This window comes from Rothia sp. HMSC069D01, from assembly GCF_001810135.1.
Lineage (GTDB): Bacteria > Actinomycetota > Actinomycetes > Actinomycetales > Micrococcaceae > Rothia.
On record NZ_KV800108.1, the window covers coordinates 469983 to 527653 of the forward strand.

Sequence of the window (57671 nt, forward strand, 5' to 3'; positions counted from 1 at the left end):
ACGTTCCAGTCGAAGATTTTTTGTTCTTCGTTATGGATGCGCGGCTGCGCCTCAAGGATATGCATGGTCAGGATTTGTTGGTTGGGGGTAATAACCCAGCCTTTCCCTTCTTCAAAAAGGTCTTGAATGGCGGGGAAGAACATTTCTTGGGCGGTCATTGCATATTCGAGGCGGCGCGAATCGGATGCCAAAAGCATATAGTTTTGGCACCCATAGTAGTATTCACAGAAATATTTTAAAATTTGAACTGTAAATATAGGATTGTATGAGAAAACATATCCCGGTATGGGTGAGGAATACGCAGGGTGCTCATAGTTAGCAGGAACATGAACCCCAATCATATCAGTCTCACCCAAATCATACTTACCCCTGTAATCTTTCCCGTCAAAGAATGATCCATATACATGATTTATTACAGGCTCCATATAAACTCTCCTCCTCACATCGTACCAACAGAAATTTTAGCTCTTATAGAGCTCATATGCTCCACGTGTAATCGAATTACTTTTTGAGGTATTCGTCCCCGTATACAACCCCGTTCCTCCCCTTTCATTAGGATTATCTTCAAGAGCTACATAATCCCCTGTGTCGAGATGCACCGCAGTATCATAACCATGGCCATTCGAAATATTATTCCTAGTAGCATCAACATAAACATTCATATCATGAGGACCCAACACACCAGAAACGTTGGGGCTCTCAACAACATGTATTTCTTGAGCAGGATCTTTAATTTCTGCCTTATTTTGGGGAGCAAGAGAAGGGACTGGGTCCTGAGCATTAACAACTGAAACATAATTAAATTTATGCTGCAGATCCTCCCTCTGGCTTTCAAGATTCGCAACAGGCGAGCCATAAGTCACCACGCTGGAAACTTTATACTTACTATTAAATTCCTTATTGTTAGCCAAAGAGTATGCCACAGCACCACCCTGGGAGTGACCCACTAGAACAACTTGATCTACACCCATAACATCGGCTTGATGCATTGCATTTTCTACCATACGGTGATATGGGGAAAGTTCATCTATGGGTTTATCAGAAGTGTTTGCCCCTAGTCCCAAATTATTTCCAATAGACCCAAGCTCACCTTGCTTATCGCCAAAATCTGTTCCTGGAATATATACATACGCAATTTTCTCACCTGTATTTTTATTTTTATAAACATCAATCTGAACAGAAGAATAACCTTTATCTCCTTCAGATTTTTCCATCTCCTTAACATGAGGATTGTCGTTAACCGAATTCATACGCTGCGCCACCTCATAATCACTTTTGGGCGGAATCGGCGGGATATCGCCACTCTGGCCATATTGCCTATGGACATTTAGATCTTCAATTTTAGGGGAGAATGTGTCGTCCCATGCCTCCCTATTAGTAAAGTAAACGCCAGCTGAGCCAAATACGAGAGGACCAAAAAAGAAAAATCTTCCCAGATCTCTTAGTCCTGTTGCACCAGCAGCGTTAGCTTCACTTCTTTGCCTGAAGCCAGATGCTTGATGTTCTCTAAAATCTATCACCGACATCGGGCGCAAACCCCACGGGTCAGCTAGAGAAATAGGATTCCAGCCCACAAACGAATTTACATCAATGCCATGTACAATACCCGGCACCGAGCTCAAAGCATCGGTGGACACAAAACGGCGCACGCCAGCATCAGCTACACGGAAACCCATAAAATCAAGGCCAACAATATTGACTGAGGAAGCTGCCGGACCAGCACTAACCATGCCAAGGCCGGGAACAGTAGGAACAGTAACTACATCACTTTCCCACGGATTAGAAGACATAGACCAGCCCAAGCCATAGCCCAGTTCCTCCGCAGAAGAGATCTTCTCCAGCACAGAACCAGCACTCATTCCGCCCACACCCAGCACCATAGGTACAGATGAAACAGCGTCCCACATCAAAGGCATAGACGAACCGGAGACATCCACCGTAGTGCTAGGATGCACGGAGGCAAGCTCACCAGTCATGTCATGGTGCAGTGACCATTCTTCACCGCCCTGGCGAATAGCATTCACCTGCCCCATAACATCCCAGCCAAGGGTACGTTCACGGCGCTGTCCAGTCAGCTCGTCCGTGGTCACCTCACGGACGCGCTCACCGGCAGCGTTATAGAAATACTCAGTTCGAGAACGATTCTGGGCAGTACCACCTGCACCATACTGCACCTCAGAAACAGCGCTGAGCAGACCAATTGAATTATGGCTGAAGGCGCGTTCCAGCAGCAGGGCGTTATTTCCCTGCTCACAATTATGCTTATACAATGCCTCGGCGACCATCATGCCGTTTTCGTAGGTCCAGGTTCGCTCCTGAACACCATCCGATACAGAGATGAGAGCACCCGAAGCATCATAACGATACTTCATAGTGTGTGCCTCAGGCTTATTTTCTGCACCTTCAAGAGTGCAGACAGCAACCTGAGAAGAAGCGTTACGTTCCACATGAGCAACAAACGTACTTACAGGTGCACTACCAGTTCCCAACTCATGGGTACCGGTACGCTCTACCTTGTACTCCACGGGAACATGCTTAACAGGATCGAGTTCCCACACGGTATAAGTGTCATCTGTACACGCCGAAGTTAGGGCACCACACGGAGCATGGGTAAATTCCATCTCCCTGGTACGAGCAAAGACATCCTTAGACTGGGCGTGGCGCACTCGACCTGCGCCGTCACGTATCCAGCGAACTGAACCGTACGGGTTGCTACTCATTACCAGAACGCCATCAGCATCGTAGGTATAGTTCAGCGTGTACTCACCACGCTGCTTAAACGCTTGCAAGGCATGGAGAGTACGCTGGCTCGCGTCCGGGGCGCGAAGAATACCCGTGGTGTGATCAGCAATAGACACCGTACTTGAGATGCGCTTCATGTTCATATCACCATGGGGTACGCGAGTACGGCTCAGCAACCTGCCAGATGCAGAGTACTCATAGATATGCTCTGCCTTTGCATCATTTACCGAAACCTTCAACGTGCCCTGCTGAGAGCCACGTCCATTCATCAAGGAATATTCAAAAGTTCCCTGAAGTTCACCATCAACAGTGACCGAACGGAGCACACCCCCGCGAGCGTAATCATACTCAAACGAACGGATACGTTCGCCATCGTTCATCGTCAGAAGACGGCCTGCAGCATCGTAAGAGAAAGTACGTACGAGAGAGTCTGCCGCACTTTCAACCGTAAAACTTGTACCCGAACGTTCTTCACGCAGAAGACGTCCTGCCGCGTCCCATTCATAGCTCGTTACGATACCCGCAGGCGTAATCCAGCGCAGAGGACGTGCGAGCGCATCATACTCACAGCGGGAGGTACCACCCAAAGCGTCATCAACGCTCACAAGGCGACCTGCCGCATCGTATGAGAAAGAACGAGTACCTTCAACACTATCTTCAATACGTGCAATAAGTCCACGTGAAGTGTAGCTGTAGCAGGTGACCTTCTCCCCCGTATCTTCTTTAATGCGTCGGCCAGCAGCATCGTAGGTGTACTGTACAAGGCGCGACGGGGTAGCTGAAGTATCTGCAGAATCCCGAATGGTCTTCTCTAACAAACGACCTGCGAGATCGTACGTAAAGATAGTCTCCAGGTAACCCTCATCAGTATCGAGCTCGGTCGTTTTCTTGAGGGTTTTCTGGCTGGTACAACGGCCTGCCGCGTCATATTCAAAGAAAGTCTCTCGACCAGCTACACTGATGCTACGACTCATACGTCCCTGAGCATCGTACTCGAAGCTAATTGCCCCGCCATCGGCAGAGCTAATCTGAGCAATCTGACCGTGAGTGTTATATCCAGCCTGCGCAGAGCTATCAGATGAAGAGTTGAGAAGGATAGAGGCATCCGGCATGTTCAGCTTAGGAACGGGCACCCCAAAGAGAACCGCCATATCCTGACGGTTCTCAAACATCGTAATAACAGACGGAAGATGAGCAGCAGTAAGGGCGCTATCGCCTCGCGATACGTTATCGCGGGAACCCAAAATAGTGGGAACACGAAGTTCCGGCTGCACCAAGCTCCACGACGCCCAAGGACCCGCAGGACGCTCAGAAGGCTGCTTACCTGCTGAAGCAAGCCCCGCAAGAGAAGAGTTAGAGCGCAAAGATCCAGCGGGACCCAGACCCGGCACCATATTCATCAGAGAATTTGATGCAGAGACAACTCGTCCCAGGGCATCGGTTACAACGGCGTAGTTACCAGGCGCGCCCTCAACTCGCATTGAATACTCACCGTGAGAGCGCGAGTGGGTAATGCTCAAAGCTACACCAGTAGCGTCCACAATGCGGCTCAGGTCGCCAGTTAGAGAATATTCGTATTCGGTACGAGCCCCGCAGGGGTCAACGATAGCGACGAGCTGCGAGAGTTCGTCGTATTCATAATGGGTCTGGGCTCCTGTGGCATCAGTCATGGAGACAACGTTGCCCCAGGTGTCGCGTTCAACACTGGTTCGGTTACCCATAGGGTCAACCACAGCACTTAGGTGACCAGCTGAGTATTCAAAAGTAGTGATGTTACCTTCAGGGTCGGTCAGCGCTGTCAAGTGTTGCTCGGAGGTCGGCGTAGCATTCTGAGCTGCCTCTTCATAAGACAAACCCCAACGAGCACCTATAGCATCGGTCACTGCGCTGAGGCGCCCGCTCGCATCCCACTCAAAATACTGGGTATCTCCGAGAGGATTAGTTACTGAGCGCAGGTTGCCAGCAGCATCATACGAGTACTGCGTTTGCGCACCACTAGAGTCCGTGGAGCTCAGAAGCTGTCCACAGTCATTGTAGGTAAAGTGCTGTTTGGATCCTGATTCATCAGTGACGGCGGTGCAATGACCGGCGTTGTCCCATTCAAGATAAGTTGTATTGCCTCCGTTACGGGTAATAGTCAGGGGGTTAGGGTCCAGCGGATTCTGGGAGTAGGTATAGCGTGTTTCAGCAAGGATGCCTGCACGCCGATCCTTATTCATAATTCGGTGGGCAAGCATACGGTCGTACTCATCCCACGTATAACGGTGGACCGCACCTTCCGGAGTATTCTCCGAGACAAGGCGAGCACGTTCATCATAGCTACGATGCGTCACAGATCCGTCACGCTCGCAGATATAGGTACGGTAACCGTAGGAGTTGTATCGCATGGACTGGCGGCTTCCGTCACCAGCCACGAGGGAAACAAGCTGACCGTGTTCATTCGAACGCCAAATATTAGCGTGCTCACCGGTTTCGGAATCTTCAATCACGGTCATCAGACCGTGCTCATAGCGGTAGCTAATATTTCGACCATGCTCGGTCTTCTGGGCTACGATGCGACCGTCAGCGTCATAGCTATTCTCAACCTCGCAATATCCCGTTTCATTCCAGACACGGTGGATAAGGTTATCCTCCGTCTGTTCATAACGGCGGGTACCATCAGGTCGCTGAACTTCACAAAGTACGCCAGCAGAATTGTAAATATAGCGCGCATCGTTCAGCTGGCTTTCGACCTGTCCTGATGAATGTTTTTCAAAGGAACCTTCATTGAAGTTATTCAGAGACGCAGCAGATACAAAACCCTGGGCGTCATAGCTGACAACAATGCCCTGCGCGCTAAGAGGCTGAATCAAAGCGATCGGTCGCTGAACTACGAATTCCCCATCGGCATTAGCCTTTGGGCCACGGTTATAAAGAGCAACTACAACTGAGCTGGGGTGCCCCTCCATGAAAGCAACCAATTCACCCGAAGGCGCGTACAAATAACGGCTACCAGAATGGTTAGTAACTGACCAGTAGTAGGTGGGTTCAGGCGATTCTGCTACTTCAAAAGATTTCGGCAGTAGATGATGGGCGGACTTGACCGCTTTATTCACAGCAGAGTACAGGGCGTGACAAAGCACCTCTTGTCCTTCGGTATTTTCTTCGAAGGGCGCAGAGGCTGAATTCACATTATGTGTAGGTGCCGCGTCTAGAGCCGACTCGGTTACCTTCTCCAACCAGTAAGGAGCATTGGGAGTCCGGGCATACCCGCTAGCCGAGTTCATATCACGTTCAAAGACGAGTTCACGACCGTCGGCAGTGTGCCATGAGATGCTGTCAGAGTTTTGCTCAAGCCGGCTATCCAGCATGCTTGACCAGCCCTTACCAAAAGCGCCACGAGGGGTATTCGGGAGGGCAGCGAGAACACTGTTGTAGGTGCGCTCAAGACGCAACACAGGGTTTACACGAGAGCGAAGGTCAACTTCGCTTTCAATGAAGTTACCGGTTGCAACGTTGACGGGGTCATTTGCGTAGCCAGATGAGATATTTACACCGGTAATACTCATTCCAGGAACCTGCAGTAGGTGATGCATGGGAATATCATCATGCATCAGCTCATTCAGAAGGTTCATATCGAGGCTAAATTGAGCCTTTGCCCCAGGTCCTGAAAGATCTGCATGATGCTTCGCTGATGCATTGGTTAGGTTGCCATGAGTCGCAACATCAAGCATCACCTGAGCAACTTTTCCTAGCCAGGTAGCATCTTCATGCACATCTTCAATCCAGGTGTGCAACGCAGCAATCAAAGAATCAGCGTTAAAAGTTCCCCATGAAGTATTCGAACGGAACTGAGCATAGGTGGACGCTACGCGAAGCTGCACCTGGTCAAGTTCAGCATTCATAGAAAGAGTGACCTGACGATGCTGATACGCATTGTGCGGAATGATAGAAACCGTAGATCCATCAGAAGCAAGCGCAATCTGGGTATTCAAATGCTGAGTACCCTGTGCAGAAGAGTTTGCCTCGGCAAACTGTCCGAGAGCGCTTTGAGAAACTCCCGAAGAAACTGAGTTACCCTGAGCACCAGTGAAGGGGTCAGCTACAGGTCGTGGAGTGTAGACCTCAAAATGCGGGGGACTGGATGGTATAGGACGAGGAGGGATCTCCAGTTTGTAGTCAGAATTACTCTTATAGTTATATTGATACCAAGGAGTGGTCTGCCTCTCATGGATTGCATGTTGCTTACGCCTTTTGAGTTCCTCCCATTCAGTAATCTCTCGACGAATACGCTCTTCCTCCCGGGCAGCTTTGATATAAGTCTCCATATTACGAGCTGCGTTGCTAAAGCATTCCTTAAACTCGCGCAACAGCGCAAATGACGAAGCAAGCTTTGCCCTATACACTCGTGCATAGCCACCGGTGAACCCCTCCAGAGCGAGCTGAGCGGCACCACAAGTACCGTCGGCGCCATAGCGGGCAGGGAGCTGATGCTCGATTACTTGAGTTAGATGCGTCAAATGTGTTTTGAGAGCCTCGGCGCTCTCAAAATCAAAAGGAATAGCTTCAGTATTAGCGTGGACATAACCCATTGTGTATTTACTTCCGGAAGTTGATGTGACAGTGAACGAGCATCCTCGTTCACATTCGTTGCATGTGTGTCCTCACTCGGTGACAGTGAGAATCACACACCTTTCAAGGTAACACACGCACACTCTGCACACGAACTCAGCAGGACGGATTCCACCTCCCCTAGCCAGCCGCGAAGAGCCCCCCTGAAAAGTGCAGCAAGAAACCCCCACCAGCACAGTACCGAAAGTACTGCCCGGCGGGGGTATCTAGAGTAGCTACAGCTGCCCGAATCCTCGCGGGTAGATCGGCTCGTAGGTGTTGCGGTTGCTGTAGCCGTCACGGTCAACCACAATCACCCACTGCCCGCGCAGATGCTCCACAGCCAACGAGAAACGCCCCAGGTACCTCAAATATTTGTGAATATCCTGCTTCTCCCCCGTCTCCTGAACATAAAACGCGAGGTTCGTAGCCTTATTCGTGTACAGGGTGCTCACCAGGATATTTCGGCTCGTATTTTTAGGTTTCTCACCCGCAATAAGATCATCAACAACGTTGGCGCTCAGCACGTTCTTGTCAGCCGAAATAACCCATCCGCGCTTCTCCCTGTACAGGCGAAGAATTTCGGGGTGCAGCACCTTTTCCGGGTCCGTGACCTTAGAAAGAGGCTCCGTATCGCCCGTGTGGTAGAAGTAATTCATCGACGCGAAGTAGTACGCCAAGAACGCGTACAGGCCAGCGCGGTCGTAGTTATCCATTCCGGGCTGTTGAATAGGGTACGGCACGTTCTGCGCCGCCTGCGCCTCGGTGGCAGGAATGAAGCGACCCTTACGCTCAAACGCCGTGTAAACCAACGGCCCGGAAGAGGTCCCCAAGGTACGGAGCTCATCGTACTTTTCCGTGGGTTCCAGGCGCACAAATTCCTGGTCACGCTTCTTATCGGCTTGAGACTCCGAACCCGTCCCGTTGAGCAGTTTAGTACCCCAACCAAAAGCCACCGCAACGAGGGCGGCACCAGCGAACACGCCAGCTCGTATAAACTTGGCGCGAGTAATCACAGACCTCATGAGCGCTCGTTGCTCGTTATATCCAGATCGGTTATATCCGGGTCCGCCAAAGTTATTCGTCATGCTTCTCTCCCCTCCTCTAGCTCAGGCTATTTTCTGGAATGAATTGGACGGGCCTCCACTCATTCGTGAATTGTGTGCGTAGAGTCCCGTGGATTGCGCCGTCACGGATCAGGCCGCGCGTATCAAAATCAGTGATGGGGTACACCTGGTTCGTGTCTTTGCGGTACACCTGAACTTCGGGAAGGATATCGAACCGCACGTTCCATTCCACAATTTTTAGCGTCTCGTCGATGAGGCGCGGCTGCCCCTCCAGCAGGTTCATGGTCAGAATCTGGGGGTTAGGAGTAATGACCCAGCCTTTACCTTCTTCGTAGAGGTCCTGAATGGCGGGGAAGAACATTTCTTCGCTGATATTGTCAATCTTCAGAACTGCCGGTTCCGAGGCGAGAATCATGTAGTTTTGGCAGGCGTAGTAGTAGCCCAGGTAGGGGCGCAGGTTCCTCGCCGCATAGTGCCTCGGCGTGTACCTCACGCCCGGGGCGGGTGCCGAGTAGGCGGGGTGGTCCCGGTTTGCGGGTGTGTAGGGCCCGATTACGCAGTCGGCTACATACGGGTATGTTCCGGTGTAGTCTTTTTCGTCAAAGAGCGCTTGAGCGTTGACGGTCATTCTTTCCCTCCTTGGATTCGATGTTCACGAGTTGCCGTTTTGATAAGCTACCGAGGTGGTTCTGGGCTGCTCGGGGCGGCTGGGCTCAGCACCTAGGCTTCTTTGCCCGCCTGTATTCGCTTGTCTGTATTTGCTTGCCTGTGGAGGTGCGTGCGCTCCTCGCCTCGCTCCCCGCGGCAACCGTATGGGTACCGCCCGGTGATCGCCGGGAACCTCTACATTTCCAGTCTATTAGAGGCACCTCTAACCCTCCCCAGCACAAGCCGCACACCCAGGGAATCCACAGCATATAGCCAGGAAACAGCCCCGTCCCTGCCCGTGCAGGATTATCCGGGCATGAGTGGGCATGCAGAAACCCCCGCCGGAACGGTACCGAAATACCGCCCCAGCAGGGGTTCCTTACACTAAAACCGTGTACTAAATCTGTGCATCCAGATTAGGCGCCCAGTGCCTCCAGGCCGGGCAGGGTCTTACCCTCAATGTACTCGAGGGAAGCGCCACCACCGGTGGAGATGTGGCCGAACTGCTCATCCTTGAAGCCCAGGTTACGGACTGCAGAAGCAGAGTCGCCACCACCAATGATGGAGAATGCGTCAGAGTCGACGATAGCCTGTGCCACCGCGCGGGTACCCTCAGCGAAGGGAGCAATCTCGAACACGCCAACGGGGCCGTTCCAGAAGATGGTCTTTGCGCCCTTGATCTTCTCAGCGAAAATCTCGCGGGTCTTGGGGCCAATGTCCAGACCCTCAGCCTCTGCGCCCAGCTTGCCGCCGGTCAGATCCTCAATGGGGCGGATCTCGGTGTTAGCGTCAGCGGAGAATGCATCAGACCAAACAACGTCAACTGCGGTAATGATCTCGGTACCCTTCTCGGGAGCTTCCTTCAGGTAGCGCAGAACGTTCTCGACCTGGTCCTTCTCCAGCAGAGACTGGCCGACCTCGTAGCCCTGTGCGTATGCGAAGGTGTAGCCCATGCCGCCACCAATGAGGATGGTGTCAGCCTTGCCAATCAGGTTGTCAATCACGGCGAGCTTATCGGAAACCTTAGCGCCACCCATGACCACAACGAAGGGACGCTCGGGGTCGTTCAGGGTCTTAGCCAGAACGTCAACTTCCTTCTTCACCAGGTCACCCAGGTATGCGGGCAGACGCTTAGCAACGTCGTAGACGGAAGCGTGCTTGCGGTGAACCGCACCGAATGCGTCGTTCACGTATGCGCCGTTCTCGCCGGTCAGTGCGACCAGCTCGTCAGCGAATTCGCCGCGCTCTGCGTCATCCTTGGAGGTTTCGCGTGCGTCGTAGCGGACGTTCTCAACAACCAGAACTTCGCCGTCAGCCAGGGCTGCTGCCTTAGCCTTTGCATCCTCGCCTACCAGGTCGGTTGCAACCTTCACGGGCACGGATGCCAGCTCAGCCAGGCGAGCAGCTGCCGGTGCGATGGAGTACTGGGGGTCGACCTTGCCCTTGGGACGGCCCAGGTGTGCGGTCACGATAACGCGCGCGCCAGCCTTGGCAAGCTTCTCAATGACGGGAAGGGATGCGCGGACGCGGCCATCGTCGGTGACAACGCCGTCCTTCAGGGGTACGTTCAGGTCGGAACGGACGAGAACGTGGCGGCCTGCGACGCCTTCTTCGAGCAGTTCGGACAGTGCCTTAGCCATAGGAATTCCTCCTGGATAGGTGGGTTTATATACCGTTTCCATCATACCGAATACTAGGGTGTTTGACAGCCTAAAAAATAGCTTTTACATGGTGTTTTTCCGCAGAATATCGCGGATATTCGCACTCTCTATCAGCTATTTTCTTACGGTATTTTTGACTCAAAAAGGGCGACGGAAAATAGTATGTTTATACATTTTGGGGTTTTATTAAGACCCTTTACACAGAGCCTTGGTACAGCAAACCCCGACTCCCCCGCTTGATGCGGTGGTGCCGGGGTTCACTATGCGTTAGTTACGCGGGGTGACGCTTACACTCGGTGAGCATCGTAAGCCTATTGGGGCTTAGAGGGATGCCACAACCTTGTTGGTGAACATCACGAGGCGCGAAACGTAGCCGTACTCGTTGTCGTACCAAGCGATAACCTTCACCTGATCGCCGATGACCTTGGTCAGCGGTGCGTCGAAGACGGTGGAGATGGACTCACCCTCGATGTCCTTGGAGACGATGGGGTCCTCGTTGTACTTGATGATGCCCTTCATGGGGCCCTCAGCTGCTGCCTTGACTGCTGCGTTGACTTCCTCAACGGTGACCTCGCGCTCAGCGGTGAAGGTCAGGTCGGTGATGGAGCCGGTGATGGTGGGAACGCGGACTGCGAAGCCGTCCAGCTTACCCTTCAGCTCGGGCAGAACCAGGCCAACAGCTGCTGCTGCACCGGTGGAGGTGGGGACCATGTTCACAGCTGCTGCGCGTGCACGGCGCAGGTCGCGGTGGGGAGCATCCTGCAGACGCTGGTCAGCGGTGTATGCGTGGATGGTGGTCATCAGACCCTGCTTGATGCCGAATGCGTCGTTCAGAACCTTAGCCATCGGAGCGAGGCAGTTGGTGGTGCAGGATGCGTTGGAGACGATGTGGTGGTTAGCTGCATCGTACTGGTCGTCATTCACGCCCATGACGAAGGTGCCGTCGATGTTCTTACCGGGAGCGGAGAGGATAACCTTCTTAGCGCCAGCCTCGATGTGTGCCTTTGCCTTGGTGCCGTCGGTGAAGAAACCGGTGGACTCGAGGACTACGTCAACGCCCAGGTCCTTCCAGGGGAGGTTCTGGGGGTCACGCTCAGCGAGGATCTTGATTTCCTTGCCGTCAACAACCAGTGCGCCTTCCTTGACCTCAACCTCTGCGTTGAAGCGACCCATGATGGAGTCGTACTTGAGCAGGTGTGCCAGGGTCTCAACATCGGTGAGGTCGTTGATTGCGACGATTTCGAAGCCGACGCCCTCGGTCTGAGCTGCGCGGAAGAAGGTGCGGCCGATGCGGCCGAAGCCGTTGATTGCTACGCGTACGGTCACTGGAGTATCTCCTTGTCAGTGCGTTGGTGGCGGTGTACGAATCCGATGCCTTGTAGGCTCTGGTTTGTCGGATTCGTCCGTGCTCTATGTTGCCCGGTGTGTTCCGCCGTTGTTGGTAATAATCCTACCCTAGTTTGTGTGTGTTTTGGTGTGTTCTATCAAGAAATTTTTGTGAGTTGCGCCATAAAAATCGGCAAAAACCCGTTGTTTTCTGTTGTTTTACGTTGTGTTCGCCCCTAGAAAATGTTGCGATACGGTCACGGCAACATAAACACACACGAAACACACATTTGCTAAAAACCGCGCCATATCAAGGCAAAATATGAGGGTAAAAAATACCCTTTCACCTGCGAATGGGTTTCAATGACACCCAATACGCTCGCACACGGTGCAAATTCTCACCCAAAAACAGACGACCCCAAAGTAAGACACACCACAGCCTTAAAGAGGGCTAAATACGCTCCAGGCACACAGTTTTCGTGTCGCCCGCGGCGCATCATACGAAAACACCGCACAAGAACACCGCACGAGTGCACTCGCAGACACACAACACGGGGTCAGCATGGGCACATCGGAAGGCGGCTAGTGCACGATCCTAATAAACGACCAGCGCCACAGCACCCAAACCCGAATGAGCCGACAGCACCGGCGGTAGCGCGCTCATCAAAAACTCCGGCGCCGAAGAAGCGGCGGCATCATGAACTAGGGAGCTCTCCCCCAGCATCTGCTGAACCTGCTCATACAGCTGCACCGCCTGCGCCGCGTTGCCCACATGATGTACCGCAACCACCTCACCGCGCGGGGTTGCGGCAAGCGAAGAACTAGCGGGGTCGGCGGCAACAGAGCTTACGGAGGCAGAGTTGAGCGCCGCCGCATGCCGATGCTCGCGACAGGCCTGCACCGTCACCTCCACCAAGCGCTCCAGGGCGCGCGACGCCGTGCGGGGGCGCTCCACATACGCCAGCTTACCTTCGGTAATCGTGCCAATCGGCTTAATCTGGAACATCTGACCCACCATCGCCAACGCCGGGGAAACACGGCCACCGCGGCGCAACGCATCCAGGGTCGGGATATAGAAGTAGAGCGTGGACTGCTCGCAGACGGACTGAATGTAGTCCACCAGCTGCGCGGGACTCGGACATTCAACACTCGCGCCTGCGGATGCAGAGTTCAGCACCTCCAAGGCACGCACCACCGCATGACCGTATGCACCCGCGACCGTGCGGCTATCCACCACGCTCACACCCGTAGAACCCAGGCGACTCAGGCGGGCACCGGTGCGTGCCGCCTCCACCGTGCCCGAGAGCTCACCGGACAGATGCACCGACACCACATGCGTAAAACCTCGCGACGCCAGCTCGTCATACACATCAGCAAACACGCCCGGCGCGGGCCCGGAAGTGCTCACCGTCTGACCCATCACGTGCGCAAGCATAATCGCTTCATCCACCTCGGCGGCGGTCAAATCCTGCAGCTGACGGTCCGGCTCACCGGGCGTGCGAATGGTCACCGGCATCGGAACCAGCATAAAATTGCCGCGAGCGCTCAGGCACTGCACGAGCTCCGGGTCGAGGGCGGCGGCGCTATCGGTCACCACGGCAATGCGGTTCTCTGCTTTGTTCTCTCGCTCCATATTCCGGCCCTTCTTCCGGTTCGTCAGTGCGTGATTCGATGACGAACCCTCTCCTAGCGTTCCCTGAACATTATGGCACTCATCACTACCGCAGTACAGCAAAGCCCCGCCGCGCCTCCGGGTTCGTTCCATAAAACGAACCGAAGCCACAGCGGGGCTTGTGCTTTATCTAAGAAGCTTAGTTAGCTACAAAGCTTAGATTACGATGTTCACGAGCTTAGGCGCACGCACAATCACCTTGCGGATCTCGGCGTCACCAATCGAACGCTGAACAGTAGCATCCGCCAGAGCCAGCTCCTGAAGCTCCTGCTCAGAAATATCCTTTGCAACCTCCAGGCGAGCCTTGACCTTGCCCTTAATCTGCACGATAGCGGTGACGGTGTCATCCACCAGCAGAGCCGGGTCAACCTCGGGGAAGCCCGCGGTCAGAACCGGGGTGTCGTGGCCGAGAGCGTGCCACATGTCCTCAGCGGTGTAGGGTGCGTACAGAGACAGCAGAATCGCGATAGTCTCAGCAGCCTTACGGACAGCCGGGTCAGCCGCACCAGCACCGGAGTCAATAGCCTTACGGGTAGCGTTCACAAGCTCCATGGTCTTAGCAACAACCACGTTGAACTTGCCATTATCCAGCAGGCCCTGAACCTCGTGCACGGTGCGAGCAATCAGCTTCTGCAGCTCCAGGTCACCGGTGGTTGCGTCAACGCCGGGTTCGCTGGTGACGTCCTGAGCCACACGCCATGCGCGAGCCAGGAACTTCTGCGAACCGGACGGGGAAACATCCGCCCAGTCCACGTCATCCTCGGGCGGGGACGCGAAAATCATGGTGGTGCGGATAGCGTCCACACCGAACTTGTCGAGCTGCTCGCCCAGGTTCACGCCGTTACCCAGCGACTTGGACATTGCCTTGCCGCCGTTGAGCACCTGGCCCTGGTTCATGAGCGCCTTGAAGGGCTCATCGTGCTGAATCAGACCCAGGTCGCGAACAACCTTGGTGAAGAAGCGCGCGTACAGCAGGTGCAGAATTGCGTGCTCCACGCCACCCACGTACATGTCGACGGCACCCCACTCGCGCATGGCCTGCGGGTCGAAGGGAGCCTGGTCGTCATGCGGGGAAACGTAACGCAGGAAGTACCAGGAGGAGTCCACGAAGGTGTCCATGGTGTCCGAGTCACGGCGAGCCTGCTTGCCGCACTTCGGGCAGGGCACGATAGCCCAGTCATCGGCGGCGGCCAGGGGCGACTGGCCCTTGGGAGCCAGCTGCTCACCACGCAGGTTATCGGGCAGCAGAACCGGCAGCTGATTCTCGGGAACGAGCACCTCGCCGCAGTCCTCGCAGTGAATCACGGGGATGGGGGTACCCCAGAAGCGCTGGCGGGAGAGCAGCCAGTCGCGCAGGCGGTAGATAACCTTGCCCTCACCAGTGCCGGCGGCCTCCACCAGCTCGATGGCCTTGGCAATCGCCTCGGCCTTGGGCAGGCCGGTCAGCTCGCCGGAGTTCACGAGCACGCCGTCACCGGCGGTAGCAACACCGCTGGTGGCCGGATCCTCGGCGCCCTCAACGTCCAGGACCTTCACAACGGGCAGGTCAAACTTGAGTGCGAAGTCCAGGTCGCGCTGGTCGTGCGCGGGCACGGCCATAATCGCACCGGTACCGTAGTCGGCCAGCACGTAGTCGGAGGCCCACACGGGCAGCTTCGCGCCGGTCAGCGGGTTGATCGCGTAGCGGCCGGTGAACACGCCGGTCTTCTCACGCTCGGAGGACTGGCGATCGATATCGCTCAGTGCCTTAATGTCTTCGCGGTACTGCTCCAGGGCGGCCTTCTGCTCGGGTGCCACGATCTGCTCGGCGAACGCCGCATCCGCAGCAACCACGATGAAGGTTGCGCCGTACAGGGTGTCCGGGCGGGTGGTGAACACAGTGAAGGACTCAGCAGCCTGATCCTCGGTCGCCTCAATCTCGAAGCGCACCTCAGCGCCCTCGGAGCGACCAATCCAGTTGCGCTGCATGAGCAGAACACGGTCGGGCCACTTGCCCTCCAGCTGCTCCATGTCGTCCAGCAGCTGCTGTGCGTAATCAGTGATCTTGAAGTACCACTGGTTCAGCGACTTCTTCGTCACGGTAGTACCGCAACGCTCACACGCACCGTTGACAACCTGCTCGTTCGCGAGCACGGTCTGGTCCTTGGGGCACCAGTTGACCATGGAGTCCTTACGGTACGCCAGGCCCTTCTTGTAGAACTGCTCGAACAGCCACTGAGTCCACTTGTAGTACTCCGGGTCCGAGGTGTGCAGGCGGCGGCTCCAGTCAGCGGCAATAGCGTAACGCTTGAAGGACTCAGCCTGAGTGTCAATGTTCTTGTACGTCCACTCCTTGGGGTGAGTGTCGTTCTTAATGGCTGCGTTCTCAGCGGGCAGGCCGAAGGAGTCCCAGCCAATCGGGTGCAGAACATCGTAGCCGCACTGCTTGAAGTAGCGGGCGTTCATGTCACCAATAGCGAATGCCTCCGCGTGACCCATGTGAAGGTCACCGGAGGGGTACGGGAACATATCCAGCACATACTTGCGGCCCTTGGGGGCGTCACCGGTGGGCTGGAAAACCTTCGTTTCGTCCCAGTAGGGGCGCCACTTGGCTTCCATAGCGCGGAAGTCGTACGCATTTTCGTTGCGTTCGGTCTCTACCTGAGCAGACACAGCGATTCCTTAAATAAAGACAGGTTGATAAAAACTTAACCCTCCAAGTGTAACGCGAAACCCGCACCGCGCCAGAGTTGAAGCCGCCTCGACTACCAAATGGACGGCACCGCCCACCCGACCACCTGCGCGATCACCGATGCGGCAGGCGGGTTTCAGAGCCCTTTCAGGCTTCTCCCCTAGAATTAAGAACGGGACTTTGCCGTCCCAGTACCCAACCCGCGAAAGGTACCCATGACCTCCACCGTAACCCCGGACTCCCCCAACACCTCGATTCTTGAGGGTGTGCCCGGCCCGCTCATTCCCGGCACCCGCCACGACGCCCTCATTGGTGAGGGCGCGCAGGCGGTTATGACCCGCTACTGGCAGTACGGCAAAGGCATGAACGACGGAGTCTTTCCCGAAGGCTCCTACCCTGTGCTGCTCGTGCACGGCTTCCGCGGCGACCACCACGGCCTGGAAATCATCGCGAACTACCTGCTGAAGCTCATCCCGAACGTCAGCATCATCAGCCCCGACCTGCCCGGCTTTGGCCGCTCTGCAGACTTGCCCGAAGGCACTCAGGGCAAAGACGCTCAGGGCGCAGACAACATCAACGCGTACGTGGCGTGGCTGAACGACTTTGTGAAGCACACTAACCCCACCCGCGAGGATGCACAGCCCCTACCGCTGCACCTGGTCGGCCACTCCTTCGGCTCCATCGTCACCAGCGCCTTCGCCGCCGCACACCCCAACTCGCTCGCGCTCCTCTCGTTCATCAACCCGATTAGCGAACCCGCCCTCGAAGGCAGCCAGCGCGTCGCCTCGCGCCTCGCCTCCCTCTACTACCGCGCCGGCGCGGCACTACCCGAAAAAATTGGCTACCCGCTCCTGCGCTCGCAGCTGATTACCCGCGCCTCCAGCGAAGTCATGATGCGCACCAAAGACAAGGCAATGCGCCGCTTCATCAACGGCCAGCACGCCGCCTACTTCGGATCCTTCGGCTCCCGCCGCGGAGTGCTCAGCGCCTACGAGGCGTCCATTACGCACACCGCCGCCGAATACGCCGCAGCCATCCGGGTACCGGTGCAGATGCTCGTCGCCGAAGACGACGACCTGGGCACCCCCGAAACAGCGCGCGCCATGTACGCGACGCTGACCTCCCGCGACCTGTCCACTTCCTCGTCCGGCGCCCGCGAGCGCCTGGACATGATCCCCGAAGTCGGGCACCTTATCCACTACGAAACCCCTCGCCTCGCCGCGGAACTCATCGCCGATTTCGCTGCCGGCCATTCAGGGAACGAGAAGTAAGGAACCAACATGAAACTCATGGTTGACGCCCGATACACCCGTATCGGCTTCCACGACGGCATCAGCCGCTACACCGCCTCCCTACTGGGCGCGCTCAAAACCCTCATCGACACCGGTGACGAGGCCGCCGCCGACCTCGACCTGACCATGATTATTAGCGATGAGCGTCAGCTGGACATGCTGCCCGACCTGCCGCACGTGAAGATTTGCTCGCCCACCGGCCCGCTCGAACCGACCGCCTCGCTGCAGCTGAATAAGTATGCGCCGGACGTGGTGTTCTCCCCCATGCAGACCATCGGCTCCACCGGACGCAAGTTCAAGCTGATTCTCACCCTGCACGACCTGATCTACTACTCGCACCCGACCCCGCCGGGGTTCCTGCCCGCACCGGTGCGCGTGGGTTGGCGACTCTTCCACAAGACCTACACCCCGCAGCGTTTCCTGCTCAATCACGGCGACGCGGTCGTGACGGTTTCTGAGTCGACCGCCTCACTGATACGTGAGCACGAGCTGACCACCAAGCCGCTGTTCGTGGTGCCCAACGCCCCGCAGCCCGGCAGCGTCGTCTCCCGCCAGACCGCGCTGGAACGTGCTACCACCCGCGAAGAGCAGCCCGTCAAGCACCTGGTGTACATGGGTTCGTTCATGCCGTACAAGAACGTAGAAACCCTGCTGCTGGCGATGCGTTCCCTGCCGGATTACCGCCTGCATCTGCTGTCGAAGATGCCGCCGCAGCGCCTGGTGCAGCTCACCGACGAGCGCCTCATCGGTGAGAACGTGGAGGTGCATAACGGCGTGAGCGATGAGGAGTACCAGCAGCTGCTCCGCCAGGCGCACGCCCTGGTGACCGCCTCCCGCGAGGAGGGTTACGGACTGCCCGTGGTTGAGGCTCAGGCTGCCGGTTGCCCCGCGGTGATTAGTGACATCCCGATTTTCCGTGAGATTGCGCCGCACGCCGTGTTCGCGCCGGTTGACGGTGCCCCGGAGGCGCATGCCGCCGACTGGGTGAAGGCAATTCGTTCCCTGGAGGACACCGCCGTTCGCGAGCGCGTCATCATTGATGGACTCTCGGATGTGCGCCGCTACTCCTGGCGTGACTCTGCACTCAAGCTGCTGGAGGTCGTGCGCGGGCTCTAAAGCCTGCGTTGGGCAAAGAAATGCCGCCGCACTCCCCCGAAGCTCGGGAGGGTGCGGCGGCATTCTCGTATTCAATTCATGCGCGCCGGGTAGCGTATGCGGCTTGCCGCAACCATTTACAGTGGCGGTTCGCTACACACTTCCTCCGCGCCGACGCAGGGAACCCGCCCTCGCAGAGCTCGGGCACCCTGAGGGCGCATCCGGAAGGTGCAGCCTCACCGCATCACACCGAAGCAGAAATCCTTAGACCGCAGCAAAGCTACCGGTACGAGCCGCTTCCTTCGCAGCCAGCTCATCCGCATGACCGTACGCGTAGAAAATCTTCGCGTCATCCAGCTCAGCAAATCGAGCCAGGTAGCGGCACACCGCGCCACGCTGAGCCTTCGTCATCGAGGACAGCAGAACAGGGTCCGGGTGAGTAATGCCGTTGTCGCGGCTCGGTGCCGAACTACCGAACTCGGGCTCGTAATCAGAGGTGATATTGGTGAAACTCATCGGTGAGTACCTTTCCTTAGGGCGTTTCTTAGGGCAGCGCCGCAACAATGCAGACGCTACCGGAGGCAACACCGCGAAAAGAACCTACGGAGATCATCGGAAGTCTCTTCGCAGTAGTGGTTGTGATACCTCTAAACTACCCAAGAGCTAATCAATGTTCAAGAACCATCAGGGAACGCCCCCATAGTGGACACGTTCCCGGTTGTCAGGAAGAAATCAGGGGCATCATAGCGGCATGGGACCGCCGAGTCTCCAACCGAACTGAAACCTGCCCGAAAGCCAGCGTGAAAGCCAGCCCGAAAAGCAGAAATGCTGCCGCACCCACAAAGAGTGCAGCAGCATTTCCAAAGCTAATTATGCAGGCTACGCCATAGTTGCGTAGAGACCGCGCTCGGCATCCTTACGAGCCAGCTCGTAAGCGTGACCGTACGCGTAGAAAATCTTTGCGTCATCCAGCTCAGCGAAGCGCGCCAAGTAGCGGTAAACAGCTCCTCGTTCTGCGCTGGTCATGTCGGAAAGCAACACGGGGTCCGGGTGCATGACGCCGTAATTGTGTACAGAAGCAGACCCGCCGCATGCAGGTTCGTATGCGGGGGCGATCATAGTCTGAGTCACCAGTATTCATCTTTCGTTGGTGCGCACGGTTGTGAAGCGTGCGCGAAGTTGAGTGATAGATACTGCCAATACCACCTCGACAAGCGCCGAAATAGTATCCGCAGTGCTGAATATATTACCGTGGATACGGAGACTACGCCAATTAGAATCAGCCAAACCCCAGCAAATCTTAGGTGCACACGAATGCATAAAAATTCTGGGGTGCCCTTCCAACGGCACCACCTAAGCGCCCTAAACTACAGCGCTCTGCCCTGCTTTACTCTCCTGCTTTTTCTCCCCTGCGGGGTTATGTTCCTCTGCATCCTCAGCGTCTTCATCCTCACCGTCAAGACCCAGAAGAGCCGTCACCATCGGCAAAGGATTGAACTCGCTCAGCTGACCCGTGCGGTCCACCTTGCGCATCATGAACGCACGCTGCAAACGCCGCTGAGTCCACGGCGAAAGCACCATCATCAGCAGCGCCTCCACCACAAAAATGCCGACCAGAATCCACAGCAGCAGATCCGAAGAACCCGCCTGCTCACGCAGCTGCTGAGCATCCGCCACCAGACGGTCAAAACCCTCCGAATGTAGGTGCGACGTATCAAGTCCCGTCAACGCGGACAGGCTCACCGGCGACGCCACATTCAGTAGCACCGACAGCATCAGCAGAAGCACCGCATACAGCCCGTAATGCATGGTGCGCATCCACTTCTTCACGCGCGCAAAACCGCGGTTCAGTTCCGCACCAATATCGGTGAAAGCCGCCGCTTTCTGCGCCTGCTCACCCGCCGGCATCATGTGCGGCACCAGACGGTGCGCAAGCATCAACGGCACCGGCGAGCACGCATCAAAATACTGCATGTGACTATTCACCGACGGGCCCGGCAGGGTCACAAAGCTGACGTCTACATCGGCGGGCTGAGTAATATTCGACCTACCAATACTGTCACCACGAGCGGAAATCTCGCACCGGTCAGCCACATCAAGATCCTGCAGCATCGGCGCGTAGGCGCGCACATACAGGTGGCAGGCGCTACGCACCGACATCATGAGCACCAGAATCAGCGCGCCCCAAAACGCCACGGAGGCGGCGGTCAGCTCAGGGACCGCGCCCTCAACACGCAACTGAGCCAGCAGCAGCATGAACACCGCGTACAGCATGAAAACGCCGTGCACGAAGAGCAACGGAATCAGCCATTTCACGTAGGCGCGTGTGCCGTACGGGTTGACCAGGCGCGCATCCGCCAGACGCACATCAGCCGGACTCTTTGCGGAGGGAGTTTCGGAGGCGCTGTCCCGGGCACTCTTGCGGCCAATACGCGCCCTACCCTTGAAGGTACCCGGCACGCTCACAACCAGCGGCACCACACTCAACGCCAGGGGTACCAGCATCGCATAGTGCAGTAGCGAACGGTACGGGCCAAACAGCAGGGACGCCTCCACCAGCCAGGAGAACGCCGCGACCGCGCTCACCCACAGCAGCATGGCGCGGTTACGGTAACCGCCCGCAGCATCCAGGTGCCCCGGAATGTCGTTGCGGTCACTAGCGATAATGCTAATCGGGACCACGCCACTACCCAGGCCGTAGAAGAAACGAATCGGCTTCTTACCCGCCGCCGCACGACGACGCAGAAGCTCATAGCTCAAATAGCCGCCCTGCGAATGGGCAATAATACCCACCGCGTCGCTACGGGAACTCAAATCGTCCAGCTGACGATCCAGACGCGCATAAATACGCTCCAAATCGCGCGAGTCCGGGCTGGTCGCCGTCTGAATCAGCTGAGTCGAAATAGCCTTCATCAGCTCCCACAGTTCGCGGGCACGACGAGCCAAAACCCAGCCCACAATACCCAGGCCGAGCGCCGCCGCCAGACCCGTAAATGCACCCTGTGGAGTGCCCAGGGACGCCACAAAAGCATCGCGGAACGTCATGAGCGCCATAGCCGCCAGCACCAGCCACAGCGCTACGTTCACAAACCGCGCCGTAGAACGCAACAGGTGCCCGGCACGCTCACGCCAGGTCGCGCCGGGGCGCTCATAGTAGAAGCAGAACATCAAAAACAGCGGCAAAACCGACGCCAACCAGGGCAAATGCTCCTTCAACGGGCGGTAATGTCTGGGCCGCCAGAAGCCCTCCTGAAAAAGGAGGCTGCGGCGAGTGACCGTGCGAACCGGGCGCGGCTTCGGCTGAGGCAGGTGCGGAAGCTCAAGGTTCGGCAGCTCGATATTCGGGAAATCGATGTTCGGGAGCTCTACCTTGGGAAGCTCAATTTTCGGCAGCTCAATCTTAGGGAGCTCCACTTTAGGCAGTTCCACCTTGGGTAACTCCACTTTGGGCAGCTCTACCTTGGGCAGCTCTACCTTCGGAAGTTCAACTTTCGGCAGACTGATTCTTGTAGATTCTTTGGGCTCGGAGGCTTCGGCGAGTTCTTCCTGCGCGGAGTTCTCCTCAATCTGCGGGCTTTCCTCAACCGGGTCGGCTGGGTACTCCGTGCGCTCAATCGTCAACGAATACGTCAACTCGCTGTGGTGGCTCAGCGGGTTCATCTCAGCGGCAGGCGGGAGGGTATCACCGTCAGGAATCACCTCAACACGAACCCGCGCAGAAGCCTCCGCGGCGGAGTTCTCTTCGGAGAGCGCGACAGAATCTGTGTTCAGCGCCAGCAGAGTCTGCACACTATGCGCCACAGGCTTGCCAAAATACGCGAGCGTCTCGCCGTGATTCTGGTAGCCGATACCGTGAACCAGCAGACCGCCGCATCGTGATGCTGGCCCTTACGGTGCAGGGCGCTCTTCGGATGCGCAGAAGCATACTCAGCCAGCCGCCGTTGCTCACCATCAGGCAGCGCACTACCCTTCAGCAGATGAGGCACCTTCGACATGCCTCTCACCTCCTCGCCTCTGCGCACAGCGCGCCCGCAAACCCGCGTGCTCAACGCCCAACCCGGGGCAAAAACCGCCCCTCACTAGAACACTACAGCACGACTAGAAAATCACAGCACATCCAGGCCGTCACAGCGAATCTGAACCGGGCGCTCCCCCACGTTCTTCTTCAACGCCGCAATCGTTGCACGCGTAGCACGCAACTCACGGGTCACCTGCTGAGCAATGCCGTACGAGAAGAACATCAGGGTACGCCAATCGCCCTGAACCGGCGCCTCCTCAGAATCCTCTTCAAGAGACTCCGACCAGGCAAAATACCCCTGATCCAGAGGAACCGGCCCCACAATACGCAGCTGCTCACGCACCCGCTCCGGCAGCGCAGAAGAACCCAAGAACTCCTCCATGAAGGCGCGAACATCCGCCTCCGCACCGGTCACCGCAGCCGTACGAACCGCCGGAGGCAGACCCGTCTGAGCGCGCTCCTCCAGCTCCTGGCGAGCAAACCACGCAGGATCCCAACGCACCAGTGCCTGCTCCACCGGCGACGGCGAAGCAGTCGTCACCACCGTACCCTCAAGAGCCGCAGGACGGACCAACGCCGCCGCGTTCAACCAGCGACGCAACGCCGCCTCCGGAGCACGCAACGAATCAAAACGAAGCATCTTATCGGCATCCAGAAGAAGCGCCGCTGCATAGCCGCCAAAAGCCACCGGCTCAGCACCCGGAGTCGCCACCACCAACGCAGGCTCAGGACCAACCGACGCCCGCACATGGTCACCCGCCGAAGAAATCACCGGAACATTCGGGAACGCACGACCCAACTCCTCAGCAGTACGAGTCGCACCCGCCGCCGAATAACGCCAATGCGTAAAACCGCACTCAGAACAACGCCACTGCTGCGCCAAATGGCCGCACCACGAACACGACGGAACCGACGAACCCGAAGCCACCGACAAAGGTCCGCTACACTCGCCACAACGCGCCGGCATGCGGCAACGCTCACACGAAAACGACGGAATATAACCGCTACGCGCCACCTGCACCAACACGGGACCACGCGCCAACGCCCGACGAGCATGCTCAAACGCCAGGTGAGGAATACGCGCCATCGCCGCCAACGGGTCACGCGCCAACTCAAACTCCGAACCCGTCGAAAAAATACGCGGCGAATAATCACGCACCAACGCACGCGGCGCACGCACATGAGATGCCCAACGGGTACGCACCAGACGCGCCGCCTCACTACTCATACTGAACCCGGCAAACAGCGCCGCAGTATTCTCAGCAGAAGCACGCAGAAGCAACACATCGCGGGCATGACAATACGGGGCGCGCTGCTCCACCAGCGAAGAATCGCCGTCATCCCAGCACACCACCAGGCCCAGGTTCGCCACCGGCGCGTAGGCCGCCGCGCGGGTACCAATCACCACCGGCACCTGCCCCAAACGCACCTTCACAAACCCGTGATAGCGAGTATGCGGAGTCGAATCAGAACTCAAACGCACAAACGAGTCAGCGGGCAGACGCTCGGCGAGCGCCGCCTCCAGAAGATCCAGGTTCTTAACGGTCGGAACCACCGCAATAGCACCGCGACCACTCGCGGCAGCCGTAGCGAGAGCAGTCGCCAAAACATCCGCCCACGTGTGCTCCAGGTGGCCGGGAAGAACCGTCATCACGGCGCGAGTTGCGGCACCGGCGGCGACATCCTCAATGAACTCCGCACCGTTCTCGTAATCGGAGAAGACGGAGGCGGCATCCGGCGCATCCGGGTTCAGCGCCGGCGGATCCAGCACGAAGGGCGCGGGCGCGCCGGGAGTGGCAAGCCAGGCGTACGGGTCGGTTTCGCTAGAGGCCGCGGAGGTGGCAGCCGGCTCAGAATCCGCGGGCTCAGAGGCTTCATGCTCGGGAGCTACGTTCTCAGGTTCTACATTCTCCGGAGCAGACTCACCCGCATGCGAAGAAACACCCAAATAATCCGACTCATAACCCGGCAGAAGGGGCGCGTACTTCTTATCCAGCGCGGCAATGCGCGGCGGCACCGCCAGGCGCAGCACGTTCGCCACCGTGGAGGCGTAACGGTCAGCAAGCGCCTCGGCAAGCGCAAAAATTTCGGGCGCAACAGAAGGCACACGCGACAGCACCGACTTGAGCGGCAGCAGCGAAGTGCGCGTCCAATCAGTCGTGGCGGCGCGCTCCTCAATGTAACCGGTCAGCTCGTGGCCGTTGAACAGCACGCGCACGCGGGCGCCGGGCACCGCATCCTCACTCAGCTCGGCGGGCACGCGGTAATCAAACGTGCGGTCCACCTGCGGCAGAGTACTATCCACACGCACACGCGCCACAGGGTTCGGCACGCCGCTCGCCTCCAACTCGGCGGCAACGTTCACCGGCTCCGGGGCAGCCGGAATCAGGGCATCACGAAGAGCAGGAAATCCCTGCAACAGGTCAAGCTGTTGCAGGGATTCCTGCTGAGCACCCAACGGTGCCGAAGAGTTCGATTCAGAACTGCTCTGAGTCACCCGAATCAGCGTGCTCCTCTACCCTGACAGATATTAGGAGGAGGACACTGCCGAACGCAGTGCATCCACGCGGTTCAGGCGCTCCCAGGTGAATTCCGGCTCGGTACGACCGAAGTGGCCGTGAGCTGCGGTCTTCTTGTAAATCGGGCGGCGCAGATCCAGTTCGTTAATGATTGCCAGCGGGCGCAGGTCGAAGACCTCATGCACAGCCTTCTCAATCTTGATCGGGTCAACCTTCTCGGTGCCGAAGGTTTCAACGTACAGACCGACCGGCGCTGCCTGGCCGATAGCGTACGCAACCTGAACCTCGGCGCGGTCGGCAAGACCGGCACCCACAATGTTCTTCGCAACCCAACGCATTGCGTACGCTGCGGAACGGTCCACCTTCGACGGGTCCTTACCGGAGAACGCGCCACCACCGTGACGAGCCGAACCGCCGTAGGTGTCCACAATAATCTTGCGGCCGGTCAGGCCCGCGTCACCCACGGGGCCACCCTGAACGAAGCGGCCAGCGGGGTTCACAATGAACTTAGCGTTGGAAGAATCCAGCTCGACGCTGCCCAGAACCGGCGCGATAACGTGCTTCTCAATGTCTGCACGCAGGTCAGCCAGGTCGTAGCTTGCGGTGTGCTGGCTCGAGACAACGACGGTGTCCACGGAGACAGGCACGTTGTTCGAATCGTAGCCGAGGGTCACCTGAGTCTTGCCGTCGGGGCGCAGCTCGGTCAGCAGGCCGTCCTTACGGACCTTGGTCAGACGCTCAGAGAGGCGGTGCGCCAGCCAAATCGGGGCGGGCATCAGCACGTTCGTCTCGTTCGAAGCGTAACCGAACATGATGCCCTGGTCGCCCGCACCCTGGCGGTCGTACTCGTCAGCAGCAATACCCTGACGAACCTCGAGGGACTCGTACACGCCGGCGTTAATGTCCGGGGACTGCTCGCCAATGGAGACAGACACGCCGCAGAACTCGCCGTCGAAGCCGCGGGTAGAGGAATCGTAGCCGATACCCAGAATGGTCTCGCGCACGATGGAGGGGATTTCGACGTAGCTGGAGGTGGTTACCTCACCAGCAACATGCACCTGCCCGGTGGTTACCATGGTCTCCACAGCAACGTTCGCTGCGGGATCCTGGGCGATGATGCCGTCAAGGATGGCGTCAGAAATCTGGTCACAAATCTTATCGGGGTGGCCTTCAGTCACCGACTCGCTGGTGAATAGGCGCAGATGGTTATTACTCACGGTTTCCACTCTACTGGTTGAGGGCGCGCGAAGATAGCGCGCTCGTAATGATGACGGTTTCCTTCAATTATGACACGTTTGTTAAGCGCCATTACGAGGCGGGGTGCTACGTTCACACCCCGGGCAGGCTTTCACTCAGCGCCAGCAGGCACTTAGGCAAGCGCCGCCAGAGGATTAGGCCAGCGCCAGCCAGAGGATTAGGTCAGCGCCGCCAGAATCTTCTGAGCCAACGCCGGACCAATACCCGGCACCGCCGTCAGCTCCTCGGCGCTCGCCTGCTTAATCTGAGCCACCGACCCGAAGTGCTTAATCAGCGCGGAACGCTTCACCTCGCCCAGACCGGGCACCTCATCCAGGGCGGAGGCAACCATCGCCTTACCACGCTTGGAACGGTGAAAAGTAATGGCGAAACGGTGCGCCTCATCGCGGATGCGCTGCACCAGGTACAGTGCCTGCGAGGTGCGCGGCAGCACGACCGGGTAGTCGTCGTCCGGTAGCCACAGTTCCTCCAGGCGCTTAGCGATGCCGGCAACGTACACGTCCGTAATGCCCAGGTCGCTCAGCGCGGCGGATGCGGCAGCCACCTGCGGCGGACCGCCGTCCACGAGCACCAGGTTCGGCGGGTAGGCAAACTTCGCAGGCTCGGGCGTGGAGGCGTCAATCTCGCCGGAGTGCACGGGCGCGGCTTCGCGTTCCGCCTGCTGCGCCAGGTGCCTCTTGAAGCGGCGCGTAATGACGTCGTACATACTGGCGGTATCGTCACGCGCCGCGTCGCCGGTAATGCTGTAGGTGCGGTAGGCGTTCTTCGCGGGCATGCCGTCCTCAAAGACGACCATGGACGCGACCACGTTCGTGCCCTGCACATGCGAAATGTCGTAGCACTCGATGCGCAGCAGCGGGTCGGGTAGTTCCAGCGCCTCCTGCAGCTCCACGAGGGATGCGCTACGGGTGGTCAAATCGCCGGCACGGCGGCTCTTGTGCAGGGTCAGCGACTGGCGCGCATTCTCGGCAACCGTCTTCATGAGCTCTGCCTTGTCGCCGCGCTGCGGGACGCTAATCTCCACGGGGCCGCCGCGCACCTCCGCCAGCCAGGACGCCAGCTGCTCCTTATTCTCGGGCTCCACCGGCACGAGCACGGAACGCGGAATATCGTAGCTATTCAGGCTCTTCTCGGCATCCTTCTGGGAGGCGAGGCTCGCCGCAATATCGCTGTACACCTGCGCGATGAGCTGCTCAATGAGCTGCGCGTCGGTGCTGTCGTTGACCTTCTCTACGATCCAGCCGCGCTGGCCGCGGATCCTGCCGCCGCGCACGAAGAACACCTGAACGGACGCCTCCAGGTCGTCCTCAGCGTAGGCGAACAGGTCGGCATCCACGGTCGCGCCGAGCACCACGGCGTTACGCTCAAACGCCTTAGTCAGGGCGGCAATATCGTCGCGAAGAATCGCGGCGCGCTCAAAGTCCATATCAGCGGCGGCGGCTTTCATTTCCGCGGTCAACTGGGCGATATGCTTCTCAGCGCCACCACCCATAAACCGGGTCAGCCCGCGCGCCAACTCGCGATGCTCCTCGGCGCTAATCTTGCCCACGCACGGCGCCGCACACTTATCGATATAACCAAGCAGACAGGGCCGGCCGCTATTCTTCGCGCGGTTAAACACGCCATTCGTGCAGGTACGCACCGGGAACACGCGCAGCAGCGCATCCAGGGTTTCACGAATCGCCCACGCCTGCGAATACGGGCCAAAATAGCGCACGCCCTTACGGCGCTCGCCGCGGGTGACCATCGCGCGCGGGTACACGTCATTGACGGTAATCGCCAGGTACGGGTACGACTTATCGTCGCGGAACGCAATGTTGAAGCGCGGCGAAAACTCCTTAATCCAGGTGTATTCGAGCTGCAGCGACTCCATTTCGCTCGCCACCACGGTCCACTCCACGCTCGCCGCCGTATGCACCATTGCGTAGGTCTTCGGGCTCAGCGTCTGCGGGGACGCAAAATAGCTGTTGAGGCGGTTGCGCAGGTTCTTCGCCTTGCCCACGTAGATGACGCGGCCGTCTGCATCGCGGAAACGGTAAACGCCCGGGTCGGTGGGGATTTCGCCGGGGGCGGGGCGGTAGCTGGAAGGCTCTGCCATGGGTACTTTCTCCTCGCTCTACTGGGCTTTCTACTGGGCTACCGGGGACATCCCAGGCTCACGCATACGACAAACCGCGCATCCTGCACCCATCTCCCCCAAAGCGCGGGGGTCGGTGCGTGAATGCGCGGTTTAAGTCTACGCGGTATAGGCGGCGAGTGCCCTAGCCTGCGTCACGTGCGGCTGAGGGCGAAACGTTGTATTCGTGCTTTCGCGCCTGACCGGACAGCTGAGCAATCTCGTCCATGATCTTGTCGGTGGTGACGCGGCGCTGCTTGCCGGTCATCTTCTCACCGGTCTTCTCAAAGTAAAGCGGCTTGCCCACACGAATCGTGAAGCGGCGCGGGTAAATCATGTTCGAACCGGGCTTCTGCAGGCGGTCGGTACCGATCAGGCCGACCGGAACCACGGGCGCGCCGGTCATGTGCGCCAGCCACGCCACACCAATCTTGCCGCGGTACAGGTAGCCGTCGCGGGAGCGGGTGCCCTCGGGGTAAATGCCGAAGACCTTATCCTCCTGCAGCTTCTCCAGGGCAATATCGAGTGCCTTGAGCGATTCGGAACGGTCGGAGCGGTTCACGGGAATGATGTCCACGGCTTCGAAGAATGCCTTCATCATCTTGCCGCGCGGGCCGGGGGTGTTCACGTACTCAGCCTTCGCGAGGAACGCCACGCGGCGCGGCATCATGGCAGAAATAATGATGGAGTCCAAGAAGGACAGGTGGTTGGAGGCGACAATCACCGGGCCGGTAGCGGGGAAGTTTTCGAGTCCGGTCACGCGGGCACGGAAGACGGTGCGCAGGATTCCGGTGACTGCTTTCTGGGTGGATTTGTAGAGAAGCACGTGAACTCTCCTGAGGTGCCGATAGATTGCGGGCTGTGGCGGCGGTCCGCCGTGGATGCGGGGTGAGTGGCCCCTTCTGAATATACGCCGCCAAAGAGCACAAAATCTGTACTGCAATAACCTGTGCCGCAAAAAATTTGTACTGTGTTTAGTAGCGTCGGGTTTTATTATTCCACACCCGAGTGTAGGCACGTGAGGGGTGCCGCGCTCCCCTTCCACATGCTGGGATGCGCCTCCCGCCCAAGTTCCTGCGAGAGCCCCGGCAGGAGCTCAAGTAAGAGCCGAGTAGAACCTCCGATAGAGGGAACCTGCACGACTTCCGCCCCGGCGCCTCCTCCCCCGTTACAGGCGGGGAAGTGGCACGGAAGCTAAGGGTTCAACCTCAATGTAATATTTCAGGTTTTCCGCCTTATGATTGCCGACTTCCCCGCCAAATAGCCGTGTCACATTATGACGCTACGTCAGCAAAGTTTCGTAAATGCGCATTTAATATGCAAAAATGAGAGCAGGGTGGGCTGTCGCACCTCCCTCAAGGACGATTCACCCTGAACATAGTGAGCCGCCCCTCCAGCGGATGTGCGTCGGGACCACTCCACCTACAAATTCCACGCACACTGGAGACATACACTATGGCTACAAAACCCGTCTCGCGTGCGCAGGCAGCAAAGATTGCCCGCCGCTCAGACACGGTCGGTGCCTATGCCGGAAAAGGCTGGGTACAGGCTGTTGCGTTTGTGATGCTCCTGGGCTTCACCATCATGGCAGTCCTTGCAATGCGCACCTACGCACTCTCCATGCCGCTCCCCGATAAAATCGTCGGCAACGACGGCAAAACTATCGCAACCCAAGAACAGATTCTGCACGGTCAGGAACTGTTCCAAGGACGCGGCCTGCAGCAGTACGGATCCGTCCTCGGCCACGGTGCCTACCTCGGCCCCGACTACACTGCAGAATACCTGCGCCTGACCACCGATGCTGCCGTCAAGGAGTACCGTGAACAGGGCAAGCAGGACCCCCGCGAACTCGTCAAGAACGAGTGGCGCAAGGAGAACAAGTACGACGAGCAGACTAAGACCATCACCTGGTCCGCTGGTGAGACCAAGGGCTACCAGCTCATGCTCAAGCACTACCGCGAAACCCTCATGAAGGGTGACACCTCGCAGGGCCTGTTCCCCAACGCCATTAAGAACGACGAAGAACTGCACGACATCGTCGCATTCTTCGGCTGGACCGCATGGGCATCGGCGGCAGACCGCCCCGACCAGCCCTACTCCTACACCAACAACTGGCCCTCCGAACCCAACGTGGACAACAAGCCCACCGCGGATTTGATGGTCTGGTCGGCACTCTCCCTGATTGCCCTCATCGGTGGTACCGGTCTGATGTTCGCTATCTACGGCCGCTGGTCCCGCGCTATCGGCTGGCACGCGGAAGAGGCACCCGTCCTCGACTTCCGTCAGCCTGACGAAGTTCGCCTGACCCCCTCGCAGAAGGCAGCCTGCCTGCTCTTCGCAACGATCCTGGTGCTGTTCCTGCTGCAGGCTCTGGTGGGTGCGCTCACCGAGCACTACCGTGAAGAACTCACCGGATTCTTCGGTATCGACATGGGCCAGTTGCTGCCCTACACGGTATCCCGAACCTGGCACCTTCAGCTCTCCCTCTTCTGGACCGCAGGCGCGTTCCTGGCGGGCGGTATCTTCATCGCCCCGCTGATTACCCGCCGCGAACCCAAGAAGCAGGGTCTGCTCACCTATGTTCTCATCGGCGCCGTGGTCTTCGTGGTCCTCGGCTCGCTGCTGAACGAATGGTTCTCTCAGAAGGGCCTCATCCCCAAGGAATTCACCGGCTTCTTCTCGCAGCAGTGGGAGTTCCTGGACCTGCCGCGATTCTTCCAGATCCTGCTCACCGCGGGTATGTTCATCTGGATTGTCATCGTCTGGCGTACCCTCTCCGCTCGCCTGAAGGGCTCGAAGAAGACCTCCCTGCCGTGGCTGTTCCTCTTCTCCGGCCTCGCCATCCCCATGTTCTACGCGGTCGGCCTGCTCGCAGGTCAGCGTACTCACGTGACCGTCGCCGAATTCTGGCGATTCTGGGTGGTTCACCTCTGGGTGGAGGACTTCCTCGAACTGTTCACCACCGTCATGGTGGCGTACATCTTCGTGCTGCTCGGTGTGGTCCGCGAGCGCATCGCAATCTCCATCATCATGATGGACGCCGTGCTCTACTCCGTCGGTGGTGTGATCGGTACTCTGCACCACACCTACTTCGTCGGTACCCCCTCCGAGCAGATGGCATTCGGTGCGTTCTTCTCGGCTGCTGAGGTTATCCCGCTGACCTTCCTGACCGTTGAGGCGTGGGGCTTCATGCAGCTGGGTGCTCGCCAGTACTCCAACCGCACCAAGCCTTTCCCGCACCGTTGGGCTGTTATGTTCCTGATTGCTGTGGGCTTCTGGAACTTCCTCGGCGCAGGTGTGTTCGGCTTCCTGATTAACCTGCCGATCGTGTCCTACTTCGAGATTGGTACCGCGCTGACCGCAAACCACGCACACGCATCCATGATGGGTGTGTACGGTATGCTCGCAATCGCGTTCGCGGTGTTTGGTCTGCGCTACCTGATCCCTGAGGACAAGTGGCCTGAGAAGGGTCTGAAGTTCTCCTTCTGGACCCTGAACATTGGTCTGCTGTGGATGTCCTTCATCTCGCTGCTGCCGCTGGGTATTGCTCAGCTGTACAAGTCCGTGGGTGAAGGCTACTACGAGGCTCGTTCCTTCGCGTTCATTCACGACGGTGCTTCCGCCGTGATGGGTTGGATGCGTATGCCCGGTGACGTCATCTTCCTGGTCGGCATTATCCCGCTGATTAAGCTGGCGCTGCTGGGTATCAAGGAGATCTTCTCCAAGAACGCTAAGGAAACCGTCCTGGAGCTGCCCGAACCGCCGCTGTACGAGGTGGTTGAGGACGCTCGCATCGCAGAGTTCGCCGGCGCTAAGGCTGCCGAGGAGCTGCCCGAGCAGACCAGCCCCTACCGTAGCGATCGTCGAGGCTAACCATGCCTGAGCAGATTGCTGGAGTTTCTTTCCTCGTGTGGCTGGCCTGCGTGTACGCGCTCGGTCTGGTCGCCGTGGGTTGGGGCTTCGATATTCTCGCCAAGCGCACCAGCCAGCGCATGGTGGCGGCGCGAACCTTCGGGTTCACCTACCACCAAGAGAGCGACGCGTGGCTCTGCCCCGAAGACCAGTGGCTGTGGGCGACCGCATTCGACTCTGATAACCGAGTGATGCGTTACCGCGCCAAGCCCAGCGTGTGCAACACCTGCCCGATTAAGGACAGCTGCACCGTCTCGGCGAACGGCCGCGAGCTCACCCGTGAAGTGGATGAATGGCCCTACTCCGAGTCGGGTCGTTTCCACCGCGGGCTGGCGGTTGCTGTCTCGCTGCTGGGTGTGGTCATCCTGATTGGTGCTGCCATCGTCTGGCACTCCCCGCTGGAGCTTCTGGTGGAGGGTGCCGCCGCGGTGGTCTGCCTGTCGCTGACCTACCCGCTGGCTGTGAAGCTCATGCGTTCCCCCGCGAACTTCGAGAACGATCCGAAGCATATTCACGCATCCACCGCTGACGAATCGGTGAACGTGAAGATGGACCGTTTCGCGGCGAAGTGGGGTGGCGTATCGAATGAGCGTAAGCGCCGTACCGAGCAGACCCGCAAGCAGATGATTGCGGAGGCAACCCTGCCGGTTCGTACCTCTGCCCTCGACCCGGACCGCCCCGCATGGAGCGGCACCGGCACCTCGGTTAAGCGACTGCACAAGACCACGAACGAGGTCCTGCAGGAGCAGAACCTGGCTGAGGTTGAGGCTGCTGAAAAGCTGGCAGAGCAGATGGCGAAGAAGTAGCGCTGCACAAGTTTTTCCGTTCCGGCGGCTGACCGGCTGGCTGGTCCCGTCTGTTAGCTTCGGCGGCTACCCCGTGTGGAATTCTCTTTTGTTCCTCTTTTGAGTTTTCCATGCGGGGTGCCGCTAAAGCACCGACCGCCGCGATGTACGCCGGGACGGAAAATTCCCCTCCCTAAACTCCCCCACACGCAGCCCGGTTACCGGGCACCCCCTACTACCTGCACCGTACGAGGCGCGGGCAGGTGGGCACACATACCGTCCTCTCCCAATATTTGTGAAGGAAAACCATGGATCCCGTCACTTTGGCAACTATCCTCATCCCAGTTGCCGTCATTGTTCTTTTTATTCTGATTCGTATGTTCCGCGTCATCCCCGAATACGAGCGTGGCATCTCTTTCCGCTTCGGCCACCTGCGTTCGGAGCTGAAGCCCGGCCTGAACGTCGTCTTCCCCCTCGTTGACTCCCTGCAGCGCGTTGATATGCGTGTTATCACCCTGACCATTCCCCCGCAGGAAGTCATCACCAAGGACAACGTTCCCGCCCGCGTGAACGCCGTGGTCCTCTTCCGCGTGACCAACGCCAAGAACGCGGTGCTTGAGGTTGAGAACTACCCGATTGCCACCAGCCAGATCGCGCAGACCACCCTGCGTTCCCTGCTCGGCCGCGTTGACTTGGACACCCTGCTCGCACACCGCGAGGACCTGAACGAGGACCTGCGTTCCATCATCGGTTCGCGCACCGAGCCGTGGGGTATTCAGGTGGAGCTCGTCGAAATTAAGGACGTTGAGATTCCCGAGGCGATGCAGCGCGCCATGGCTCGCGAGGCTGAGGCTGAGCGTGAGCGCCGCGCAAAGATCATTTCGGCACGCGGTGAGCTGGAGGCCTCCAGCGAGCTGAAGGAAGCATCCGACATTCTGAGCCAGTCCCCCGCTTCCCTGCAGCTGCGTTACCTGCAGACCCTGCTGGAGCTGGGTGCCGACCAGAACTCGACCGTGGTCTTCCCGCTGCCCATGGACGTGATTGGTCCGCTCGTGGGTGCACTCAAGGGCGAGAGCAAGTAGACTGTAGACCTTGCATCTTCTGAGGCACCTACGTGCCTGTCACAAAAACCTCGAGTACCATAGGTGCTCGAGGTTTTTGCACGCCCAGATCTTTTTTCACCACCAAGGACCACGATGACTGCCCGCTTTGCACTTTTTCTTTCCAGGATTCCAACTCCGCGCCGCTACGGGCGGATTATGGCGCTTCTCTTAGCATCCCTGGGTGGAGCGGTAGATGTTTTCTCTCATATTCATTACAAAGCTTTGGTTGCCACGCAGACCGGTAATTTTATCCTTCTCATTGCTGATATGAGTCACAGTTCGCAGCACGCTATTCACCTGCGTTGGCTCTCAGTGATTTTCTTTAGCCTGGGGTACCTGGGCGGTCATCTTCTGCACGATCTTTTGGGGCAGAGGGCACACCTGAAACACTGGCGTATTTTTACTCTGGTGCCCTTCCTCCTCGTCTGTTTTGTGACTCCTCTGATTCACCGGGTGAGCGAGCACGGGGTTCAGGTGGGGGCGTTAGCGTTCACTATTGGCCTGCTCATTCATGCACTTGCAGACACCCGTATTGGTGAGAACCCCTTTTCCCTGTTTATGACCAGCGGAAATTGGCGCAAAATGTTAAGCGCCTGGTACACGGCCGGCGCCCTCTATACCCGTGCTATAGCTAATGCTTGCAGCACCCGGAGGGAGCGTGCTGCTGGGAAGCGTGTTGAGGGTCGTCACCCGTCAGCGGATACCTCCCCCGCCCTGTCTGAGGACGAAGGACGCCGCACCCGCAGACGTGCTCTGATGACGGCTTTAGATTACTCCCTGGTGGTCGGGGGATTTGTCGCCGGTGTGATTGCGATGGCTCTCCTAGATCAGCTGGTAGGTAGTATCTCTCTGTGGTTTGTCGGGTGTTTGGCAGCTGGAGCGTTCTGGGTGGGGTTCCGGGCCGAGAAAAATGAAGATGCGGAGAACGAAGCGGCGGCTGATTCGTAACGGTGAGACATATAGAAATATCCCGTGCAGATGAGAGTATCTGCACGGGATATTTCTATGCCGAACATTCTTCGCGAAAGCTAGAAGGAAGGCGTTTGGCCCGCCGCGGGGGTTGGATGAGGTGGTTGCGACGGGCCAAACTGGTCGGTTACACGCCGTAGAGGTGCGGGCGCGGCAGGTACATCAGCCAGTTGGGTGAGGGCCGGAATCCTACCGCTAACGGTTTTCACCGACGCCTTAAGCATAACCGGCACAACCCCCGAACCAGCGGTAGCTTGAGTGAAGCATCAATCACCTATCTCACGCCATGCCGGGACGGTATTCAGCCTAAAAACCGGCACCTAAAGCACCTGCGAGCTGGCTGCGGTGCACCCCCTCACGCAATGCCCGCCAGCTAGCGCAGAGCTAGTCATCTAGCGCAGCGCCCGTCAGCTAGCGCAGAGCTAGTCTTCTAACGCAATGCTCGGTGCGCCTGGTCAAAGAACTCATGCTCGTACACGCACGCCGACAGGTACGCCCGCGCCGCACGCACACGCTGAGCCGGTGAAGCCGCCTCAAACGCACGCTCCACCTCCGCGAGGCTACGCGCCACCTCCGCGGCGAACTCTTCGCCACCATACATGCTCAGCCACTCCGCGTACGGGTGGTCCGCATGATTCTGTGAGGAGAGCACAGCGCCCACCTCTTCGTACAGCCAGTAGCAGGGCAGGATCGCCGCGGCACCGACCACGTAATCATCACCGGCAGCGGTGGCACGCAGGAAATTCGTGTACCCCATCGTAATCGGTGAGGGCCCACCCAGACGCGCACGGTTCGCCAGCCAGCCCTCGTGCAGCTGCGATTCGGCGGCAATCGCCTCGTGCGCGCCGGCGGCCCAGTGCACCTGCGCCTCAGCGATGTCAGCACGCGCCGAGAGGGTCGCGAGCGCACGCGAATAATCACGCAGGTAGAGGGCGTCCTGGTCCAGGTAGAAGGCGAACAGGTCCTCGTCGAGGGTGCCGTCACCGAGGGCACGCACGAAGGGCAGGTCCAGGATCTGGTGCCAGGTTTCGCCACCGGCTGCCCAGAGGGCGGCGGTCCAGGGACCGGCGGGCTTTACGACAGCTTCACCGGCGGGCACGGGGCTGACCGGCAGCAGACGCTCCGGGCTGGTGCCGTCCAGAGTATTGCCCTCAGAGTCGGTGGTGGCGAGCAGGTGATGCCACGGGTACGCGGAGGCGGCAGCCTCCAGGCGGCGGGCACGGGCGGCGTGGTCCACCGGACCGTGGCCCTCACCGGAGCCGACCTGCAGCCCGGCACCTGCGGCAATGGATTCGTGGAGCCAGCGGGTGCTCCACTGCAGGGCGCGGTGGGTGTCTTCGCTGGTCAGAACGCTCTGCTCTGCGGTGTGTTCTGCGGCTTCAGTGTGCTGGAGCAGTTCCACGCCCAGGCGGGTTGCCAGCGAAGAGGACAGGGAGCATCCGGTGCCGTGCGTATTACGGCTGTCCAGGCGCGGGGTGTGTACGTGCGCGCAGGTGCCGTCCGGGAAGACCGCGGTGTTACCGGCGTCCTGACCGCACAGGTGGCCGCCCTTCACAATCACGGTGGTTCCGGTCGCCGCCGCAAGGTTCGCCGCCTGCTCGTGCGCCTCATCGAAAGTCTGGGCGGGCTCCTTCTCACAGAGCACGGCGAGCTCCGGAATGTTCGGGGTGATCACATTCACGAGCGGCACGAGGTCGCGAAGCGCCTGCTCCGCTTCCGCCTGTAGCAGGCGGTCACCGCTGGAGGCAATCATGACCGGGTCGAGCACAACCACGGGCACGGGGTGCTCGCTCAGCCAGGTGCGGACGGTACGGATCGTGTCCGCGTCGCCGAGCATGCCGATTTTCACGGCATCCACCGTGACGTCATCAAAAACGGCGGCAAGCTGAGCGGTCAAAAACTCCAGGGGCGGGGTGAATACTTCACGAACCCCACAGGTGTTCTGAGCGACCAGCGAGGTGGTCACGCACATGCCGTAACCGCCGGATGCGGTAATGGATTTGAGGTCCGCCTGAATGCCCGCACCGCCGGAGGGGTCGGTTCCCGCAATCGAGAGGACCCTCGGCACGCGAGCTGTCTGAGATGCCCGGGGGTTTCCGGAGGCGCTCGCGCCGGGTACAGGGTTGGTGGGGGTGGTGGGTGCGCACGAGGGCGCGGTAGGCTGCTCTGCCATTATCGATAATCCCTTCGCTAGTTCGAACTAGAGCAGGTTCAATGGGTGATTCTCTCAGCCTTGAGTTTTCTTACGCCGTTTCGTGCGCCCCCTGTGCCGTATGCCCTTCGTTGGGCGGGTGTTGGGCGGGTCAGCGGGTCGCGGGCGTCTCAAGGCACCCCATATCGCTCTGCCAGGTTATCACAACGATTCTCAGTAGCTGAAAGTTTTGCGGGTGACAAGTGAATCTCTCCGAAATTTTCGTTTGAGCATTGCGGTACTGCACCACCATTCCGGCTCAGGTTTTCCAGCGCAGGCTTCAGCACCCCCCCCCAGAACTCGCCCGTTAAAAGGCAATGCCCGGCACCGCTTTAGACGGTACCGGGCACTATCAGCCGGACATATCGCCGGGCATATCCACCGGGCTAGGCCAGAGCTTAGGTGAGGGCGAAAATCTCTGCCGGTGAACCCTCCGCAATGATCCTGCCCTCGTGCAGCAGGACCGCACGGTCAGCCAGCGAGGCGATACGCGCATCGTGCGAAATAATCAGCACCGCACGGTTCGCCAGCACGGCGCTCAGGGACTCGGTTGCGTCCGCGAGCTCCAGCTGAGTGGTGGACTCGTCCAGAATCACGGCGTGCGGGTCAGCAAGCACAATACGTGCCAGCGCCAGCTGCTGAATCTGGTCGCGAGTCAGCGGCGAATCCGCGCCGCTCACGACAGTATCCATGCCCTGCGGCAGGTCGCGCCACCAGCGGGCACCGATAGCGTCCAGCGCCTCGCCCATCTGCTCGACGGTTGCATCCGGCACGACCACCGTGAAGTTATCGGCGAGGGTGCCGAAGAAGACATGTGCCTCCTGGGTGCAGACCAGCAGTCGGGGGCGGCCATCGGCGGCGGCATCGGTCGGGAAGTCGCCGTGACCAACCGGGCGACCCATCACGGTGATGGTGCCCTCCAGGGCGGTCAGCGAACCACCAATCAGACGCGCCAGGGTGGTCTTACCCGAACCGGAACGACCCACCAGGGCGAGCGCCTCACCGCGGCGAATCTTCAGGTTGATGCCTTCAAGCACCAGGGCGTCCGGGGAGTAGCCGTAGGAGACGTCGGTGCAGTCAATGGCGTACTCCGGGTTCTTCACGGCTTCATCCAACACCTTGGAGAAGGCCTCGGCCCGGTGCTGTGCGCGCTCCTCACGCTGCTTCTTCGCCAGGGAGACCACACCAAACACGCGGCCCATGTTCACGAGCATGATGCGCAGGCTGCTGACGTGGTGGTTCAGCATGTCGGCGAGGGTTCGCAGGCTGAAAACCATGACCGAGGCGGTCGCTACGGCGCCCCAGCTTGCCCAGCCGAGAGCCACGCAGGCGGCACCCCAGAGCATGCACAGAACCGTGGGGATCCAGGCGTTGATAGCGTCCACGGTGAAGTACAGCTGGCGGATGCGCACCATGCCCAGCTGCGCGGCGAACTGGCGCTTGTTCTCGCCGGCGAAGGCGTCTTCACGGGCGGTATGAATGCCCAGCTCACGGATTGTGGAGGTGCCGCGAATGTTCTCGGTCAGCACGCTGTTGAGGTCGCTCACGCGCTCCTGAGCGGTCTGGTTGCGTGCCGCCATGAGCGGTAGCATCTTCGACATGATGAGGGCAAGACCGGCAATCATGGGCAGCATAATCAGACCCATTGCGGGGCTCACAAACGCCAGGGAGAGCGTAGAGATAATGAAGTACAGCAGCACGTAAATCGCGCCGAGCAGGTCCTCACTGACGGATTTTGCTGCCGAGGAGAGGTCGTCGGTCACGCGGGTGAGCAGGTCGCCGCTGCCGGCTTCTTCCACGGTGCGTGCGTCCAGGTCGAGGGTGCCGTCGAGGGTGTCCTGGTTGGCGTCACGGGTGACGAGCGCACCCAGTCGCGCCGCACTGTACGAGGAGACCATGAGGGTTATCGCCTGCACGATGAATGCCGCCAGGATAATCAGAATCGGCTGCCACGGGTAGCTGGAGAACTTGCCCGCCACCACGTCGTCCACGGTGGCACCAATCTGCAGGGGCACCACCGCACCCATGAGGGTGCTGACCATGTAGATGACGAAGGTGTAGAGGGCTCGCCCCTTATGCGCCGCGAGGTAGTTCCACATGCGGCGTGCCACGTAGGCGGGGGTTTCGATGGGGAGCTGCTTTGCCATGCTAGTTCACCTCCTGATTCTGAGTGGTTGCGGGGGTTTCTGCCTGAGCGACGGGGTAGCCGTCGCGTTCCATGCGGCGGGTCGTCTCCGCGGTCGTGGAGACAACGTAGACCTGCTTCATATCCTGTAGCAGGCCGGGGTAGCCGACGGGCAGGCGGTCGCTACCGACCTGGGTTTCCATCGCATCGTAGATGTAGCGCTGGCTGGGTTCGTCCACGGAGTTCAGCGGCTCGGTCAGGATGAGCACCTGCGCATCCTGTGCGAGCGCGCGGGCAAGTGCCAGACGCTGACGCTGACCGCCGGAGAGGTTCGCGCCTTCGCTGGTGATGCGGGCGGCGAAGTAGTCTTCGGGGTTGCGTCCGCCCAGTCGGTAGGCGATTTCGCGGGAGTCGGTAATCTTCAGCAGCTCCTCATCCTTTGCCTGTGCCAGCTCCTCGTCGGGGTTCGGCACGGTGCCCAGGCGCAGGTGCTCCTGCAGGGTTCCCGCGAAAATCATGGGGTTCGGTTCGCTCAGCAGCACGCGGCGGCCGGTTGCGTCCTTGAGGTCCTCTCCCCCGCGTCGCAGGGTGCGGGCAAGCGCCTCGGCGTAGTCCTGCGCGGTGAGGTTGTAGTCGCGCGGGTTGACGTACACGATGCGCGGGTTGCTTGCACCGGCGGGGGCGACGGGTACGGGCACCTCGAGGGTGCTCGCCTCGACTGCCTGTTCGGCGCGTGCCAGCTGCGCCATTTCTTCGTCGGTGCGCGGGCTCTTCAGCACGCCCTGGCGTACGCCCGCGTGACCTTCGAGGCGGGCGACCTTGGCGAGCGCAATCTTGGCGTATCGCCATGCGGTGAGGAAGTTCTGGGTAATCCAGATGGGGCCGCCCATCATCGCGATAATGGAGGCGACGGTCACCAGGGACGCGGCGGGTGTGTCGGATACCCAGCGGCCGTTTTCGACGTGGCCGGTGAGGGCAAAGCCGATGCCGAGCAGGGTCACGGCACCGCCGAGCAGCGCGCGGATGAGGAACATCCAGCGGTGCGTCTTTTCGTAGCGCATGTAGCTGTCGAAAACTTCGTCGGTGCCGCGGTGGTAGCGTTCACGCATCTGCTCTTCGGCGCCGAGGCCGGCGATGGTGCGCAGACCGGTGGCGATGTCGGAGGCGCGTGAGGAGGCTTCGCCGTCCTTTTCGCGGTATTCGCCGATCTTGGATTCGAGGAAGGTCGAGTACCAGGCGATAACGCTAACCACGATAATCGTGCCGATGAGGGTGACAATCGCGGTGGCGGGGTTGATCAGCCAGAGCTGCACGGCACCGAGGGTCGCGATGATCATGGCGTTGACGAATAGCGGCAGTGAGAAGTAGACATCCGTAATGCGGCGTACGTCTTTGTTCATGACGGTGACCGCTTCGCCGGAGTCTACGCCAGCGCGGGTGCGCCCCATGAGCCGGTTGATGTAGATACGCCAGTCGCGGCTAAGTTCCGCGCTGAGGGTCATGGAGGTGCCCCAGCCGAAGAACTCATTAATCACGATGAAGGTGATGGCTGCGACGACCACCCAGAACATGGGCCAGGCGTCGGGGGCTTTGCCGGCGATGTGCTGGTTGATGAATTGACCCACCATGACGGGGATAAGAATCGCACCGGTACCCGCGGTGGTTTCACCCGCGACGGGGATTGCCCAGCGGTGCCAGGGGTATTTGTATCCGGGTGCGGTGACGCGCAGGGCGAGGCGCTTTTTGAGGGCTTCCTCTTCTGCCTTGCGCTGTTCGCTACCGGTTACTTCCTGTGCAGCTTTTTTCTGCGCAGTTTTCTTCTGAGCGGCTTTTTCCTGCGTGGTTTTGTTATGCATGGATTCTTCATGCGTAGCTTCTTCACGCGCGGCGTTTTCTTGTGCCTTGTCAGCGTTGTATTCAGTCATTCAACGTCTCTCCTTTCTCTTACCCTATTCCTTTATCAATGTGGCACGCAACACTATTTACGCAATAGATGGGCGTGTCGTCATTTATGCAACGTATTTTGGGGCGTGTATCGACCGCACAGTATGGTCCGGCATCAATCGGCGGACTTGAACCTAGGCGGTAATTTATGCGGCATGGAACCCTGCGGTGTGAGGCTCTGCAGTGTGGAGCCCTGTGCCTTTGACCTTCTGAGCGCCAGGTTGTGCATCACTGCATCTAAAACGCTTTATTCCACCCTACCTGAACTTTAGGTTTTCCCGCATTAGAGCACGCGACTTTGCACCTATGCCGAGTTGTTCCCTCGTAACGATAACGCCCCCGCGTCCGCCCTATTCCCGATAGACTGGAATCCTCATGAGTATTTTGAATTTTCTTTCTCCCTCGCTGGGCGAGAACCCCGGCGATTACAATCGACGCGATTTCAAGGTCAACCCCCTCACCGCCGAAGAAATCTATGAGGCGTTCACCGAGTGGATTTCAACCCGCGGCATGACCCTGTACCCCGCCCAGGACGAGGCTGTTCTGAGCATTGCCGCCGGACATAACGTGGTGCTGGCAACCCCGACCGGTTCGGGTAAGTCCACTGTGGCTGTTGCCGCGCATTTTACGGGCCTGGCGACCGGTCAGCGTTCCTACTACACCGCCCCCATTAAGGCGCTGGTGTCTGAGAAGTTCTTCGACCTGATTAATATTTTTGGTGCCGAGAACGTGGGCATGATTACCGGCGACTCCGCCATTAATACGGAGGCGCCCATTATCTGCTGCACCGCGGAAATTCTCGCCAATATTGCCCTGCGCGAGGGTAAGGATGCGGACCTGTGCCAGGTCATCATGGACGAGTTCCACTTCTACTCTGACCCGCAGCGCGGCTGGGCGTGGCAGCTTCCCCTGCTGGAGCTTCCGCAGGCGCAGTTCCTGCTGATGAGCGCAACCCTGGGCGATACGACTCGCTTCCAGGAGGAGATGACGGCGCTGACCGGTCGTGAAAGTGACCTGGTGGCGCATTCTGAGCGTCCCATTCCGCTGCATTTCTACTACTCCACCACCCCGGTTCAGGAGACGGTGCAGGAGCTCGTGCAGACCAAGCAGACTCCGGTCTACATTGTGCACTTCTCGCAGAAGGCGGCGCTGGAGCAGGCGAACGCGCTGCTGTCGGTGGCTATTGCTTCGAAGGAAGATAAGGAACGCATCTCCGAGCTGATTGCTAAGTTCCGTTTCGGTCCGGGCTTCGGTAAGGCGCTGAATAAGCTGGTGCGTGCCGGTATCGGTATTCACCACGCGGGCATGCTGCCCAAGTACCGCCGCCTCGTGGAGCAGCTGGCTCAGGAGGGTCTGCTCAAGGTGATTTGCGGTACCGACACCCTGGGCGTGGGTATTAACGTGCCGATTCGTACCGTGCTGATTACGGCGCTGTCGAAGTTTGACGGTGCCCGTAGCCGTCGTCTGCGTGCCCGCGAGTTCCACCAGATTGCTGGACGCGCGGGCCGCGCCGGTTTTGATACCGCCGGCACCGTGGTGGTTCAGGCTCCCGAGCACGATATTGAGAACGCGCGCCTGCTGGCGAAGGCGCAGGCGAAGTTCGGTGACGACACCAAGCGCATTAACCAGTCGCTGTCCTCCAAGCGTAAGAAGGCGCCGGAAGGCTTCGTTGGCTGGTCCGAGAAGACCTTCGACCAGCTGGTAGAAGCCGCCCCGGAGCCGCTGACTTCCTCCTTCGACATCACCCACTCGATGCTGCTGAACCTGATGCACCGCCCGGAGAACCCGGTCATTGCCGCGTACCGCATCATTCAGGAGAACCACGAGAGCCCTGCGCGCCGCCGCGAGCTGCTGCGCAAGGCAATTGGCATCTACAAGGAGCTGCTGACCGGCGGCGTGATTGAGCGAACCAACACCCCGGACGAGCACGGCTCCTACCTGCGTCTGACCGAAGACCTGCAGGATAACTTTGCCCTGAACCAGCCGCTGTCCGCTTTTGCGGTCGCCGCGCTGGAACTGCTCGACCCCGAATCCCCCAGCTACGCGCTGGACGCGCTCTCCCTCATTGAGGCGACCCTGGATTCGCCGAACCAGGTGCTGTACGCGCAGGAACGCAAGGCGAAGAACGAGCTGTCGGCGCAGCTCAAGGCGGACGGTGTGGACTACACCGAACGCATGAACGAGCTGGACAAGGTCACCTACCCGCAGCCTCTGGCGGAACTCATTGATCAGGCGTACACGACCTACAAGCAGTCCGCACCGTGGGTTGCACGTTTTGAGCCGCGCCCCAAGTCGATCGTGCGTGACATGTACGAACGCGCGATGGGCTTCAACGACTTCGTGCAGTACTACTCGCTGGAACGCGCCGAGGGCGTACTTCTGCGCTACCTCTCTGACGCGTACAAGGCGCTGCGCCACACCATCCCCGATTCTGCCGTGACCGACGAGCTCGACGACATCATCGAGTGGCTCGGCGAGCTGGTACGCCAGACCGACTCCTCCCTGGTGGACGAGTGGGAGAAGCTGGCTGCCGGCGAAGACACCGCGACCGTTGCAGCCGAGCACGCCTCCATCGAGGAGGAAGAGCCTCCCGCCGTGACGAAGAATCTGCGCGCCTTCCGCGTGATGGTGCGCAACGCCCTCTTCCGCCGTGTGGAGCTCTTCGCTGAGGAGCGTGACCGCGCCCTGGGTGCCCTGGACGAGTGGTGCGGCTGGGATGCCGACCGCTGGGCGGACGCCATGGACGACTACTTCGACACCTACGACGATATCTACACGGACGCCGACGCGCGCTCGCCTCGCCTGGTCAGCATGGACGAGGACACCGCCGCTCACCCGGGCGTATGGAAGGTTCAGCAGAGCTTCGCCGACCCCGAAGATAACTTTGACTTCGGTATTCGTGCCGAGGTTGATTTGGCGGCCTCCGATGAGGCGGGCTACCCGGTGCTGAAGATTCTGAGCGTGGGCGAGTTCTAAGGCTCCAATTGAGACTCCGATTGAGACTCCGCCCGAGGCTCTGCCACGATGTTGCCCGTAGTGGGCTAGAATACAGAGTATCTATCTATTTGAATGAAAGAAGGTTCACCGTTGACCGTTTCTTCGCTTCCCAAGGTTGAGTACCGCAAGGGTTCGGTCGTCAAGCACGACGGCTACGAGATTACCGACCACTGGTTCCAGGTTCCCCTGACCCACGGTCTGATTTTCTCCAAGGGCAAGGATGCCGCTCTCTCCTCCCGTTTCGCGGACCAGACCATCACCGTGTTCGCCCGCGAGGTCGTGAGTACCAACGAGACTCTGACCGTTTCGGCTGATAAGCGTCCTTACATTGTGTACCTGCAGGGCGGCCCCGGTTTCGGTTCGCCGAAGACCGGCTCTATTGGCGGCTGGATTGCTGAGCTGGCGAAGACTCACCGCGTGGTTCTTCTGGATCAGCGCGGTACCGGCATGTCTTCCCCGCTGTCTGCTCGCAACATCACCGCTGTGGGTGACGCGCAGGTTCAGGCTGAGTACACTGAGCTGTTCCGTGCGGACTCCATCATCGCTGACGCGGAGGCTGTCCGCGAGGTGCTGCTGGCTGACCGTGCCGACAAGCGCTGGTCCACCATTGGTCAGTCCTTCGGTGGCTTCCTGACCCTGTCCTACCTGTCGTTCGCACCTCAGTCGCTGCGTGACTGCCGCATCACCGCGGGCCTGGCACCGATTCGTACCTCCGTGGATAACGTCTACCAGCACACCTTCGACCGCATGAAGGAACGTGTTGAGGAGTACTACAGCTGGTTCCCCGAGGACGCTGAGCTCGCTACCCGCATTGCTGAGCACCTGCGCACCCACAAGGAGTACCTGCCCACCGGTGAGCGTCTGACCGACCACCGCTTCCAGATGGCCGGCCATTTCCTGGGTGGCCGCTGGCGCGAGCGCGGTCTGCACTACTTCCTGGAGACTGCTTTCGCTGAGGGTAACGACCACCTGTCCGATCAGTTCCTGACCGCTATGGGTGCTGAGGTGACCTTCCAGGCGAACCCGCTGTACGCCCTGATGCACGAGACCATTTACGCTGACGGCCCCTCCGACGGCGTTCTGCCCGGCATCCCCGGCTACACCATCTCCCCCTCGCCCGCTCCGACCAACTGGTCTGCTGCTCGCGTGGCGGCTTCCCGCCCCGAGTTCGCACCGGATGCGGATCGTCTGCTCTTCACCGGCGAGCACATCTTCCCCTGGTACTACGAGGAGGATCCTTCCCTGCGTCCGCTGGCTGAGGTTGCTAACCTGCTGGCTGAGAAGAAGGACTGGGGTCGCCTGTACGACCACGCACAGCTGCACAAGAACGAGGTTCCCGTGGTGGCTGCGGCGTACAACCCGGACGTGTACGTGGATTTTGAGCACTCCATGGAGACCGCTCGCTGGGTCGGTAACACCCACGTGTGGACTTCGAAGACCCACCACCATGACGGTTTCGGTTCTGACCCGCTGACCATTCTGGGTCACCTGAAGAACATGCTGGCTGAGGTTCACAACCAGTAATTCTTCGCCGGGTAGTCATTCTGCCCCGGGTATATCCCCGAATATATTTTGATACAGCGAAAGCCCCTCACCCCGGTTGATCCGGTGTGAGGGGCTTTCGTGTGAGCGCTTAGCCTGGCGAGGCCGCAGGCTCAGTAACTACTTGGAGGAAGAGTGCGCATCCTGTGCGGTGCGGGCACGCATCACGAGGGCGTGGTATTCGTCTTCCTTCTCAATCAGCTCTTCACGCAGCTTGGCGGGAATGGCGTTGAGCTTCTTGGTTTCCCGCTGCCAGCGAGCGGTGATGTCTGCACGCTCGGCGGCAGGTGCGTCCTCGGGCAGTGCCAGGTACTTCTCGGAGAGCGCCTGAACACGCTGGATGGTCTGCAGTGCGCGGCCCTTGGGGCTGAGCAGCGAAGCAAGCACGGTAATAATCAGAACACCCACAATGACCATCAGCGACATTTCGGTGGTAATCTCCACAACGTGCACGGGCTCGCCGTGGTTGATGAACGGCAGGTTGTTCTCGTGCATTGCGTGCAGGATGAGCTTCACACCAATGAACGCGAGGATGGTCGCCAGGCCGTAGGAGAGGTAGACGAGGCGGTCCAGCAGGCCGTCAATGAGGAAGTACAGCTGGCGCAGACCCATGAGGGAGAACGCGGTCGCCGTGAACACAATGTAGACGGACTGGGTGAGGCCGAAGATCGCGGGGATCGAGTCGAGCGCGAAGAGCAGGTCGGAACCCGCGATAGCGACCATGACGAGCATCATGGGGGTCATGACGCGCTTGCCGTTTTCGATGGTGAAGAGCTTGTCACCGTCAAAGTGGTCGCTGGTCTTCAGGTACTTCTTGGCGAGGCGGACCATGATGTTGTCCGCTTCGTCGTCGCCGTCGCCTTCGGTGATTTCGTCCTTGAGCAGGTTACCTGCGGTCATGAGCAGGACCAGGCCGAAGATGTAGAACACCCAGGCGAAGGAGTTGATGATTGCTGCGCCGGCGAAGATGAACGCACCGCGGGCGAAGATAGCGAAGACGATACCGAAGAGCAGGACCTTCTGCTGATTCTCACGGGCAACGCGGAAGGTGCCCATAATGATCATGAAGACGAAGAGGTTATCGACCGAGAGAGCTTCTTCGGTGATGTAGCCTGCGTAGAATTCGGTGGCGGCGGAGGGGCCGTTCGTCACGAAAATGTACAAACCAAACAGCAGCGCGATGCTGATGTAAATACTCGACCAGATGGCCGCTTCCTTGACGGAGGGTTCGTGCGCCTTACGGACGTGGAACACGAAGTCGAAGGCCAATAGACCCGCGATGATGAGAATAGTAACCAACCATTGCAACCCGGTAACTTCCATGGGGAGCCTTTCTTGTGGTGTGCGTACAGGACCACAAGTCTCTCCCGCCGATCTGAATGGAGGTCGGCTCGATTCACCGGTTAGGCGCCTTCGGCTAACGTGCTGACGATGAGTCGATTGGTGGGATACTCCCTTGCTCGGTGAACGATTATACAGCAGGTTGAGGTTTTCGCACAGGAGCCCCTCCGGAGGGTTTTCGGGAGCGAGGCACACCGAAACGCCGCATCCGGCAGGGTTATCCCATCGGATGCGGCGTTCTATGTGATGAATACACTCTGTGTAGCCCTCCCCGTGAACTATTACGGGGAGGGCTACTTTTCATTCAGTTAGGAGACCATGTTGAAGGTCGGCGGGGTGAACGCAATCGCATTGACCTGCTTGTTCGTATCAAGCGTGCCGTTCTCACGAATCGTCGGGACGGTAATAACCACCTCGAACTGGTACATGCCTTCCATGAGCGTATTGCCACGCAACGCAAAACGCGCGGAGATGCCAGTCGCCTTATCATTCACGCTCGACGCGAAGGGAATGACCTGGCCCTGAACGGTCTGAGTCTTGCCGTTGCGGGTCATGACGGTTGCCTTGCCGGTCGGGTCAGTCGTGAAAATCTGGCGGTCAATGATTTTACCCTCGGGCGAGAAGAGGTAAATGTCCATGGACGGGTGCAGGTGCGTGGTGCCGGTCGTCGCCTCCAGGGCGGATACGTTGTAGGTCATCACGAACTCACCGCAGTTCAGGTTGAGGTCGCCCTCGGGGCCGTGAGTCGCCTCGTACACTGACATGAGGCGGATCGTTGCGGGGTTCGGGGAGGTTGCATTCTCCATGGACCACCACGCCTGACCGGTCTCCGGCGCAGTCACGGGCTTGTTCTTGGTGCGCGACTGCAGGGCGCCACTGGCGGGATTGGTGATCATCCAGCCACCGACCTGGGTGAAGTCCGGGCCGTGTACCGTCTTGCAATCATCAGCCGAAGCAGCGAATGCGGGTACCGCCGTGGAGGCGGCAATAGCGGGCACAGCCCAAAGCGCGCCGCGGGTGAGGTTGCGGCGGGTAACGGAACGAGCTCCCGTGGTGTGTGCGTCTGAAGAGTTATGAGAAATAGTCACAGATTTTTCTTTATCGTTCGGAAGCATCAAGGTTTTATTTGACACGTAAAACACCTTGATAGTGTACAGCATGTATCTGCACTCAGTAGAACTTCATGAACAATGAGTTACCTCATGGCGAAAAACCCACGTCGGCCCCTAAACGCCGGGCTTAGAACACCGGGTTTAGGCGTGACCCGCCTCCTTCATCAGGCGCAGCTCCTTCTTCAAATCGGCAAGCTCATCACGCAGACGCGCCGCCAGCTCAAATTGCAGGTTCTCCGCCGCCACACGCATCTGCTCGTTCATCTGCTCAATCAAATCCAGCAGATCCTCAGCGGGTGCCGCAGCCAGGCCGTCGGCACGAACGCGCGCCTCCGCACGGGCGAGAAGCTCCTCCGACTCCGGGGTGCTCGTGGCAATCTTCGACGAGGTCGCAGAACCAGTCTTCGCACCCGCACTCACCGTGCGAGCGCCCTTCTTACCGCTCTTACGCAGCTGCAGAAGCTCGCGGGTGTCCTCTTCCTCCCGGGCGAGAACATCCGTAATATCGGCAATCTTCTTCCGCAGAGGCTGCGGGTCAATGCCGTGCTCACGGTTGTACGCCTGCTGAATCTCGCGGCGGCGGTTCGTCTCGTCAATCGCCACGCGCATAGAATCCGTAATCTTATCGGCATACATGTGCACCTGACCGGACACATTACGCGCCGCACGACCAATGGTCTGAATCAGCGAAGTGGTCGAACGCAGGAAGCCTTCCTTATCGGCATCCAGAATCGCAACCAGGGACACCTCGGGCAGGTCCAGGCCCTCACGCAGCAGGTTAATACCAACCAGCACATCAAAGGTACCCAGGCGCAGCTCACGCAGAAGCTCCACACGGCGCAACGTGTCAACGTCAGAGTGCAGATACTGCACCTTCACGCCATGCTGCAGCAGGTACTCGGTCAAATCCTCCGCCATGCGCTTGGTGAGGGTCGTGACCAGCACACGCTCATCACGCTCAACGCGCACGCGAATCTCCTCGAGCAAATCATCAATCTGCCCCTTGGTCGGCTTGACCACAATCTCCGGGTCAATCAGGCCGGTCGGGCGAATAATCTGCTCCACATAACCATCAGCCTGCGACAGCTCATACTTACCCGGGGTTGCCGAAAGGTAAATCGTCTGACCGATACGCTTCAGGAACTCCTCCCACTTCAGCGGGCGGTTATCCATCGCCGACGGCAGACGGAAACCGTGCTCCACCAGGGTGCGCTTACGGGACATATCACCCTCGTACATGGCACCAATCTGCGGGACCGTCACGTGCGACTCGTCAATAATCAGCAGGAAATCATCCGGGAAATAATCCAGCAGACAGTTCGGGGCGCTGCCGGGGGCACGACCATCAATATGACGCGAGTAGTTCTCAATGCCGTTGCAGAAGCCCATCTGCTCCATCATTTCCAGGTCGTAGGTGGTGCGCATACGCAGACGCTGCGCCTCCAGCAGCTTGCCCTGAGATTCGAGGGTCTGCAGGCGCTCGCGCAGCTCATCCTCAATGGAGGTAATGGCCTTCGCCATACGCTCGGCACCGGCGATGTAGTGGCTTGCGGGGAAGACATACATTTCTTCTTCCTCGCGAATCACCTCGCCGGTCAGCGGGTGCAGGGTGTAAATCGCCTCAATCTCATCGCCGAAGAACTCAATGCGGATCGCGTTCTCCTCGTACATGGGGATGATTTCGACGGTATCGCCGCGCACACGGAACGTGCCACGGTGAAAGTCCATATCGTTACGCGCGTACTGCATCGCCACGAACTGGCGCAACAGCTCGTCGCGGTCAACCTCCTCACCGCGACGCAAAGTCACCATCTGCGCAACGTACTCCTCGGGCGTGCCCAGACCGTAAATGCAGGACACGGTCGCAACCACCACCACGTCACGGCGAGTCAGCAGGGAGTTCGTCGCCGAGTGGCGCAGACGCTCCACCTCCTCATTGATGGAGGAGTCCTTCTCGATGAAGGTATCGGTCTGCGGCACGTACGCCTCGGGCTGGTAGTAGTCGTAGTACGAGACGAAGTACTCGACCGCGTTATTCGGCAGCAGCTCGCGCAGCTCATTCGCCAGCTGCGCCGCCAGCGTCTTGTTCTGCACGAGCACCAGGGTCGGACGCTGCACCGCCTCAATCAGCCAGGCGGCCGTCGCGGACTTACCGGTACCGGTGGCACCCATCAGCACAATGTCTTTCTCGCCGTTCTGCACGCGCTCGGTGAGCTCGGCAATAGCCTTGGGCTGGTCGCCGGCAGGCTGGAAGGGGCTGACTACCTCAAAGGGGGCAACAACACGGTTAATCTGGGGTGCATAACTCATGTATCCATCCTAGGGGAAAGCCGCCCGACGCGCCCCCGGATTGGTCACCCTTTTCTGCTGGCGCAATATAATCACGCGCAATAGTACAGACACGACAGGTAACAAGCCATCACCATGAAAGTGCCCAAGTTCATAAAAGAAAGGACGCAAAAGATAAGAGGTATTCGACTGGTTCATCTGCGCTACCGGGCAGGAGGCGAGCGGGAGCATTTTCCGCACGATGACGGTGCTCTTAGGAACAGCGCTCTTAGGGGTGGCCGCCCTCCCCCACAGCCGCCGCCACTCACGGGTGCCGCACCGCAGAAGATAAGCGGCAACACATAAAGACTTATGACGGGCGCTCCGCACCCGCACCCTTTGCCTCCTTGATGTGGCTCACATATGTTTAGAGCGCACACGCAGACAGAACGGGACCACAAGAGCGCACGGAAGGACTCCATGAGCACGACCACGGAGACAGCTTCACAGGCAACCCCGAACGAATCCACAGAAGCGAACCCGGAGGCGAACCCCACCGGCACACCGGCTGCCACCTTAGTTGCCAAAACCGAGCATCGCCGTACCCTCTTGGCGTCCTCACTCTTCGCGTCCTCGTACCCGCTGATTCTGCTCATCGCCCTCGCCATTCTGCTGGGCGTCACCTACCTCTCACTCATCACCGGCAGGTACCCGGTCGAACTGGACGAGCTCTTCCGCATCCTCGGCAAGAACTGGTTCGGCATGGATTTAAAGGTCTACAAGCCCGCCGAAAACATGCTGCTGACCGTGCGCATTCCGCGCCTGCTCGCCGCCGGGCTCATCGGTGCCGCCCTCGCCATTGCGGGCGCCACCTTCCAGGCAGTTTTCCGTAACCCGTTGGTTTCCCCCTACCTGCTGGGTGTTTCGCAGGGCGCGTCGGTGGGTGCCGCCTCCGCCATTCTGCTGGGTGTGGGCACGAGCCTCGCGATTCAGGGTTCCGCCCTCGCCGGTGGTCTCGCCGCCGTGCTGCTGACCGTGAGTATTCCTCACCTGTTGAAGAATCAGTCCACGCTCATGCTGGTGCTCTCGGGCGTGATTGTGGGTGGCTTCGGCACCGCCGCACTCGGTGCGTTGAAGTTCATTGCGAACCCCGAAACTCAGCTGGCGCAGATCGTGTTCTGGCAGATGGGCTCCCTGCAGGACGTACGCGCAGAAGCACTCACCCAGTTTGCGCTGGTGGCGGCGCCCTGCATCCTGCTGCTCTTGGCGATGCGTTGGCGCATCAATATCCTCTCGCTCGGTGACGATGAGGCGCGCACCCTCGGCATTAACCTGACTCGCACCCGCGGTATCACCATTCTGCTGGCAACCCTGGTGACCGCGACGAGCGTATGCATTGGCGGCCCGATTTCTTGGGTAGGTTTGGTCATTCCGCACCTGTGCCGCCTGCTGGTTGGTAGCGACACGACCAAGCTCATGCCGCTGTCCGTGCTGATGGGTGCTTCGTTCATGATGTTCGTCGATACCCTGGCGCGTAGCCTCACCAGCGCGGAGGTTCCTCTGAGCGTGCTGACCGGCTTCATTGGCACGCCCCTGTACGTGGCGCTACTGCTGTTTGGAAAGGTTCGGGTGAAGTAATGTCGTCTTCCACTCCCTATACTCAGCACCGCACGGATGCGAGCGCCGAGGTTCTGCTGCACCTGGACGATGCGGGCTTCCGTTACGGCCACCGGGGCGGGCACATCAAGCGCCGCCGAACGGATCACCGCGCTGGTCTGCACCGTTCCGGGCACCGCTTCAGCCGCTGGATTTTCCGCAACGTGAACCTGCAGGTGCGACGCGGTGAGGTCCTCGCCATTCTGGGTCGCAACGGTGTGGGTAAGTCCACCCTGTTGAACTGCCTGATTGGTTTAAATTCGCTCACCGAGGGCAGCATTCACCTGGGCGGTGAGCCGCTGGATTCTTTGACCGCGACTGAGCGTGCCCGCCGCATCGCCTACCTTCCGCAGATGGAGGGTCGCGGCATCTCCTACACCGTGACCGAGTACCTGCTGATGGGTCGCGCACCCTATATTGGGTTGTTCTCTTCACCCTCGCGCCGTGACCGTGAGCAGGTGCATACCGTGATGGAGGAGCTGGGGCTGCTCGACCTGGCGCACTCCCCGCTGGATGAGCTGTCCGGCGGTCAGCGTCAGCAGGTAGGTATTGCCCGAACCCTGGTGCAAGACGCCCCGCTCATCGTTCTGGACGAGCCGACGAGTGCACTGGACGTGGCGAATCAGGCGAAGGTGTTGCGCAAGATTCGGCAGCTGCGCGATGCCGGGTACGGGGTTATTTTTACGACCCACAATCCGGATCACGCGCTCCTGTTGGATGCGACCGTCGCCCTGCTTGGCGTACACGATATGCCCGATACCATGCCAAACGCAACGCCGCAGGTATCTGCACATGCGCCGGCTCAGCTGCTCACGGGCCGCGCCTCCAAGGTGCTCACCAGCGAGGTTCTCTCACGCACCTTCGCTACAGATTTGTCGGTGGTGTATTCACCACAGCTGGGTCGTTCCAGCGTGCACATGACGAGCCTCGATATGAGGCTCCACAGCTTTTAGTTTTCCGGTGGCGGTTTGAACCAGATACAGAAGATGCGGTAGAGGTGCCGCATCCGCTGTGGTGGCGCGCCCCTAGAGCGCCGCTTCCCCGAACCGCCTCCGGGTTATTCACCCACCCTGTCGACACAGAAAGACACATCATGAAGATTACGAAGTTCCACACCGGCATTGCCCTGACCACTTCCCTCCTGTTGGCTGCGCTGACCGGTTGCGGCGCAGCGAACACCGCCTCCTCCTCGGGTTCCGCATCGAGCTCAACCTCAGTCTCGACTTCGAGCAATTCCGCAAAGAAGCACACCAGCTTCTTCGTGAAGGATAACGGTGACGGCACCAAGGTCATTAAGGACATTGACGGCAAGGAGGTCACTGTCCCGACCAACCCCGAGCGCATCGCTGACCTGTGGCACGCAAACAACCAGGTGGTTCTGTTGCTCGGCGGCGCTGAGAAGCTGGTGTCCACCACGACTGCCGTGAAGTCTCTGGCGTGGTTTAAGCAGGTGTACCCCGGTATTGAGAAGGTTGACGCGCCGGTGAAGGGCACCGACGTGAACATGGAGCAGCTGCTTGCCGATAAGCCGGAGGTGCTACTCGCCTCCTCGAAGGATCAGATTTCGAAGGCTACTGAGGCGGGCATCCCGGCGGTGCACGTGGAATTCCAGAACTTCGCTGATTTGAAGCGCACCGTTGAGCTGACCGCCGAGGTCATCGGTACCGATGAGGCGATTGAGCGTGCCGAGAAGTACCTGGCATATCTGGAGAAGAACGAGAACCTCATCAAGGAGCGCCTGCAGGGCGTCACCGAGTCCCCGAAGGTGCTACACATTGCGGGCGGTTCTGACCTGACGAAGGTGGACGGCTCGAACTCCCTAATTGGTGAATGGATGAAGCTTTCGGGTGCGAAGAACTCCCTGGACGGCGTGGAGAACCTGAAGAACATTTCTCTGGAGCAGATCATTGCCTCGCAGCCGGAGTACATCATCATTGGCGGCGCGGATGCACAGAAGGGCGTTGACGCGATCAAGGCTGACGCCGCGTGGGCTGACGTTCCGGCGGTGAAGAACGGCAAGATTGTTAAGAACCCGGTCGGCACCTTCAACTGGGACCGCTACTCGGCTGAGGAGGCTCTGCAGATTCTGTGGGCGGCAAAGCTGTTCCACCCCGAGAAGTTCTCCGACGTTGACCTGGTGAAGGAAACCCGCGAGTTCTACTCGACCTTCTACGGCTACCAGCTGACCGAGGATGAGGCGCAGCGCATCATCAATGGTCAGGGCCCCGCAACTAACTAATCCGAAACGAGCTAATCCGGCAACTAGCTCGCCTGGCGGCAGCTCACCTGGCGACCGGCTAGTTCGTTGAACACGTACCGCCCGGAACCGTGCTCACAGCACGATTCCGGGCGGTATTTTATTGGTTTGTAGCCGTGGGGCGCCGCAGTGCTAGTTGACGGCAACGCTAGTTGACCGCAGTGTTAGCGCACCTCCACGGTGGCTCCGGCGAGGCTCATCAGCGCCCGGTTCGTCAGCGGAAGGTACCCGTTCAGGGCGCTCAAAATCAGCTGCATGGTGCGCTCTTCATCCTCCACGCTCAGCCCGCGCGGAATACCCACGCCGGGCACGCAGATACGCTGCTTGTACAGGTCAATCACGGCGCACACGGTGCGGTTCGGCACACCCAGCACGGGCAGCATGCCGCGGTGATTGATAGTGCGCAGGCCCTTACCGACCACGGCGGCGGTGCGGATATCCGGGCGAGCGCTGCCCTCAAACCGGGAGGCACCCGCACCATTCGCAAAAGCGGCAGGGTCGGGAATACTATTCGGCACCGCGCTCTTCTCGTTCAGCACAGACAACAGCGGCTCCCCCACAGCGGCGGTGACCGCCACGTAGCGTACCTGCCGGTCCATGGCGTTGAGGAAGTCCAGTTCCGCGTATTCCTCCACGCGGTAGTTCTCAACCAGACCGGCCTCACCCGACCCGGTTTCTTCCACGGTTCGGGTGATGACTTCTTCATCGTAGAAGCTTGCCACGCACACCTGCGGGGCGCCTCGCTCAATGCGGGCGCGGCACTGATAGTCGTCATCGAGCAGCCAGAGGGACAGCTCATAGCCGTCGGGTACATCGCGCACACCGGTCGCGAGCAGCACTTCGCTGCCATCCAGGGGGAACGGCTCCCAGCCTGCCGGTTCAAAAGCATTGAGGGCACCGTCCAGGGCGGGGTTGCAGGATCCGAGGCTCGGCGCCTGCTCAGCCGGGGTGAATGCCTCGGTGGCGGGCATGGCGATGGTGAGCCCGCGCATCCTGCCGGCGAGGCAGAGTTCAATCGCCATGAGCAGGTGGCCCGCACCTTCACGGCTCAGTGCTGGGCTCTGAACCATGTGCGCCACACCGGAGTTGTCCAGGCTGAGGTGTTCGCCAACTCCGCGGGCGGCGTTAGAGTAGCGGTTGTGCAGGCGCACCAGCTCGTCAATGGGCAGGGCACGACCCACGGCGCCGAACGCCTGGGCGATAGCGTGAACATGTTCGGGGAAGACGCGGCAGAGCCTGCCAAGCTGGCGAGCAAATTCTGCCGGACGCTGCGTGAGCACGCTCAGTAGGGTGCCGAGGTTCTGCTGGCGATAGGCGTTAAGCAGCTGGGCGACGGTGGCGGGTTCAAGCTGCTCGACGGTGCCCCTCGTGGGGAGGCGCGCTCCCTGGCGGTTGAGAGTTGCGGTGCCGCCGCGGCTGCCCGCGGACTGCTCTGATGAGTTTTTGCCTGCTTGTTCTCGGTAGGTTCCCGGCTGCGTCACGTTTTCACGACCTCAGATATTGGATAAGCCTTTTGGCACTCCTTCTACCCTAGCAACAAAAACAGTCAATTACTAGGGTTCAAGTAACTATTAACTAAGGTTGGACTATCTTTTAGGCTTTGAGAGCTTTACGCAGGCGCTTTAGCTAGGAAACCTAGGAGGAATTCTGGGAACGGAAATCAAAGACCGGGAATCTAGAGGCCGGTAACCTAGACCGGCAAATCCACCCACTGCGTGTCCCCCCAGGTCACGCTCGCCGCACCGGAACTCAAGCTCACCACCAGCTCCTCGGCACGCGCCAGCTCCTCCGGGCGGTCAAACACACCCAGGGAAATCGTGGCGCCCTCCGCACCATACTCGGTACCCAGAACGTTCAGACCGGCGGCACGAATCTCATTCTCCAGGCGGCCAGCATCCGCATGCGAACTGGGCACCTTACCCACGCGCAGACGCTCACGCGAATCGAATAGCGCGCCATCCAGGGTCTGCACCACCGAATCAGTGTAGGCACGCACCAGACCGCCCGCGCCGAGCTTAATGCCACCGAAATAGCGCACGACCACCGCAACCACATCCGACAGGTCGGTGGTGCCGTCCTCGCGGGTCTGACGCGCCAGCAGCGCCTGCATCATCGGCACACCGGCGGTACCGGCGGGCTCACCATCATCGGAGGAACGCTGAATATCGCGGTCAGCACCAATAATGAACGCTGAACACACGTGGCGGGCATCGTGGTAGGTCTTGCGCACTGACTCAATGTAGGCGCGCGCCTCCTCAACGGTGCTCACGCGTTTGATGTGACCAATAAATTCGCTACGCTTAATTTCGAGGAGGCTCTCATAGGGCTCATCGCCGCGCGGCACAAGGTATCGGTTGGCGCGAGTTTCTTCCTGCATGTGTCCTCCTCTAATCAGTACCTATCTATTGTGGCACAGCCCGTCAGGAGCACCGTCCATGTCCCAGCCTTCTTCCCCCGCTTCTACCACGCTGCGCCGTTACGCCCTCACCGGCGGTATCGGCAGTGGCAAGAGCACCATCGCCGCCCTCTTCGTGGAGCAGGGCGCATTCCTGGTGGATGCGGACGCCATCTCCCGATCCCTCATGGAGCCCGGCGAGGCGGTGCTCGCCCGCACGGTCGCGGAGTTCGGCGAGCATCTGCTCGATGAGGACGGCCGCCTCAACCGCCCCGCCCTGGCGCGTATCGTGTTCAATGATGAGCAGGCGCGCCTGCGTCTGAACGCGATTGTGCATCCCGCTATTCGTGAGCGTGCCGCGCAACTGGTGGAGCAGGCGCAGTCCGAACCCGGGTTCAGC

Annotated in this window: 35 protein-coding genes and 1 riboswitch (1 of these 36 only partly in view); of the genes, 12 read left to right on the top strand and 23 right to left on the bottom strand. The window is 59.3% G+C overall.

Translation table 11 applies throughout. The annotated features are described in order from the left end of the window. The 8 genes from HMPREF2710_RS06420 to leuS all read right to left on the bottom strand — a co-directional run. Positions 1–425: DUF6318 family protein (locus tag HMPREF2710_RS06420; protein ID WP_070600498.1), on the bottom strand; the 425-nt coding region annotated here is incomplete at its 3' end. 36 nt (positions 426–461) lie between these two features. Further along, positions 462–7313 carry a DUF6531 domain-containing protein gene (locus tag HMPREF2710_RS09270; protein WP_083303503.1) on the bottom strand — a complete coding sequence of 2284 codons (6852 nt, stop codon included), beginning with the start codon at positions 7311–7313 and terminating at the stop codon, positions 462–464. 255 nt (positions 7314–7568) lie between these two features. Then, entirely contained in the window at positions 7569–8357 is a 789-nt protein-coding gene (locus HMPREF2710_RS06445; RefSeq protein WP_246824539.1) for a DUF6318 family protein, read from the bottom strand. Between the two features lie 79 nt (positions 8358–8436). Next, complete coding sequence (locus HMPREF2710_RS06450) at positions 8437–9027, bottom strand: DUF6318 family protein (RefSeq protein ID WP_070600199.1); 591 nt, start codon at positions 9025–9027, stop codon at positions 8437–8439. 436 nt (positions 9028–9463) lie between these two features. Continuing rightward, complete coding sequence (gene pgk / locus HMPREF2710_RS06455; protein ID WP_044150479.1) at positions 9464–10687, bottom strand: phosphoglycerate kinase; 1224 nt, start codon at positions 10685–10687, stop codon at positions 9464–9466. A gap of 342 nt (positions 10688–11029) precedes the next feature. Beyond that, complete coding sequence (gap, locus tag HMPREF2710_RS06460) at positions 11030–12034, bottom strand: type I glyceraldehyde-3-phosphate dehydrogenase (RefSeq protein WP_012903599.1); 1005 nt, start codon at positions 12032–12034, stop codon at positions 11030–11032. A gap of 595 nt (positions 12035–12629) precedes the next feature. Further along, entirely contained in the window at positions 12630–13667 is a 1038-nt protein-coding gene (locus HMPREF2710_RS06465) for a DegV family protein (protein ID WP_049360766.1), read from the bottom strand. Positions 13668–13862: 195 nt separating this feature from the next. Continuing rightward, entirely contained in the window at positions 13863–16358 is a 2496-nt protein-coding gene (gene leuS / locus HMPREF2710_RS06470; RefSeq protein WP_070600201.1) for a leucine--tRNA ligase, read from the bottom strand. A gap of 234 nt (positions 16359–16592) precedes the next feature. On the opposite strand from leuS, the gene HMPREF2710_RS06475 reads away from it, so the two are divergent. Both HMPREF2710_RS06475 and HMPREF2710_RS06480 read left to right on the top strand, forming a co-directional pair. Then, entirely contained in the window at positions 16593–17648 is a 1056-nt protein-coding gene (locus tag HMPREF2710_RS06475; RefSeq protein ID WP_070600203.1) for an alpha/beta fold hydrolase, read from the top strand. A gap of 9 nt (positions 17649–17657) precedes the next feature. After that, positions 17658–18785 carry a glycosyltransferase family 4 protein gene (locus HMPREF2710_RS06480; protein WP_005506156.1) on the top strand — a complete coding sequence of 376 codons (1128 nt, stop codon included), beginning with the start codon at positions 17658–17660 and terminating at the stop codon, positions 18783–18785. A 243-nt stretch (positions 18786–19028) separates the two neighbouring features. On the opposite strand, the gene HMPREF2710_RS06485 is transcribed toward HMPREF2710_RS06480, so the two are convergent. From HMPREF2710_RS06485 to HMPREF2710_RS06515, 7 genes are all read right to left on the bottom strand, one after another. Further along, positions 19029–19280 carry a DNA mismatch repair protein gene (locus HMPREF2710_RS06485; RefSeq protein WP_070600205.1) on the bottom strand — a complete coding sequence of 84 codons (252 nt, stop codon included), beginning with the start codon at positions 19278–19280 and terminating at the stop codon, positions 19029–19031. Positions 19281–19643: 363 nt separating this feature from the next. Further along, positions 19644–19895: a hypothetical protein gene (locus tag HMPREF2710_RS06490; protein ID WP_049327135.1), complete on the bottom strand. Its 252-nt coding sequence runs from the start codon at positions 19893–19895 to the stop codon at positions 19644–19646. 231 nt (positions 19896–20126) lie between these two features. Continuing rightward, positions 20127–22553, bottom strand: coding sequence for a lipase family protein (locus tag HMPREF2710_RS06495; RefSeq protein ID WP_246824540.1), 2427 nt, complete (start codon positions 22551–22553; stop codon positions 20127–20129). Between the two features lie 317 nt (positions 22554–22870). Further along, complete coding sequence (locus tag HMPREF2710_RS06500) at positions 22871–25279, bottom strand: primosomal protein N' family DNA-binding protein (RefSeq protein WP_070600207.1); 2409 nt, start codon at positions 25277–25279, stop codon at positions 22871–22873. 33 nt (positions 25280–25312) lie between these two features. Continuing rightward, entirely contained in the window at positions 25313–26518 is a 1206-nt protein-coding gene (metK, locus tag HMPREF2710_RS06505; RefSeq protein ID WP_049353130.1) for a methionine adenosyltransferase, read from the bottom strand. A gap of 197 nt (positions 26519–26715) precedes the next feature. Further along, positions 26716–28656: an excinuclease ABC subunit UvrC gene (gene uvrC, locus HMPREF2710_RS06510; RefSeq protein WP_005506184.1), complete on the bottom strand. Its 1941-nt coding sequence runs from the start codon at positions 28654–28656 to the stop codon at positions 26716–26718. 163 nt (positions 28657–28819) lie between these two features. After that, positions 28820–29500, bottom strand: coding sequence for a lysophospholipid acyltransferase family protein (locus HMPREF2710_RS06515; protein WP_070600209.1), 681 nt, complete (start codon positions 29498–29500; stop codon positions 28820–28822). A gap of 629 nt (positions 29501–30129) precedes the next feature. Here HMPREF2710_RS06515 and HMPREF2710_RS06520 point away from each other — a divergent pair. The 4 genes from HMPREF2710_RS06520 (at position 30130) to HMPREF2710_RS06535 (ending at position 35422) form a co-directional block, all read left to right on the top strand. After that, positions 30130–32547 (top strand): nitric-oxide reductase large subunit, encoded by a 2418-nt coding sequence (locus HMPREF2710_RS06520; RefSeq protein ID WP_005506188.1) that lies wholly within the window; start codon positions 30130–30132, stop codon positions 32545–32547. A gap of 2 nt (positions 32548–32549) precedes the next feature. Continuing rightward, entirely contained in the window at positions 32550–33392 is an 843-nt protein-coding gene (locus HMPREF2710_RS06525) for a transposase (RefSeq protein WP_049341322.1), read from the top strand. A gap of 287 nt (positions 33393–33679) precedes the next feature. Continuing rightward, positions 33680–34453, top strand: coding sequence for a slipin family protein (locus HMPREF2710_RS06530; protein ID WP_005506196.1), 774 nt, complete (start codon positions 33680–33682; stop codon positions 34451–34453). A gap of 114 nt (positions 34454–34567) precedes the next feature. Beyond that, entirely contained in the window at positions 34568–35422 is an 855-nt protein-coding gene (locus HMPREF2710_RS06535) for a YoaK family protein (protein WP_049341324.1), read from the top strand. A 451-nt stretch (positions 35423–35873) separates the two neighbouring features. On the opposite strand, the gene HMPREF2710_RS06540 is transcribed toward HMPREF2710_RS06535, so the two are convergent. The 3 genes from HMPREF2710_RS06540 to HMPREF2710_RS06550 all read right to left on the bottom strand — a co-directional run bounded on the left by HMPREF2710_RS06540 (position 35874) and on the right by HMPREF2710_RS06550 (position 41684). Next, positions 35874–37616 (bottom strand): bifunctional hydroxymethylpyrimidine kinase/phosphomethylpyrimidine kinase, encoded by a 1743-nt coding sequence (locus HMPREF2710_RS06540; protein ID WP_246824541.1) that lies wholly within the window; start codon positions 37614–37616, stop codon positions 35874–35876. Further along, positions 37608–37788: riboswitch (TPP riboswitch) on the bottom strand. (Overlaps the previous gene by 9 nt.) A gap of 244 nt (positions 37789–38032) precedes the next feature. Then, positions 38033–39781 (bottom strand): ABC transporter ATP-binding protein, encoded by a 1749-nt coding sequence (locus HMPREF2710_RS06545; RefSeq protein ID WP_070600211.1) that lies wholly within the window; start codon positions 39779–39781, stop codon positions 38033–38035. A gap of 1 nt (position 39782) precedes the next feature. Next, positions 39783–41684 (bottom strand): ABC transporter transmembrane domain-containing protein, encoded by a 1902-nt coding sequence (locus HMPREF2710_RS06550; protein ID WP_070600213.1) that lies wholly within the window; start codon positions 41682–41684, stop codon positions 39783–39785. A gap of 394 nt (positions 41685–42078) precedes the next feature. On the opposite strand from HMPREF2710_RS06550, the gene HMPREF2710_RS06555 reads away from it, so the two are divergent. Together HMPREF2710_RS06555 and HMPREF2710_RS06560 are read left to right on the top strand one after the other, a co-directional pair. After that, positions 42079–44679, top strand: coding sequence for a DEAD/DEAH box helicase (locus HMPREF2710_RS06555; protein WP_070600215.1), 2601 nt, complete (start codon positions 42079–42081; stop codon positions 44677–44679). 93 nt (positions 44680–44772) lie between these two features. Further along, positions 44773–46224: an alpha/beta fold hydrolase gene (locus tag HMPREF2710_RS06560; protein ID WP_070600217.1), complete on the top strand. Its 1452-nt coding sequence runs from the start codon at positions 44773–44775 to the stop codon at positions 46222–46224. Between the two features lie 138 nt (positions 46225–46362). Here HMPREF2710_RS06560 and HMPREF2710_RS06565 read toward each other — a convergent pair whose 3' ends face one another. The 3 genes from HMPREF2710_RS06565 to uvrB form a co-directional block, all read right to left on the bottom strand. Then, positions 46363–47565, bottom strand: coding sequence for a TerC family protein (locus HMPREF2710_RS06565; RefSeq protein ID WP_070600219.1), 1203 nt, complete (start codon positions 47563–47565; stop codon positions 46363–46365). A 326-nt stretch (positions 47566–47891) separates the two neighbouring features. Next, positions 47892–48671 carry an ornithinee aminotransferase gene (locus HMPREF2710_RS06570; protein WP_246824543.1) on the bottom strand — a complete coding sequence of 260 codons (780 nt, stop codon included), beginning with the start codon at positions 48669–48671 and terminating at the stop codon, positions 47892–47894. A gap of 165 nt (positions 48672–48836) precedes the next feature. Further along, the gene (gene uvrB / locus HMPREF2710_RS06575; protein WP_070600225.1) at positions 48837–51005 is read right to left on the bottom strand and encodes an excinuclease ABC subunit UvrB; all 2169 of its coding nucleotides are present in this window, start codon (positions 51003–51005) and stop codon (positions 48837–48839) included. A gap of 438 nt (positions 51006–51443) precedes the next feature. Between uvrB and HMPREF2710_RS06580 the strand changes: the two genes are divergently transcribed. The 3 genes from HMPREF2710_RS06580 to HMPREF2710_RS06590 all read left to right on the top strand — a co-directional run bounded on the left by HMPREF2710_RS06580 (position 51444) and on the right by HMPREF2710_RS06590 (position 54858). Continuing rightward, the gene (locus HMPREF2710_RS06580) at positions 51444–52601 is read left to right on the top strand and encodes a FecCD family ABC transporter permease (protein ID WP_080973370.1); all 1158 of its coding nucleotides are present in this window, start codon (positions 51444–51446) and stop codon (positions 52599–52601) included. Beyond that, the gene (locus tag HMPREF2710_RS06585; protein WP_012903626.1) at positions 52601–53572 is read left to right on the top strand and encodes an ABC transporter ATP-binding protein; all 972 of its coding nucleotides are present in this window, start codon (positions 52601–52603) and stop codon (positions 53570–53572) included. Before HMPREF2710_RS06580 ends, HMPREF2710_RS06585 begins: the two co-directional genes overlap by 1 nt. Before the next feature lie 140 nt (positions 53573–53712). After that, positions 53713–54858, top strand: coding sequence for an ABC transporter substrate-binding protein (locus HMPREF2710_RS06590; RefSeq protein WP_246824544.1), 1146 nt, complete (start codon positions 53713–53715; stop codon positions 54856–54858). A 182-nt stretch (positions 54859–55040) separates the two neighbouring features. Here HMPREF2710_RS06590 and HMPREF2710_RS06595 read toward each other — a convergent pair whose 3' ends face one another. Continuing rightward, entirely contained in the window at positions 55041–56357 is a 1317-nt protein-coding gene (locus tag HMPREF2710_RS06595) for a 2-oxoglutarate dehydrogenase (protein ID WP_070600227.1), read from the bottom strand. 209 nt (positions 56358–56566) lie between these two features. Next, the gene (locus tag HMPREF2710_RS06600; protein ID WP_012903629.1) at positions 56567–57253 is read right to left on the bottom strand and encodes an IMPACT family protein; all 687 of its coding nucleotides are present in this window, start codon (positions 57251–57253) and stop codon (positions 56567–56569) included. A gap of 58 nt (positions 57254–57311) precedes the next feature. Between HMPREF2710_RS06600 and coaE the strand changes: the two genes are divergently transcribed. Further along, positions 57312–57671, top strand: partial view of a dephospho-CoA kinase gene (gene coaE, locus HMPREF2710_RS06605; RefSeq protein ID WP_044150491.1) — the 5' portion only. 276 nt of this gene lie beyond the right edge of the window; the window shows 360 of its 636 coding nt (coding positions 1–360); it begins with the start codon at positions 57312–57314; its stop codon lies off the right edge, out of view.

Excerpts from the sequence above, each read along its gene's own strand:
- HMPREF2710_RS09270 (WP_083303503.1), bottom strand. The coding sequence starts at position 7,313 with ATGGGTTATGTCCACGCTAATACTGAAGCTATTCCTTTTGATTTTGAG.
- HMPREF2710_RS06445 (WP_246824539.1), bottom strand. The coding sequence starts at position 8,357 with ATGAGGTCTGTGATTACTCGCGCCAAGTTTATACGAGCTGGCGTGTTC.
- HMPREF2710_RS06450 (WP_070600199.1), bottom strand. The coding sequence starts at position 9,027 with ATGACCGTCAACGCTCAAGCGCTCTTTGACGAAAAAGACTACACCGGA.
- pgk (WP_044150479.1), bottom strand. The coding sequence starts at position 10,687 with ATGGCTAAGGCACTGTCCGAACTGCTCGAAGAAGGCGTCGCAGGCCGC.
- HMPREF2710_RS06465 (WP_049360766.1), bottom strand. The coding sequence starts at position 13,667 with ATGGAGCGAGAGAACAAAGCAGAGAACCGCATTGCCGTGGTGACCGAT.
- HMPREF2710_RS06475 (WP_070600203.1), top strand. The coding sequence starts at position 16,593 with ATGACCTCCACCGTAACCCCGGACTCCCCCAACACCTCGATTCTTGAG.
- HMPREF2710_RS06480 (WP_005506156.1), top strand. The coding sequence starts at position 17,658 with ATGAAACTCATGGTTGACGCCCGATACACCCGTATCGGCTTCCACGAC.
- HMPREF2710_RS06485 (WP_070600205.1), bottom strand. The coding sequence starts at position 19,280 with ATGAGTTTCACCAATATCACCTCTGATTACGAGCCCGAGTTCGGTAGT.
- uvrC (WP_005506184.1), bottom strand. The coding sequence starts at position 28,656 with ATGGCAGAGCCTTCCAGCTACCGCCCCGCCCCCGGCGAAATCCCCACC.
- HMPREF2710_RS06520 (WP_005506188.1), top strand. The coding sequence starts at position 30,130 with ATGGCTACAAAACCCGTCTCGCGTGCGCAGGCAGCAAAGATTGCCCGC.
- HMPREF2710_RS06525 (WP_049341322.1), top strand. The coding sequence starts at position 32,550 with ATGCCTGAGCAGATTGCTGGAGTTTCTTTCCTCGTGTGGCTGGCCTGC.
- HMPREF2710_RS06530 (WP_005506196.1), top strand. The coding sequence starts at position 33,680 with ATGGATCCCGTCACTTTGGCAACTATCCTCATCCCAGTTGCCGTCATT.
- HMPREF2710_RS06535 (WP_049341324.1), top strand. The coding sequence starts at position 34,568 with ATGACTGCCCGCTTTGCACTTTTTCTTTCCAGGATTCCAACTCCGCGC.
- HMPREF2710_RS06540 (WP_246824541.1), bottom strand. The coding sequence starts at position 37,616 with ATGGCAGAGCAGCCTACCGCGCCCTCGTGCGCACCCACCACCCCCACC.
- HMPREF2710_RS06545 (WP_070600211.1), bottom strand. The coding sequence starts at position 39,781 with ATGGCAAAGCAGCTCCCCATCGAAACCCCCGCCTACGTGGCACGCCGC.
- HMPREF2710_RS06550 (WP_070600213.1), bottom strand. The coding sequence starts at position 41,684 with ATGACTGAATACAACGCTGACAAGGCACAAGAAAACGCCGCGCGTGAA.
- HMPREF2710_RS06555 (WP_070600215.1), top strand. The coding sequence starts at position 42,079 with ATGAGTATTTTGAATTTTCTTTCTCCCTCGCTGGGCGAGAACCCCGGC.
- HMPREF2710_RS06560 (WP_070600217.1), top strand. The coding sequence starts at position 44,773 with ATGAAAGAAGGTTCACCGTTGACCGTTTCTTCGCTTCCCAAGGTTGAG.
- HMPREF2710_RS06565 (WP_070600219.1), bottom strand. The coding sequence starts at position 47,565 with ATGGAAGTTACCGGGTTGCAATGGTTGGTTACTATTCTCATCATCGCG.
- uvrB (WP_070600225.1), bottom strand. The coding sequence starts at position 51,005 with ATGAGTTATGCACCCCAGATTAACCGTGTTGTTGCCCCCTTTGAGGTA.
- HMPREF2710_RS06580 (WP_080973370.1), top strand. The coding sequence starts at position 51,444 with ATGAGCACGACCACGGAGACAGCTTCACAGGCAACCCCGAACGAATCC.
- HMPREF2710_RS06585 (WP_012903626.1), top strand. The coding sequence starts at position 52,601 with ATGTCGTCTTCCACTCCCTATACTCAGCACCGCACGGATGCGAGCGCC.
- HMPREF2710_RS06590 (WP_246824544.1), top strand. The coding sequence starts at position 53,713 with ATGAAGATTACGAAGTTCCACACCGGCATTGCCCTGACCACTTCCCTC.
- HMPREF2710_RS06600 (WP_012903629.1), bottom strand. The coding sequence starts at position 57,253 with ATGCAGGAAGAAACTCGCGCCAACCGATACCTTGTGCCGCGCGGCGAT.